This is a genomic window from Mycobacterium sp. 852002-30065_SCH5024008, from assembly GCF_001665645.1.
GTDB classification, from domain to species: Bacteria; Actinomycetota; Actinomycetes; order Mycobacteriales; family Mycobacteriaceae; genus Mycobacterium; species Mycobacterium paraffinicum.
On sequence record NZ_LZSZ01000181.1, the window covers coordinates 1 to 57,271 of the forward strand.

The 57,271-nt window shown below is 69.5% G+C and carries 52 protein-coding genes and 2 pseudogenes (1 of these 54 cut by a window edge); 28 read left to right on the plus strand and 26 right to left on the minus strand.

The window, feature by feature from the left end:
* The 3 genes from A5781_RS23310 to rfbA form a co-directional block, all read left to right on the plus strand.
* On the plus strand, window positions 1-755 hold a 755-nt coding region (locus tag A5781_RS23310), incomplete at its 5' end, for a maleylpyruvate isomerase family mycothiol-dependent enzyme (RefSeq protein WP_067212650.1).
* A gap of 35 nt (window positions 756-790) precedes the next feature.
* Window positions 791-1,165, plus strand: a complete 375-nt coding sequence (locus A5781_RS23315) for a nuclear transport factor 2 family protein (RefSeq protein ID WP_067212654.1) — start codon at window positions 791-793, stop codon at window positions 1,163-1,165.
* Between the two features lie 22 nt (window positions 1,166-1,187).
* On the plus strand, window positions 1,188-2,063 hold the full coding sequence (gene rfbA, locus A5781_RS23320) for a glucose-1-phosphate thymidylyltransferase RfbA (protein ID WP_067212658.1): 876 nt from the start codon (window positions 1,188-1,190) through the stop codon (window positions 2,061-2,063).
* Here the strand turns inward: rfbA and A5781_RS23325 are convergent.
* The 7 genes and pseudogenes from A5781_RS23325 to A5781_RS26615 all read right to left on the minus strand — a co-directional run.
* On the minus strand, window positions 2,005-3,282 hold the full coding sequence (locus A5781_RS23325) for a YibE/F family protein (protein WP_067212661.1): 1,278 nt from the start codon (window positions 3,280-3,282) through the stop codon (window positions 2,005-2,007). The genes rfbA and A5781_RS23325 overlap by 59 nt on opposite strands.
* A 26-nt stretch (window positions 3,283-3,308) precedes the next feature.
* Entirely contained in the window at window positions 3,309-4,598 is a 1,290-nt protein-coding gene (locus tag A5781_RS23330; protein WP_067212665.1) for a pyridoxal phosphate-dependent aminotransferase, read from the minus strand.
* A 32-nt stretch (window positions 4,599-4,630) separates the two neighbouring features.
* Complete coding sequence (locus A5781_RS23335) at window positions 4,631-7,615, minus strand: (Fe-S)-binding protein (RefSeq protein WP_067212668.1); 2,985 nt, start codon at window positions 7,613-7,615, stop codon at window positions 4,631-4,633.
* Window positions 7,616-7,799: 184 nt separating this feature from the next.
* The gene (locus A5781_RS23340; RefSeq protein ID WP_067212671.1) at window positions 7,800-9,515 is read right to left on the minus strand and encodes an Hsp70 family protein; all 1,716 of its coding nucleotides are present in this window, start codon (window positions 9,513-9,515) and stop codon (window positions 7,800-7,802) included.
* 55 nt (window positions 9,516-9,570) lie between these two features.
* Window positions 9,571-10,086, minus strand: a complete 516-nt coding sequence (locus tag A5781_RS23345) for a hypothetical protein (protein ID WP_067212678.1) — start codon at window positions 10,084-10,086, stop codon at window positions 9,571-9,573.
* A 46-nt stretch (window positions 10,087-10,132) separates the two neighbouring features.
* Window positions 10,133-11,038 carry an N-acetylmuramic acid 6-phosphate etherase gene (gene murQ / locus A5781_RS26610; protein WP_369817786.1) on the minus strand — a complete coding sequence of 302 codons (906 nt, stop codon included), beginning with the start codon at window positions 11,036-11,038 and terminating at the stop codon, window positions 10,133-10,135.
* Window positions 11,039-11,134: 96 nt separating this feature from the next.
* Window positions 11,135-11,860 (minus strand): annotated as a pseudogene (locus tag A5781_RS26615) (BadF/BadG/BcrA/BcrD ATPase family protein); the annotation flags it as partial.
* Window positions 11,861-11,907: 47 nt separating this feature from the next.
* Between A5781_RS26615 and A5781_RS23355 the strand changes: the two are divergent.
* Window positions 11,908-12,438, plus strand: a complete 531-nt coding sequence (locus A5781_RS23355; protein ID WP_067212681.1) for a DUF488 family protein — start codon at window positions 11,908-11,910, stop codon at window positions 12,436-12,438.
* A gap of 237 nt (window positions 12,439-12,675) precedes the next feature.
* On the opposite strand, the pseudogene A5781_RS23360 reads toward A5781_RS23355, so the two are convergent.
* From A5781_RS23360 to A5781_RS23380, 5 genes and pseudogenes are all read right to left on the minus strand, one after another.
* Window positions 12,676-13,865 (minus strand): annotated as a pseudogene (locus tag A5781_RS23360) (carotenoid oxygenase family protein); the annotation flags it as partial.
* A 195-nt stretch (window positions 13,866-14,060) separates the two neighbouring features.
* A complete protein-coding gene (locus A5781_RS23365; RefSeq protein ID WP_369816367.1) occupies window positions 14,061-14,609 on the minus strand; it encodes a hypothetical protein in 549 nt (182 codons plus the stop codon).
* Window positions 14,610-14,758: 149 nt separating this feature from the next.
* A complete protein-coding gene (locus A5781_RS23370; protein ID WP_067212688.1) occupies window positions 14,759-15,244 on the minus strand; it encodes a (2Fe-2S)-binding protein in 486 nt (161 codons plus the stop codon).
* Window positions 15,237-16,121, minus strand: a complete 885-nt coding sequence (locus tag A5781_RS23375; protein ID WP_067212692.1) for a xanthine dehydrogenase family protein subunit M — start codon at window positions 16,119-16,121, stop codon at window positions 15,237-15,239. The genes A5781_RS23370 and A5781_RS23375 overlap by 8 nt, the downstream gene beginning before the upstream one ends.
* The gene (locus A5781_RS23380; RefSeq protein WP_067212695.1) at window positions 16,118-18,457 is read right to left on the minus strand and encodes a xanthine dehydrogenase family protein molybdopterin-binding subunit; all 2,340 of its coding nucleotides are present in this window, start codon (window positions 18,455-18,457) and stop codon (window positions 16,118-16,120) included. Before A5781_RS23380 ends, A5781_RS23375 begins: the two co-directional genes overlap by 4 nt.
* A gap of 70 nt (window positions 18,458-18,527) precedes the next feature.
* Between A5781_RS23380 and A5781_RS23385 the strand changes: the two genes are divergently transcribed.
* Entirely contained in the window at window positions 18,528-19,088 is a 561-nt protein-coding gene (locus A5781_RS23385) for an NTP transferase domain-containing protein (RefSeq protein WP_067212698.1), read from the plus strand.
* Here A5781_RS23385 and A5781_RS23390 read toward each other — a convergent pair.
* On the minus strand, window positions 19,085-20,533 hold the full coding sequence (locus A5781_RS23390; protein ID WP_067212851.1) for an amino acid permease: 1,449 nt from the start codon (window positions 20,531-20,533) through the stop codon (window positions 19,085-19,087). The two genes, A5781_RS23385 and A5781_RS23390, sit on opposite strands and share 4 nt — an antisense overlap.
* A 295-nt stretch (window positions 20,534-20,828) precedes the next feature.
* Here A5781_RS23390 and dnaK point away from each other — a divergent pair, with 295 nt between their 5' ends.
* Genes dnaK through A5781_RS23410 form a run of 4 tightly spaced genes read left to right on the plus strand, consistent with a single transcriptional unit; the run spans window position 20,829 to window position 24,935 of the window.
* Window positions 20,829-22,688, plus strand: a complete 1,860-nt coding sequence (gene dnaK, locus A5781_RS23395) for a molecular chaperone DnaK (protein WP_067212701.1) — start codon at window positions 20,829-20,831, stop codon at window positions 22,686-22,688.
* The gene (gene grpE / locus A5781_RS23400) at window positions 22,685-23,317 is read left to right on the plus strand and encodes a nucleotide exchange factor GrpE (protein WP_067212704.1); all 633 of its coding nucleotides are present in this window, start codon (window positions 22,685-22,687) and stop codon (window positions 23,315-23,317) included. Before dnaK ends, grpE begins: the two co-directional genes overlap by 4 nt.
* Window positions 23,318-23,370: 53 nt before the next feature.
* Window positions 23,371-24,549 (plus strand): molecular chaperone DnaJ, encoded by a 1,179-nt coding sequence (gene dnaJ, locus A5781_RS23405; protein ID WP_067212708.1) that lies wholly within the window; start codon window positions 23,371-23,373, stop codon window positions 24,547-24,549.
* Window positions 24,549-24,935: a heat shock protein transcriptional repressor HspR gene (locus tag A5781_RS23410; protein ID WP_066947611.1), complete on the plus strand. Its 387-nt coding sequence runs from the start codon at window positions 24,549-24,551 to the stop codon at window positions 24,933-24,935. The genes dnaJ and A5781_RS23410 overlap by 1 nt, the downstream gene beginning before the upstream one ends.
* On the opposite strand, the gene A5781_RS23415 is transcribed toward A5781_RS23410, so the two are convergent.
* Window positions 24,936-25,838 (minus strand): aldose 1-epimerase, encoded by a 903-nt coding sequence (locus A5781_RS23415; RefSeq protein WP_067212711.1) that lies wholly within the window; start codon window positions 25,836-25,838, stop codon window positions 24,936-24,938.
* Between the two features lie 2 nt (window positions 25,839-25,840).
* On the minus strand, window positions 25,841-27,013 hold the full coding sequence (locus A5781_RS23420; RefSeq protein WP_067212715.1) for an FAD-binding oxidoreductase: 1,173 nt from the start codon (window positions 27,011-27,013) through the stop codon (window positions 25,841-25,843).
* Between the two features lie 69 nt (window positions 27,014-27,082).
* On the opposite strand from A5781_RS23420, the gene A5781_RS23425 reads away from it, so the two are divergent.
* On the plus strand, window positions 27,083-27,736 hold the full coding sequence (locus A5781_RS23425) for a TetR family transcriptional regulator (protein ID WP_082939487.1): 654 nt from the start codon (window positions 27,083-27,085) through the stop codon (window positions 27,734-27,736).
* A 5-nt stretch (window positions 27,737-27,741) separates the two neighbouring features.
* Here A5781_RS23425 and A5781_RS23430 read toward each other — a convergent pair whose 3' ends face one another.
* Entirely contained in the window at window positions 27,742-28,167 is a 426-nt protein-coding gene (locus A5781_RS23430; protein WP_082939488.1) for a DUF3060 domain-containing protein, read from the minus strand.
* 125 nt (window positions 28,168-28,292) lie between these two features.
* On the opposite strand from A5781_RS23430, the gene clpB reads away from it, so the two are divergent.
* From clpB to A5781_RS23470, 8 genes are all read left to right on the plus strand, one after another.
* The gene (clpB, locus tag A5781_RS23435; RefSeq protein ID WP_067212725.1) at window positions 28,293-30,839 is read left to right on the plus strand and encodes an ATP-dependent chaperone ClpB; all 2,547 of its coding nucleotides are present in this window, start codon (window positions 28,293-28,295) and stop codon (window positions 30,837-30,839) included.
* A 158-nt stretch (window positions 30,840-30,997) separates the two neighbouring features.
* On the plus strand, window positions 30,998-31,858 hold the full coding sequence (gene ttfA, locus A5781_RS23440; protein WP_067212728.1) for a trehalose monomycolate transport factor TtfA: 861 nt from the start codon (window positions 30,998-31,000) through the stop codon (window positions 31,856-31,858).
* 54 nt (window positions 31,859-31,912) lie between these two features.
* Complete coding sequence (locus A5781_RS23445; protein ID WP_067212854.1) at window positions 31,913-32,686, plus strand: SDR family oxidoreductase; 774 nt, start codon at window positions 31,913-31,915, stop codon at window positions 32,684-32,686.
* On the plus strand, window positions 32,673-33,215 hold the full coding sequence (gene pyrE, locus A5781_RS23450; protein WP_067212857.1) for an orotate phosphoribosyltransferase: 543 nt from the start codon (window positions 32,673-32,675) through the stop codon (window positions 33,213-33,215). Before A5781_RS23445 ends, pyrE begins: the two co-directional genes overlap by 14 nt.
* Window position 33,216: 1 nt before the next feature.
* Entirely contained in the window at window positions 33,217-34,125 is a 909-nt protein-coding gene (locus tag A5781_RS23455; protein ID WP_067212731.1) for a hypothetical protein, read from the plus strand.
* Complete coding sequence (locus tag A5781_RS23460; protein WP_067212860.1) at window positions 34,122-34,766, plus strand: RNA methyltransferase; 645 nt, start codon at window positions 34,122-34,124, stop codon at window positions 34,764-34,766. The genes A5781_RS23455 and A5781_RS23460 overlap by 4 nt, the downstream gene beginning before the upstream one ends.
* A gap of 130 nt (window positions 34,767-34,896) precedes the next feature.
* A complete protein-coding gene (locus tag A5781_RS23465) occupies window positions 34,897-36,039 on the plus strand; it encodes an XdhC family protein (protein WP_067212734.1) in 1,143 nt (380 codons plus the stop codon).
* A gap of 56 nt (window positions 36,040-36,095) precedes the next feature.
* Window positions 36,096-36,743 (plus strand): SRPBCC family protein, encoded by a 648-nt coding sequence (locus A5781_RS23470; protein ID WP_067212738.1) that lies wholly within the window; start codon window positions 36,096-36,098, stop codon window positions 36,741-36,743.
* On the opposite strand, the gene eutC is transcribed toward A5781_RS23470, so the two are convergent.
* Window positions 36,740-37,510: an ethanolamine ammonia-lyase subunit EutC gene (eutC, locus tag A5781_RS23475; protein ID WP_067212741.1), complete on the minus strand. Its 771-nt coding sequence runs from the start codon at window positions 37,508-37,510 to the stop codon at window positions 36,740-36,742. The genes A5781_RS23470 and eutC overlap by 4 nt on opposite strands.
* Window positions 37,510-38,916 carry an ethanolamine ammonia-lyase subunit EutB gene (locus tag A5781_RS23480; RefSeq protein ID WP_067212744.1) on the minus strand — a complete coding sequence of 469 codons (1,407 nt, stop codon included), beginning with the start codon at window positions 38,914-38,916 and terminating at the stop codon, window positions 37,510-37,512. Before A5781_RS23480 ends, eutC begins: the two co-directional genes overlap by 1 nt.
* A 27-nt stretch (window positions 38,917-38,943) precedes the next feature.
* On the opposite strand from A5781_RS23480, the gene A5781_RS23485 reads away from it, so the two are divergent.
* Both A5781_RS23485 and A5781_RS23490 read left to right on the plus strand, forming a co-directional pair.
* A complete protein-coding gene (locus tag A5781_RS23485) occupies window positions 38,944-40,065 on the plus strand; it encodes a glycoside hydrolase family 76 protein (RefSeq protein WP_067212748.1) in 1,122 nt (373 codons plus the stop codon).
* The gene (locus A5781_RS23490) at window positions 40,062-42,011 is read left to right on the plus strand and encodes an acetoacetate--CoA ligase (RefSeq protein WP_067212751.1); all 1,950 of its coding nucleotides are present in this window, start codon (window positions 40,062-40,064) and stop codon (window positions 42,009-42,011) included. The genes A5781_RS23485 and A5781_RS23490 overlap by 4 nt, the downstream gene beginning before the upstream one ends.
* On the opposite strand, the gene A5781_RS23495 is transcribed toward A5781_RS23490, so the two are convergent.
* Window positions 41,970-42,677 carry a DedA family protein gene (locus tag A5781_RS23495; RefSeq protein ID WP_067212754.1) on the minus strand — a complete coding sequence of 236 codons (708 nt, stop codon included), beginning with the start codon at window positions 42,675-42,677 and terminating at the stop codon, window positions 41,970-41,972. The genes A5781_RS23490 and A5781_RS23495 overlap by 42 nt on opposite strands.
* A 58-nt stretch (window positions 42,678-42,735) precedes the next feature.
* Here A5781_RS23495 and fbaA point away from each other — a divergent pair, with 58 nt between their 5' ends.
* Window positions 42,736-43,770 carry a class II fructose-bisphosphate aldolase gene (gene fbaA / locus A5781_RS23500; RefSeq protein WP_067212863.1) on the plus strand — a complete coding sequence of 345 codons (1,035 nt, stop codon included), beginning with the start codon at window positions 42,736-42,738 and terminating at the stop codon, window positions 43,768-43,770.
* Window positions 43,771-43,850: 80 nt separating this feature from the next.
* Here fbaA and A5781_RS23505 read toward each other — a convergent pair whose 3' ends face one another.
* Window positions 43,851-44,681: a hypothetical protein gene (locus A5781_RS23505; RefSeq protein ID WP_067212757.1), complete on the minus strand. Its 831-nt coding sequence runs from the start codon at window positions 44,679-44,681 to the stop codon at window positions 43,851-43,853.
* 121 nt (window positions 44,682-44,802) lie between these two features.
* On the opposite strand from A5781_RS23505, the gene A5781_RS23510 reads away from it, so the two are divergent.
* Window positions 44,803-45,216 (plus strand): DUF3151 domain-containing protein, encoded by a 414-nt coding sequence (locus A5781_RS23510; RefSeq protein WP_067212760.1) that lies wholly within the window; start codon window positions 44,803-44,805, stop codon window positions 45,214-45,216.
* Here the strand turns inward: A5781_RS23510 and A5781_RS23515 are convergent.
* The 3 genes from A5781_RS23515 to A5781_RS23525 are packed head-to-tail and all read right to left on the minus strand — an operon-like array spanning window position 45,213 to window position 47,565.
* The gene (locus A5781_RS23515; protein WP_067212763.1) at window positions 45,213-46,109 is read right to left on the minus strand and encodes a cation diffusion facilitator family transporter; all 897 of its coding nucleotides are present in this window, start codon (window positions 46,107-46,109) and stop codon (window positions 45,213-45,215) included. The two genes, A5781_RS23510 and A5781_RS23515, sit on opposite strands and share 4 nt — an antisense overlap.
* 40 nt (window positions 46,110-46,149) lie before the next feature.
* Window positions 46,150-46,923, minus strand: coding sequence for a site-2 protease family protein (locus tag A5781_RS23520; RefSeq protein WP_067212766.1), 774 nt, complete (start codon window positions 46,921-46,923; stop codon window positions 46,150-46,152).
* Between the two features lie 9 nt (window positions 46,924-46,932).
* Complete coding sequence (locus A5781_RS23525) at window positions 46,933-47,565, minus strand: peptidase M50 (protein ID WP_067212768.1); 633 nt, start codon at window positions 47,563-47,565, stop codon at window positions 46,933-46,935.
* 296 nt (window positions 47,566-47,861) lie between these two features.
* On the opposite strand from A5781_RS23525, the gene A5781_RS23530 reads away from it, so the two are divergent.
* The 6 genes from A5781_RS23530 (at window position 47,862) to A5781_RS23555 (ending at window position 53,972) form a co-directional block, all read left to right on the plus strand.
* Entirely contained in the window at window positions 47,862-48,842 is a 981-nt protein-coding gene (locus tag A5781_RS23530) for a histidine phosphatase family protein (protein ID WP_067212771.1), read from the plus strand.
* 254 nt (window positions 48,843-49,096) lie between these two features.
* Window positions 49,097-50,395 (plus strand): adenylosuccinate synthase, encoded by a 1,299-nt coding sequence (locus A5781_RS23535; protein ID WP_067212774.1) that lies wholly within the window; start codon window positions 49,097-49,099, stop codon window positions 50,393-50,395.
* Window positions 50,392-51,030 (plus strand): PaaI family thioesterase, encoded by a 639-nt coding sequence (locus A5781_RS23540; protein ID WP_067212776.1) that lies wholly within the window; start codon window positions 50,392-50,394, stop codon window positions 51,028-51,030. Before A5781_RS23535 ends, A5781_RS23540 begins: the two co-directional genes overlap by 4 nt.
* Window positions 51,031-51,074: 44 nt before the next feature.
* Window positions 51,075-52,277 carry a formate-dependent phosphoribosylglycinamide formyltransferase gene (purT, locus tag A5781_RS23545; protein ID WP_067212779.1) on the plus strand — a complete coding sequence of 401 codons (1,203 nt, stop codon included), beginning with the start codon at window positions 51,075-51,077 and terminating at the stop codon, window positions 52,275-52,277.
* A gap of 40 nt (window positions 52,278-52,317) precedes the next feature.
* Window positions 52,318-52,749 carry a rhodanese-like domain-containing protein gene (locus A5781_RS23550; protein ID WP_067212787.1) on the plus strand — a complete coding sequence of 144 codons (432 nt, stop codon included), beginning with the start codon at window positions 52,318-52,320 and terminating at the stop codon, window positions 52,747-52,749.
* Window positions 52,746-53,972 (plus strand): O-succinylhomoserine sulfhydrylase, encoded by a 1,227-nt coding sequence (locus A5781_RS23555; protein WP_067212790.1) that lies wholly within the window; start codon window positions 52,746-52,748, stop codon window positions 53,970-53,972. Before A5781_RS23550 ends, A5781_RS23555 begins: the two co-directional genes overlap by 4 nt.
* On the opposite strand, the gene A5781_RS23560 is transcribed toward A5781_RS23555, so the two are convergent.
* The 3 genes from A5781_RS23560 to A5781_RS23570 form a co-directional block, all read right to left on the minus strand.
* The gene (locus A5781_RS23560; protein WP_066954629.1) at window positions 53,969-55,348 is read right to left on the minus strand and encodes an NAD(P)/FAD-dependent oxidoreductase; all 1,380 of its coding nucleotides are present in this window, start codon (window positions 55,346-55,348) and stop codon (window positions 53,969-53,971) included. The genes A5781_RS23555 and A5781_RS23560 overlap by 4 nt on opposite strands.
* A gap of 659 nt (window positions 55,349-56,007) precedes the next feature.
* Complete coding sequence (locus tag A5781_RS23565) at window positions 56,008-56,619, minus strand: hypothetical protein (protein WP_067212793.1); 612 nt, start codon at window positions 56,617-56,619, stop codon at window positions 56,008-56,010.
* Window positions 56,620-56,623: 4 nt separating this feature from the next.
* On the minus strand, window positions 56,624-57,271 hold the 3' portion of the coding sequence (locus A5781_RS23570; RefSeq protein WP_067212796.1) for a TetR/AcrR family transcriptional regulator. 15 nt of this gene lie beyond the right edge of the window; only the last 648 of its 663 coding nucleotides appear in the window; the start codon falls outside the window, past its right edge; the stop codon is at window positions 56,624-56,626.

Here is a 57,271-nt window from a genome sequence, read left to right on the forward strand (position 1 = left end):
TGGACTATGCCGGTGCATTCCTGGAAGAGAACCGCGCGTTTTCGGAGCTTTTCCGCGATGCCGACCAGTCCAGGCCCGTGCCGACCTGCCCGGGGTGGAACCTGGGCCAGCTCCTGCGCCACGTGGGCCGGGGCGACCGCTGGGCGGCGCAGATCGTGCGCGACCGGCTCGAGGAGTTCCTCGACCCCCGATCCGTCGAGGGCGGCAAGCCGCCACCCGATCCGGCCGACGCGATCTCCTGGCTGCACGGCGGCGCGCAGCGGCTGGTCGACGCCGTCGAGCTGACGGGGGTGGAAACGCCGGTGTGGACCTTTCTCGGCTCCCGCCCGGCGAACTGGTGGATCCGCCGCCGCCTGAACGAGGTGGCGGTGCATCGGGCCGACGCGGCCATCGCGCTGGGCGCCGATTTCACGCTGGATACGGACATCGCCGCCGACGCGATCACCGAATGGCTCGAGCGCGTCGCGATCCAGGCCGGCGGCGACGGGGCGGCGCTCCCGCTCGAGGGCGGAAACACCCTGCACCTGCATGCCACCGACCCCGGGCTCGGCGAAGCCGGCGAGTGGACCATCGGTGTCGACGAGGGCCGGATCACCTGGTCGCACGAGCACGGCAAGGGCACCGCGGCGTTGCGGGGCGGCGCGACCGAGCTGCTGCTGGCCATCCTGCGCCGGGTGCCGCTCGCCGACACGGGCATTCAGTTGTTCGGCGACGAGGCGGTGTGGCAGAACTGGCTGGACCGCACCCCGCTCTAGCCACGGCGGCGGGCACACACGGTAACTTGCAACACATGACCACTTCGGAGATCGCCACCGTCCTGGCATGGCACGACGCGCTCAATGCCGCCGACCTGGAAACGCTGGTCGCGTTGTCCAGCGACGACATCGAGATCGGCGACGCGCACGGGGCCGCGCAGGGGCACGAGGCGCTGCGCGGGTGGGCCGCCTCCCGCCACGCGACGGCCGAACTCGGCCGGATGTACGTGCACAACGGGGTCGTCGTCGTCGAACAGAAGGTCAGCGCCCCGGACAATCCCGGGGCCGTGACAACCGCCGCGTCGGCATTCCGCGTGGTCCACGACCACGTCACGTCCGTGTTCCGGCACGACGACCTGGCATCGGCGCTGGCGGCGACCGAACTCACCGAGAACGACCTCGTCAACTAAGCGTGGAATAGGGGAGCCACTCATGCGCGGGATCATCTTGGCCGGCGGCTCGGGCACACGCCTGCATCCGATCACCGTGGGCATCAGCAAGCAGTTGCTTCCGGTGTACGACAAACCGATGGTCTACTACCCGCTGTCCACCCTGATGATGGCGGGGATCCAGGACATTCTGGTGATCACCACCCCGCACGACGCGGCGGGCTTTCAGCGGCTCCTGGGTGACGGCTCGCAATTCGGGATCAACATCAGCTACGTGACGCAGCAGAGTCCCGACGGTCTGGCCCAGGCCTTTGTCCTGGGCGCCGACCACATCGGCAACGACTCGGTGTCGTTGGTGCTGGGCGACAACATCTTCTACGGCCCGGGGCTGGGCACCAGCCTGAGCCGCTTCCAAAACATCAGCGGCGGAGCGGTTTTCGCCTACTGGGTGGCCAACCCGTCGGAGTACGGCGTCGTCGAGTTCAGTGACGACGGCACGGCACTGTCGCTGGAGGAGAAACCCAAGACACCGAAGTCCAATTACGCGGTGCCGGGCTTGTACTTCTACGACAACGACGTGATCGAGATCGCCAAGGGCCTGAAGAAATCGGCGCGCGGTGAATACGAGATCACCGAGGTCAACCAGATCTATCTCAACCGAGGGCAGCTCTCGGTCGAGGTGATGGCCCGCGGAACGGCGTGGCTGGACACCGGCACGTTCGACTCCCTGCTGGACGCCAGCGACTTCGTGCGCACGCTGGAACGACGGCAGGGCCTGAAGGTCAGCGTTCCCGAGGAAGTGGCATGGCAGCAGGGCTGGATCACCGACGAGCAGTTGGCCGAGCGCGCCCGCACCCTGCTCAAGTCCGGGTACGGCGGCTATCTGCTGGATCTGTTGGAGCGGAGCCGATTTCACTAGGCTTTGCCAGCGCCGCGGCGATCGCCGTCGTCAGCGGCACCGACAGCGCCAGCGCGATGCCGCCCACCGCCGACCGCGCGATCTCGATGGCCACACTCTCGCTGGTCAGCACGTCGGTCAACGAGCGGTTGGCCACGCTGAACAGCAGCAGTAGCGGCAGCGAGCTGCCGGCGTAGGCCAGCACCAGCGTGTACACCGTGCTGGCGATGTGGTCGCGTCCAACTCGGATGGCGCCCAGGAAGATCGCGCGCCGCGAGCCACCGAGGTGGGCGAGCTCGAACACCGTCGACGCCTGCGTCACCGTCACATCGTTGAGCACGCCGAGCGACCCGATGATGAAGCCGGCGAGCAGCAGACCGCTGATCGACACGTTGCCCAGGTACGCGCTGACGGTGGCGTTCTGGTCATCCGACAACCCGGTCAGATGGGCTAATTGTATTGCTGCCCAGGACAATCCCGCAGCCAGCAGCAGCGAAGTCAGGGTGCCCAGCAGCGCGGCGCTGGTCCGCAGACTCACGCCGTGCGCCAGATAGATGACGGCGTAGAGGATGGCCGCCGCGGCCACCAGGGCCACCGGAACCGCGGGCGCGCCGTCGCGCAACGCAGGCAGCAAGAACGCCACCAGGACCACGAACGCGACCCCGATGCCCACCAGCGCCAGCAGTCCCCGCCACCGCGCCACGGCGACGATCACCACCGCGAACGCGACGGCCAGCGCGACCAACGACCAGCCGCGTTCGAAGTCGTAGAACGCGTAGCTGGTGGCGCCTTGATCGTCGACCTGTCGGACGAGCCGAATGTGATCTCCCACCGCGAATTTCGGCTGGCCCGGGCCGGGGGAGGACTCCAGCAACGTGTTGGCGCCCGCGTTGGGCCCGGAATCGATGGCCACCTGGGTCAGCACGCACCGCCCCGCGCCCGGCGGCGCCGGCTGCGGCGAGGTGGTGAGCACCTGGCTGACCGACGGGCTGCCGCAGTCACCCACGCCGCTGGACAGCACGTGCCCGGCCTGCGTGCTCACGGCGCCGCCGGCCGCGTTCTGGAAGGGCATGGGGATGGCGACGTGCTGCCGGCTGGGCCACAGCGCGATGGCGCCACCCAGGACCGCCACCCCGATCGCCACCAACAGCCCGACGACGATCCTGGCGGGCAGCGACTCAACCGGGGCGGGTCCGGACAGGCTGTGTGAATGCGAGTGCGAGTGCGTCACCCGGTCCACCGTAGAGGCGCCGGCTGCGAAGATGCTTACTGGCGATAGCCGACCAGGAAGTTGCCCAGCCGCTCGATCGCCGCGGCCAGGTCGCGGGCCCACGGCAGCGTCACGATGCGCAGGTGATCCGGTGCCGGCCAATTGAATCCGGTGCCCTGGGTGACCAGGATCTTCTCCTGCAGCAGCAGGTCGAGGACGAGCTGTTCGTCGTCGGTGATGTCGTAGACCTCGGGGTCCAGCCGGGGGAAGGCGTACAGCGCGCCCTCGGGTTTGACGCAGGACACCCCGGGAATCTCGTTGAGTTTCTCCCAGGCGACGTCGCGCTGTTCGAGCAGCCGCCCGCCGGGCAGCACCAGGTCTTCGATGCTCTGGTGGCCACCGAGGGCCACCTGGATCCCGTGCTGGGCCGGGACGTTGGGGCATAGCCGCATGTTGGCCAGCAGGTTGATGCCCTCGATGAAGCTCTCGGCGTGGTCCTTGGGGCCGGTGATCGCCAGCCAGCCCGCGCGGTAGCCGGCAACCCGGTAGGCCTTGGACAGCCCGTTGAACGTGAGGCACAACATGTCGTGGGCCAGCGAGGCCACGTTGATGTGCTTGGCGTCGTCGTAGAGGATCTTGTCGTAGATCTCGTCGGCGAGCAGCAGCAGTTCGTGCTTGCGCGCCAGTTCCACCATCTGGGTGAGCACCTCGCGGCTGTAGACCGCGCCGGTCGGGTTGTTGGGGTTGATGATGACCAGCGCCTTGGTGCGCTCGGTGATCTTGGACTCCAGGTCGGCGATGTCGGGCTGCCACGCCTGCGTCTCGTCGCACAGGTAGTGCACGGGCGTGCCGCCGGCCAGCGACGTCGACGCCGTCCACAGCGGGTAGTCCGGCGACGGGATCAACACCTCGTCGCCGTTGTCGAGCAGGGCCTGCAGCGTCATCGTGATCAGCTCGGAGCACCCGTTGCCCAGGTAGACGTCGTCGACGTCGAAGCGGGGGAAGCCCTCGACCAACTCGTAGCGGGTGACCACCGCCCGGCGCGCGGGCAGGATGCCCTGCGAGTCGGAGTAGCCCTGCGCGTACGGCAGCGCCTGGATCATGTCGCGCATGATCACGTCGGGCGCCTCGAAGCCGAACGGCGCCGGGTTGCCGATGTTGAGCTTGAGGATGCGATGCCCTTCGGCCTCCAGCCGCGCGGCATGCTGGTGCACCGGGCCGCGGATCTCGTACAGAACGCCCTGAAGCTTGGACGACTGCGCGAAGACACGCTGCCGGTGGTGAGCGGACGCGTTCAGGGGCAGCTGGTGAGTGGTCACGTCATCAATGGTGCCACTTGTGTCCACCGAAATTTGCTGTCAAGCCGCAAAATCCCAGGTCAGCGTTTGCCCGGCGGACGCGCCCCACGCGCTATACCCAGCCCCTTCACCGGCGGGCCGGACGGTGCGTCGGCGCTGTCGGTCTCCTTTGCCGGCTCCGCTTTCGGCGCTGGCTCGGGCTCGGCTTCTTCGGGCTGGGCCTCGGCCTTGGGTGCCTCGGCGGCCGGCGCGGCCTTCTTGGCGCCGGGTCGTTTCGCCCCGGCCGCGATGCCCACGCCCTTGACCGGCGCCGCGGGCGCCTTGTCGCCGGGCTCGTCCTGGGCCTTGCCTTCGTCGGCGGGGGTTTCGGCCTTCGGCGCGGCCTCCGCCTTGGGCGCCTCGGCGGCCGGCGCGGCCTTCTTGGCGCCGGGTCGCTTGGCCCCGGCGGCGATGCCCAATCCCTTGGCCGGGGCGGCAGGCGCCGCGGGAGACTCCGCAGGCGCCTCCGTCTTGGCTTCGGCCTGGGCCGGCGCTGCCTTCTTGGCGCCGGGCTTCTTGGCGCCGCCGGCGATGCCCAGCCCCTTGGCGGGCGCGGCGGGCGCTGCGGACGCGGAGGCCTCGGCCTTGCCGTCAGCGGCGGGCTCGGCGGCCTTCTTACCGGGCTTCTTGGCGCCGCCGGCGATGCCCAGCCCCTTGACGGGCGCCGCGGGCGCGGCCTCGGACTTGGGGGCGGCCTCGGCGGGCGCCTCCTCGGTCTCCTTGGCCGGTGCCTCGACGGTGGCGGTGGCCTTGGGTGCCTGAGCCGCCCGCTTCTCCGCCTCCTTGGCGGCCGTGCCCTTTTCCGGCAGCGTCGCCTTGTCGTACTCGAGGGACCCGAGCAGCACCTGGGCGACGTCGAGCACCTCGACCCCGCTGCGGCCGGCCTCTTCCTGCCGGTCGTTGACGCCGTCTGTGACCATCACCCGACAGAACGGGCAGGCGGTCGCGATGGTGGATGCCCCGGTGGCCAGTGCCTCGTCGACGCGTTCGTGGTTGATCCGCTTGCCGATGTGCTCTTCCATCCACATCCGCGCGCCGCCCGCGCCGCAGCAGAAGCTGCGCTCGGCGTGCCGCGGCATCTCGGTGAGCGTTGCCCCCGCGGCCCCGATCAGCTCGCGCGGCGCCTCGTAGACCTTGTTGTGCCGTCCCAGGTAGCAGGGGTCGTGGTAGGTGATGTCCTGCGAAACAGGGGTCACCGGCACCAGCTTGTTGTCGCGGATCAGCCGGTTCAGCAGCTGCGTGTGGTGCAGCACCGAGTAGTTCGAGCCCAGCTGCCGGTATTCGCGGCCCAGAGTGTTGAAGCAGTGCGGGCAGGTGACGACGATCTTGCGGTCGACGGTCTCCACGCCCTCGAACACCCCGTCCAGGGTCTCGACGGCCTGGGCGGCCAGCTGCTGGAAGAGGAACTCGTTGCCCGAGCGGCGCGCGGAGTCGCCGTTGCAGGTTTCGCCGGTGCCCAGCACCAGGTACTTCACCCCGGCGATGGCCAGCAGTTCCGCGACGGCCTTGGTGGTCTTCTTGGCCTTGTCGTCGTAGGCGCCGGCGCAGCCGACCCAGAACAGGTACTCGAAGCCCTCGAAGCTGTCCACGTCCTCGCCGTAGACGGGAACGTCGAAGTCCACCTCGTCGATCCAGTTGGTCCGGTCGGACGCGTTCTGGCCCCACGGGTTGGACTTGGTTTCCAGGTTCTTGAACAGCACCGACAGTTCCGAGGGGAACTCCGATTCCATCATCACCTGGTAGCGGCGCATGTCGATGATGTGGTCGACGTGCTCGATGTCCACCGGGCACTGCTCGACGCACGCGCCGCAGGACACGCAGGACCACAGCACGTCGGGGTCGATGACGCCGCCCTGTTCGGCGGTGCCGACCAGCGGGCGGGTGGCCTGCTCCGGGCCGGAGCCCATGACGCGGCCGAAGCCCGACTCCGGGACGTGGTGCGCCTCGGCGTGCTTCTCGCCGGCCAGTTCCTCGCCGATCCCGCCTTCCGGCGTGTTTTCGGCGGGCGATTCCTTATCCCCGAGGATGTAGGGCGCCTTGGCCATCCAGTGGTCGCGCAGGTCCATGATGACGAGCTTGGGAGACAGCGGCTTGCCGGTGTTCCAGGCCGGGCACTGCGACTGGCAGCGACCGCATTCGGTGCAGGTGGCGAAGTCCAGCATGGCCTTCCAGCTGAAGTCCTCGATCTTGCCGCGGCCGAACTCGGCGTCGTCGGGCGGGTTTTCGAAGTCGATCGGCTTGCCGTCGGCCTCGATCGGCAGCAGCGGGCCCAGCCCGTCGGGCAGCCGCTTGAAGATGACGTTGATCGGCGCCGTGAAGATGTGCAGGTGCTTGGAGTGCAGCACGATGATGAGGAAGCCCAGCATGACGGCGATGTGCAGCAGCAGGGCCGTGGTCTCGATGATCTCGTTGGCCGGCTGGCCGAGCGGGCGCAGGATCGCCCCGAAGAGCTGAGACAGGAAGGCGCCGTTGCCGTAGGGCAGCGTGCCGTTGTTGACCGCCGACCCGCGGACCAGGACGTAGGTCCAGATGACGTTGAAGATCATGAACAACACCAGCCACGCGCCGCCGGTGTGTGAGCCGTAGAACCGTGACGAGCGGCCGATCTCGCGCGGGCTGCGCATGAGCCGAATGATGGCGAACGTGGTGATGCCGAGGAAGACGGCGGTCGCAAAGAAGTCCTGCAGGAAGCCCAGCGCGTCCCAGCGCCCGATGATCGGGATGTGGAAGTTGTCCTGGAACAGCAGACCGTAGGCCTCGATGTAGACCGTGAGCAGGATGAAGAAGCCCCACATGGTGAAGAAGTGCGCCAGGCCGGGGATCGACCATTTGAGCAGGCGGCGCTGCCCGAAGACCTCGGAGAGCTCGGCCCAGATTCGCTTGCCGGGCTCGTCGGTATGCCCCGAAGCGGGCTTCCCCGACGTGATCAGCTTGAACAGCCACAGGACCCGTCGTCCGGCGAGCGCGGCCACGACCAGCGTCATGCCCATGCCCACGATGAGTCTGATCAGCATCTGCGTGGTCACAGAAGGTCTCCCCAATGCATCTTTGAATCAGCCTGCGAATTGTTTGCCTGCTTAGCCCTGCTCATAGTTACATCTCCGCAGCTTTCGCCGCGAGAAAGGCTGCCCTAACTTAAAAGTCCGCCGGCGTCCGTGGCCTGCATTGTTAGCGAGCCCGGTGTGACCCTCATCGCCGCGACCGGCCGCGTCAGCCCCGCGGCACGAAGGGCGGCAGGAGCGGCCGGAACCGGGTCGTCGTGGGGGGTGCGGCCGTGGTGGTCGCCTGCGACGTCGTGGGCGGCGCGGTGGTCGTCGGCGGCGGGGGCGTCGTCGTGGTGGTCGGCGGCGGCGTCGTGGTGGTGGTGGTGGTCGGCGGCTCGGTTGTCGTGGTGGTCGGCGGCTGCTCGGACGACGACGGCGGCGACGACGGCGGTGGCGGCGGGAGGACCGTTTCGGTGGTGCTGCCATTCGGCTGGGTGATGGTCACGGTTTGCGACGTTTGCGGGGGAGCCGGCGTGTTCGGCGGGGTGGTGTTGACCGGGTGGGACTTGGGGCGGCCGAGGGTCAGGGCCAGCACGATGGCTACCAGCACCGCCGCCGCCGCCCCCGCCACCAACAGGACCAGCGCGGTGCGTTTGTACCAGGGCAACGGGCCCTCTTCCGCGGCGTAGCGATCGCCGTCCGCGTAGCCCGAATCCGTTGCCTCCCGGGAGTACTCGCCCGTGGCGTCGCGCCCAGTGTAGGGCACCGGCTCGTCGCCGCCGTCGACGTCCTGGGACCAGGCCAGGGCGCCGTCCACATCGGTGGCCTGGGCGGCCGACGCGGCCTGGGTCATGTCGATGCCGGCGGTGCCGACCATCTCGGTCGGCGTTTCCACGACGGCGCCCACGGCGGTCGGGACGCCGGCCGACGTCTGCTGCTCACCGAGCACCGCCGCTCCGATGGCTGCGCTGACCGCGGGCTGCGGTGGGGTGTGCACCGGCATCTGAAAACGCTCCGACAGCCGCGCTGCGAGCAGCGGGATGCCGGCGCCGCCGCCGACCGCCGCCACGGCGGCCAGCCTACCCCTCGCAATTCCGTTGCGGCGCAACGCTTCTTCCAGGGTGCCCAGGAACCGGTCCAGCGGTTCGGAGATCAGTTGCTCCAGCTCGGCTCGGGACAGCTGCGCGTTCGCACCCGGAGCCAGCGCGACGGAGGCCGTCGCGGCGGTCGACAGTTGCTCCTTGGCGCGCCGGCATTCACCGAGCAGGCGGCTCTGCGAGCCCATCCGGACGGTGCTGCCCAGGTCGGCCATGGTGTCGTCGGAGGCCCGCAGGCGGCCGAGCACGAGCTGATCGATCGCGTCGCCGGAGAAATCGGCGGATCGCACCGTCGGGCCGACGCGGGTGAAGTGGGACCCGGCGTCCATCAGGGTGACACTGGTGCCGCTGGCGCCGAAATCGCACAGCGCGACGACGCCGGCGGACGGGAATCCCGGTCTGCCGCGCAGCGCCGCGAGCGCGGCGGTGGCGTCGGACACCAGCACCGGCGCCACACCACCGCGGGCGAGATCCGGCTGGGCGAAGAATTCCTCACGCAGCGCGGTGAACTGGGCGTCGGACCAGTACGCGGGGACGGCAATGGTGATCGGGGTGCCGTAGCCGACGGTGCGCGCCATGGCCTCGATCGCCTCGACCGTCAGCACCTCCCCGAGGTACTTCGTCCCATCGGCAGCTACCAGGGGGGACCGGTCGCCGACGCGCTCGACGAATCCGCGCAGCACCATTCCGTTTTCGGTCAGGTTCGGGTTTTCCTCCGGCAGGCCAACTTCGGTCGGCCGGCCTTCGAAGAGCGTCAATACGGCGCTGCGGACCACCGGCGGCCTGCCCGCGCGGGCAGCCACCAGGTTGGCCGCCCCAATCGACAGCCCGAGCGACTCGCTCATGCCCCGCACCCCACTTCCGATCGCCCGGTGGTCCTCACCATAGCGGCCGACGGGGTCAGCGCAGGCCGGGCGGGACCGTGATCGCCGTGGGCACCCCCGGAATCGTGATCACCGAGGGCACCTGCGGCAGGTGATGCTTATGCGTTGGTTCCTGCTGACTCGGCTGGCGCGTGGGCTGCTGCGTCGGCTGCTGTGCCGGCGCCTCGACGGCGCTGCTGGTGGTCGGCGTCGTGGTGGTGGTCGGCGCGGTCGTGGTGGTGGTGGTCGTCGTGCTCGTGCGGCTGGTGCTCGGGGACGGGCTGGTGCCTTGTCCACCCTGCAGCAGCTCGGTGATGCCGTAGACGATCAGCGCGATCAAGATCGCGACGAACACCAGCCAGGCGATGAGCAGCGGGGGCTTGCGATACCACGGAGTGGGTTCGGCCTCCAGGTCGTCGAACGCTTCAGGCTGCTCGAACCCCTCGGGCGGGTTCGCCGGGGGTTCGCCGGTGGTCGGCTGCTCAGCGACGCCGTAGTCGGCATGCCGGGTCGCCTGTTCGTGGAAGTCGTCGGGTGGGCCGTTGCGTGCCACGGCACCGATGGTACTGACACCACCTGCCAGCCTCCCGAGCGCGCCTTCAGAACGTGTTGACCTTGTCGAGCGCGTCCCGGACGCGTCCCCGCGCCCTGTCGAGCCGGGCGGCGGCCTCGGCCGCGTCGACGCCGGCGAGCAACGCGACGATTGCGGTCTTGGCATGACCGCCCGCGGCGGCGAGCGCGCCGGCCGCGGTTTCCTCGTCGACACCGGCCGCGTCGCGCACGATGCGCACCGCGCGGCGGCGCAGCTTCGCGTTGGTCGCGCGCACGTCGACCATCCGCGGTCCGTAGGCCTTGCCGAGCGCGATCATCACGCTCGTCGAGAGCGTGTTGAGTACGACCTTCTGCGCCGTTCCCGCGGTCAGCCGGGTGGATCCGGCGAGAACCTCAGGGCCGGTGAGCAATTCGATCACCACATCGGCAGATGCCGCGCTGCCCGCGTTGTTGACGATCGCGACCGTCAGCGCGCCCGCCGCACGCGCGTGCTCGAGCGCACCGAGCACGTACGGCGTGCGGCCCGACGCCGTGATCCCGACGAGCGCGTCGGCGGCGGTCAGGTCGGCGAGATCGGTTGGCTCAAAGGCGTCTTCGGCGCCCTCGATCGCTCCGGTCAGCGCCGCCGGCCCGCCGGCGATCACACCGCGCACGAGGTCGGTGTCGAACGTGGGCGCGCACTCGGCCGCGTCGAGCACACCAAGCCGCCCGGGAGTTCCGGCGCCGGCGTAGATCAGCCGGCCGCCGTGCTCGAGCCGCGCGGCGATCGCCTCGGCCGCCGCCGCGATCCGCGGGACCGCCGCCGCCACCGCGGCATGCGCCTCGCCTTCGGCGGCGACGAGCAGCGCGACGACCTCCCCGATGGGCCGCGCGTCGAGGTCGAGCAGGCCCGGACGCTCGGCTTCGGTGGCGAGCGCGTCGAGTCCTTGCGCGGCAGAGGTTTTCGGTGTCACCTGCACGCGGATCACGTGGGGCTCGTGGATCGCCCCCAGCCGCAGCGCCCCGTCGAGCGGGTCGCCGACGGTGGGGACGAGGTCGAGCTTCTCGCGCAGCGCTTTGCACCCGGCCAGGCCGCCGACCATCGCGACCGGGCCATTCCCGGCCGCGCGAGCGGTGGCGGCGAGCGCCTCAGCCGCCGCGCCGACGATCGCCAGCGCGGCAGCGTCGCCTTGCGCAGCGAGGACGTCGGGTGCGAAGGACGCGAGCCCGGCGGCATCGGTGAGCTGCGCGGGCCAGGTCTCCGGCGCGCCGAAGCGGGCGCGGGCGGCGTCGAGCAGCGTGGTGGACGGGCCGCGGCCGTCGTGCGCGCGCAGCGCCGCGCGCAGCCCGGCGGCGCCGATCCACGCGCCGCCGCCCTCGTCGCCCAGCCACGGGCCCCAGCCGTCGGCAGTCCGCAGCGCGCCGTCCGCGTCGATCGCGAGCGCCACGACTCCGGTGCCCGCGATCAGCACGATGCCCGGCTCCCCGTTCAGCGCGCCGGCATGCGCGATCACGGCGTCGCTGGTCACCGCGACGCGCTCCGCCCGCAGCGAGGCCAGCAGCGCATCGCCCAGCGCACGCGCCGCGTCCGGCGCCGCCAGCGCCCCGGCGGCGCCCACGATCGCCTCGTCGACCGCGCCGAGCTGGCGTGCGACGTTCAGGATCGCCGCCTCCGCGGCCCGCACGCCGCCGGGCGCCGCGAGCCCCGGCGCGCCCGGCCCCTCAGCCCTGCGGCCGCATGCCGAAGCCAGGCACGACGTCTTACCCAAGTCGACGGCGAGGATCACCGCACCCATCCTTTATCGGCGCGGGCTATGTGTCGACTGGCGGGCAGACTGGTCTGGTGGAGCCGGCGTTGCTGACCGTGGGGCACGGGACAGCCGGCCGTGAGCGGCTAGCGGAGTTGCTCGCCGGCGCCGGAGTTGCGCTGGTGGTGGATGTGCGGCGATACCCGGCCAGCCGGACGAATCCGGACGTGCGGCGGGAGGCCCTGGAATGCTGGCTGCCCGAACGCGGCATCGACTACCGGTGGGAGCCTCGCCTGGGCGGGCGGCGTCATGTCGCGGCCGGAGAACTGGAGCCGGACAGCTGGTGGACGGTGGCCGCATTCCGGGCGTACGCCGCATACACCCGGACGCCGGAGTTCGACACCGCGCTGGACGAGGTCCTGGCCGACGCCGCCCGGCGCACCACCGCGGTGATGTGCAGCGAGAGCGTCTGGTGGCGCTGCCACCGGCGGCTGATCGCCGACGTAGCAGAGCTCGGTCGCGCGGTGCCGGTGCGCCACCTCATGCCCGACGGGCGCCTCAGCCCACACCGCCCCGCCGCCGGTGCTCGCCGCCGCCCCGACGGCCACCTGGTATGGGATGGCTGAGTTGGTCGGGCCACCCGGCACGGCGGTCGCCGGTCCGGACTTCGGCCGTCAGAACGTGTTGACCTTGTCGACGCTGACGAACATGCCTGGGCGTTTGGTGCGCCAGGCTGTGTCGCCCATCCTGTGAGACTTTGTTCGGGTGTCCCGTCCGTGTGCCGCGGGCCGGGACCGTGACGCTTCTGTTCAGCGACGTCACATGAACTTCGGGTTACCGCTAAATAGCGTGTATCGCGTTGCTCATTCGTTGGTTGTGCTCGGTATCCAGTTGCCATGGAATCCGGCCGGTACTCTGTGCGGCAGCTTGATAGTCGCAACGTCCTCAAGGGTTTGTGCGTTGAGGATCGCTAGCTCGCTGCGATTCGCGGATCGGTCATAGGCATAGCCCATGAGCACACCGTCGTCTTCGGCGGCGTCGGGCGATGAAGGATGAAACACGAATTCGCCCAATGCTTTTTGCGGGCTTAGGGAACGTGACTGAGTGTTGCCGCGCACAAGATCGTGCTTGAGCAAGCAGTCGCCACCTTCGATGCCCTCCAGCACCGTCGGTGCGTAGCCGTACCGATGCCGCTTTGCCGCCAGGCGCTCGTCGATGCGCGGAAACTCCTGGCCACGATCATCAAAGCGGGATTCGCGTACCTGCCCGTCGTCCAGGTCGATGATCCAGCGGTCCAATGTGGGCGGCCCTTCATTCGGGCCGGTCCGATCGCGATCGAACATCTTGGGATTTCGCACCACATCGAGCACGATGGTGTCGTCTTCTTCGTAGGCGTTCATCGGGTGGAAAACGTAGCAGGGTTCGACGTCGAACCAACGCACATCGGCATCTCCACCCTCGCGCGGCATCACGCCCACGCGCGCCGGGTAATTCGGGTTCCACGAGTAGGGTATCCGCCGTCCGTGGTGGCCGTGGGCAGACGCGCCGCAATCGGATCGGGGATCGCCACCCGGCCGATCACCGCCGACAACATCAGTCGGGCAACCGCGCGCAGTCCGCGCGGCATCGTCACGGCGGCGCCTATCGCGGTGTCGAAGGTGACCGGCAGGTCGTAGAACACGACATAACGTTCGGTCAGGGAAAAGTCGTGCATCATCGGACTGCCGCCGACCGTGATATCGACGGTGCGTCGCGCACGACCCTCGACATCGATCACCGAATACTGCACCTTGTTGCCGCGGTACACGTCGTAGGAAACTGCATGCAGTTCACCCGTTTCCGGGTCACGATGGGGGTGCGCTGTGTACCCGCCGGTGAGCGTTCCCGCGAAGTCGCACACGCCCACGGTGTCTAACTCGTCGGTGAGTTCATAGTTGGCGATCCCGCCTTCGATCAACGCGATTGTCTTGCCGGCATGTCCGATTACGTTGGTATTAGCGCCGATTGGAAAGACGCCGAAGTGACCAGGGGGTGCTGGCTCACCGAGAGCCCTCCTACGTACACCACACCTAACGGTTTGCGCTGGATGGACGATGATCCTGCCGCCAAACTTGACACGTGTCAAGTTTGGCTTTCTGCGTCGTACGCGCGACTGCCTGGACCTGATGCGGGCCTGTCGATGACGGCCGGAGGGTGCTTGCGGACAACCTGGACGCCGTGACCAAAATCTGCTGCGGACCCAGTCCCTTTAGAAGGTGTTGACCTTGTCGACGCTGACGAACATGCCGTGCCCGGTGCGGTCGTTGGTGAAACGGGTGCCGTCGGGGGTGGCGTTGATCGTCCAGCCCGCGGCGTTGTAGGTCTTGTAATCGATCTGGACGGTCGGGATGGCGCCCAGGTTTCCGAGCACCCACTGGACCTTGCCGCCGGAGTCCACGCTGACGCCGTTGGCGTGCTCGCCGTCCTGCATGGGGGAATTGGTGAACGGCGCCTCGCAGCCGACGGTGGCCTTATTGATCTGGCAGCGTGTGGTTCCCGACTTGGTTTCGATGAACACGTAACCGTTCTGGTCGGGCGGGAGCGGGATGGCGCCGGCCGGTGCGGTCGGGTTGGCCGGCGTCGTCGGCAGGCCGGGGGCCGGGCTGGCGGTGGGCGCCGGCGACGACACGCTGGGCCTGGGGGTGGGGAACGTGGGCTCGACCGGACCCGCGCCCGGCGCGGCGACGGGCCGGCCCGCGATGGTGGACGAACAGGCGTCGATCAGCGCGGGACTGATCAGCACCGGCGCGATCAGCAGGGATCCACCGGCAAGGCTCCACCGTGCCCTCTGGGAAAACCGCACGCGCAACTCCCGATTATCAGCAATATCGGGACATCAGATTACGCGTGAAGTGACGAAAACCCCGGTAACCGCGCACCTGTCGATGCGGCCCCGATGGTGAAGCTTTACCGCTGCGTGACCGATTGCGTCTCGGCGGCGCGGCGCGCGGCCGCGACGATGCCCTGGTAGCCGGTGCACCGGCAGAAGTTGCCCGACAGGCCTTCCCGGATCTCGTGGTCGCTGGGGTCGGGGTTGTCGCGCAGCAGCGCGGTCAGCGACATCACGAAACCCGGCGTGCAGAAGCCGCATTGCAGCCCGTGGCACTCCCGCAGCGCCGATTGCACGGGCGAGAGGGTGCCGTCCGGTGCGGCGACGCCTTCGACCGTCGTCACCTCGGACCCGTCGGCCTGCACCGCGAACATCAGGCACGAGCGCACGGCCTCGCCGTCCAGCAGCACCGTGCACGCCCCGCACGCCCCGTGCTCGCAGCCCAGGTGCGTTCCGGTCAGCCCGCACTTGTCGCGTAGGAAGTCCGCCAGCGTCATCCGCGGTTCCACCCCGGCCGTGATCGGAGTTCCATTGACGGACAGCTCGATTGGGTGTTCACGCATTGCTTGCCCCCAGGGCTTCGGCTATCGCTTGTGTCCACGCGCGCGCGGCCATGGTGGCGCCGACCTTCAACCGGTAGGGCGCCGACCCTTGCAGGTCGTTCGGAATGTCGTCGAGCCCGCTCATCGCGGCCTCGCCGATCTCCTCGGGGACCAGCTCGCCGACCGGCCTGCCCACGGCGGCGACCTCGGCCGCCGTCGCGCGCCGGACCGTGGACCCCATGCCCAGCAGCCCGACCGCGCAGCGCGACACCCGGTCGCGATCGTCGAGCTGGACGGCGACCAGGGCGCCGGCGATCGCGAAATCGCCGTGCCGCCGCGAGAATTCCTCGACGGCGAACCCGGACCTGCCGTCCCACACGGGGAACCGCACCCCGGTCAGCACCTCATCGGAATCCATGGTGGTCTCCCACACCCCGGCGAAGAAGTCGGCCGCCGCGATCTCGCGGCGCCCGCGTGGCGACTGGACCTCCATCACCGCATCCAGGGTCAGGGCGACCGCTGGGTATTCGCCGGCGGCGTCGGCATGGGCAATCGACCCGCCGAGGGTGCCCCGGTTGCGGATCTGAAAATGCCCGACGAACGGCGTCACCCGGGTCAACAGCGGAACCGCTTGGCGCACTTGCTCGTCGGCGCCGACGGTGGCCTCGGTGGTGCCCGCGCCGATCCACAGTTCTGAGCCCCTGCGCTCGATGCCCTGCAGCTCGGGCAGCCGGGAGATGTCGATCAGATGGTCGAAGTAGGCCAGCCGCATCGCCAGCATCGGCACCAGGCTCTGGCCGCCGGCAAGGATTTTCGCGTCGTCGCCCAGTTCGGCCAGCAGGCCCACGGCGTCGTCGACGGTGTCGGGGCGGTGGTATTCGAACGCGGACGGTTTCACCGTTCCCCCCGTTCCAGCTGGGCGGCGATCGACGCCGGGCTGGCCGGCAGCCGGGTGATCGTCACACCCAGCGGTGCGAGCGCGTCGTTGATGGCGTTGATCACCGCAGGCACCGAGCCGATGGCCCCGCCCTCGCCGGCGCCCTTGTAGCCGCCGGGCCCCGGCCCGGGAATCTCGACGTGACCGAATTCGATCGGCGGCACCTCGGTGGCCGTGGGCAGCAGGTAGTCGACGAAAGTCGTTGTCAGCGGGTTGCCGTCGTCGTCGTAGACCATGTCCTCCATCAGGGCGCCGCCGATGCCTTGCACCGTTCCGCCGGCGATCTGGCCCTCGACGACCGACGGGTTGATCATCGGCCCGACGTCCTCGCTGACGATGTAGCGCAGCAGCGTCACCTTGCCGGTCGCCACGTCCACCTCACAGGTGCAGGCGTGGGTCGCGTTGGACCAGTGGATGGGGTTGGTCGAGTTGAACCGGGCGGTCGCCTCCAGGTTGGCCGACATTCCCGGTGGCAGCTGCTGCGGCGAGTAGTACGCCACGTACGCCAGCTCGCCGAACGACACCGACTTGGCCGGGTCACCGCGGACGCTGGCCACCGAAAACCCAAGCTCCACTTCCGATTCCGCGACCTTGAGGTGGTGCGCGGCCAGCGCCACGATCTTCTCGCGCAGGATGGCGCCCGCCTCGCTGACCGCCCCCGCGGTCATCGGCGCGCTGCGGCTGCCCTGCGTGCCGGCCCCGTAGGGGGTGACCGCGGTGTCGCCCTGGATGGTGGCCACGTCGTCGATGTCGGCGCCCAGCGCGTCCGCGGTCAACTGGACGACGGTGGTCTCGATGCTGTTCCCGCTCGAGCCGCCGTTGACGTACACGTTGATCTTGCCGGTCGGCTCCATGCGGATGGTGGCGCCTTCGGTGGCCAGGTGGCCGGTAGCGGCGCCGGTCGGCTCGATGTAGGCCGAGAAGCCAAGGCCCAGATAGCGGCCCCGCGCCAGCGCCTCGGCTTGCTCTTTGCGAAACCCTTCGTGGTCAAGGATTTTCACCGCCTGCTCGAGGGTTTCGATCGGGGCGACGTGGTCGTACGGCATGCCGTTGGGGTTTGCGTACGGCATCTCGTCGCGGCGCAACAGGTTTCGGCGGCGCAGCTCCACCGGGTCGATGTTCATCTTGCGGGCGGCGATGTCGAGCAGGATCTCGCGCGCCAGCGTCTCGTACTGCCACGGGCCGCGATAGGCGGCCAGGCCGCTGGTGTTGGAGAACACCGTCTTGTAGTTGAAGCTGGCCTTGGGCACCCGGTAGGGGCCCGGGAAGAACATCCCGATGGCGGCCGTGGTCAGCACCGGATACGGCGTCGGGTAGGCGCCGATGTCCTGGACGAAGTCGATGTCCGCGGCCGCGATGTTGCCCTCGGCGTCGAAAGCCATGCGCGCGGTGCCGTCGACGTGCCGGGCCTGCCCGGCCGACATCAGGTTCTCGCGCCGGTCCTCGATCCACTTCAGCGCCGCCGGCACCTTGCGCGCGGCCAGCATGATGCACATGTCCTCGCGCATCGGGACGACCTTCTGGCCGAAGCCGCCGCCGGTGTCACGCATGATGACCCGAACACGTTGCGCCGCAACGCCCAACAGCCGGGCGCAGAACGCCCGCAGTTCGTGTGGGGTCTGGGTGGACGCCCACATGGTGAGTTCTCCTGTGGCGGCCGTCCATTCGACGACCAGGCCGCGGGTCTCGATCGGCACCGGCGCGTAGATCTGCTGATAGATGTGCTCTTTGACGACGCACGGCGCGTTGGCGAACAGCTCTTCGTCCGGCGGGGCCCCGCCCATCCCGCCGGCGACGTTGTTCGGGTAGGCGTCGTGCACCAGCACATCGCAGTCCTGGGCCCGGGTGAAGTCGCTGACCGCGGGCAGCGGCTCGTAGTCCACGTCGACGAGTTCCAGCGCGTCCTCGGCGATGTAGCGGCTCTCGGCGACGATGAGCGCGACGGGGTCGCCGACGAACTTGGCCTCACCCTCGGCCAGCGGCGGTCGCGGGGTGTCCGGCATGTCCTTGCCGGCGACGGCGTGCCACGCCTCTTTCACGTCCGGGTTGAGGTCGTCGGCGGTGAACACGGCGCGCACGCCGGGGAGCGCGAGGGCGGCCGAGGCGTCGATGCCGTTGATGCGCGCCCGCGCGAACGGGCTGCGCACGAAGCAGGCCTGCAGCATGCCCGGCCGCGAGATGTCGTCGACGAAGCTGCCGCGGCCGGTCAGCAGCCGGCCGTCCTCCACCCGTTGGACGCGGGTGCCGGCGTACCGGGGCGCCGGGGTGACGGCCTGCCCTTGTACGTCCTGACTCATGACGCTCCATCCGATGCCGGTGCATAGCGAAGTTATCGCTTTGGGAGAAGTGCAATGTCATCATAGGAGAGTGGGGTTACCGGAGTCGACCTCTCCACCACACAGCGTCGGAGTCGTGCTGGCCGCGGGCGCGGGGCGGCGCTACGGCAAGCCGAAGGTGCTGGTCGAGGGCTGGCTGCAGACCGCGGTCGACGCCCTGCGCGCCGGGGGCTGCGCCGACGTCGTCGTCGTGCTGGGCGCCGCGCAGGTCCCCGCCCCGGCCGGGGCTGTCGCGGTCACCGCGTCGCGGTGGGAAGACGGGTTGAGCGCCTCGGTGCGCACCGGCCTGGAGTGGGCCGGCCGGATGGGCGCGGATTACGCCGTGCTGCACGTTGTCGACACCCCCGACGTCGGCTCCGCCGTGGTGGCGCGGGTGCTCGGCCGCGCGATCGCGTCCCCCAGCGGGCTGGCGCGCGCCCTGTTCGGTGATCGCCCGGGCCATCCGGTGGTGATCGCGCGCCGGCACTGGCCTCAGGTGCTGTCGAACATCTCCGGTGATCGCGGCGCCGGGGCGTACCTGCGCACCCGGCACGACGTCGAGGTCGTCGACTGCGCGAGCCTCGCCGGCGGTCAGGACATCGACGAGCCTTAGGCCGCCGGGGATGGGTCGGCGGCCGGCAGCGCGGCGTCTTGGGCTGCGGCGTGCACCCGGTGGCGGACCAGGTACCAGCCGCCGATCAGCCCCGGGATCCCGACGGCCATTGCGCCGAGCAACCACGGGCCTTGGACCTTGTCCAACAACATCAGGACCAGCACGCCGGCCAGGAAGGCCAGGGTCAGGTATCCGCTGTAGGGCGCCAGCGGCATCCGGAAGTGCGGCCGCTCCAGCGTCCCGGCGCGGGACAGCCGGTAGAACCGCAGCTGGCTCGCCACGATGGTCCCCCAGGCCACCACAACCCCCACGGCGGCGATGTGGAGCACGATTTCGAACGCCTGGCTCGGTTTGAGGGCGTTGAGCACGATGCCCAGGAGGCCGACAACGGCGGTGAGCAGGATTCCGCCGTAGGGCACGCCGTTCTTCGTCATGGGTGCGGTGAACTTCGGGCCGCTGCCGTTGATCGCCATCGACCGCAGGATGCGGCCGGTGGAGTACAGCCCGGCATTCAGGCTGGACAGCGCCGCGGTGAGAACGACAAGGTTCATCACGCTGCCCGCCCCGCCGAACCCGACCTTCGAGAAGAACGTGACGAACGGGCTCACGTGGTCCCGGTAGGCGGTGTGTGGCAGCAGCAGCGCCAGCAGGACCGTCGACCCGATATAGAAGATGGCGATGCGAAATACCACCGAGTTGATCGCGCGCGGCATGATCTTGTGCGGGTTCGCGGTCTCGCCGGCCGCGATGCCGACGAGTTCGACGGCGGCGTAGGCGAAGACCACCCCCGAGGTGACGAGCACCAGGGGCAGCAGGCCGGCCGGCAGGAGGCCGCCATGACTGTCCCACAGCGCCACGCCGGGGTCGTGACCGTCGACCTTGAAGCGGCCGACCAGGAAGACGGCGCCAACGACCAGGAACGTCACCAGCGCAAGCACCTTGATCAGCGAGGCCCAGAATTCCAGCTCGCCGAACAGCCTGACCGAGATCAGGTTCATCGCAAGCACCATGACCAATGCGATCAACGCCAGCGTCCACTGCGGGACGGCCTGAAACGCCGTCCAGTAGTGGCAGTAGTGCGCGATCGCGGTGGTGTCCACGATCCCGGTCATCGCCCAGTTGACGAAGTACAGCCAGCCCGCGGCGTAAGCGGCCTTCTCGCCGAAGAATTCCCGGGCATAGGACACGAAGGATCCGGAGGACGGGCGGTACAGCACGAGCTCGCCGAGGGCGCGCAGGATCAAGAACACGAAGATGCCGCAGATCCCGTACACCAGGAACAGGCCCGGCCCCGCCGACGCGAGCCTTCCACCGGCGCCGAGGAAAAGACCCGTTCCGATGGCCCCGCCCAGGCCGATCATCTGTACCTGGCGGTTCGTGAGCCCCTTGTGGTAGCCCGCGTCTTCGCGGGTGAGCCGCGCGGCGGCGCTGTCTAGCGGTGCCATCAAGCTCCTGCCGGGGTGGCTCCAGGGAAGCTCAGGTTAACCCATCGGCGGGCCGGCGGGCTCGCTGAGCGGCTGCCGCGGTTTCCGCCGCGGGGGCACGGCCAACGCCGTCGCGGCGCACTCTTTCGGCGCCCCGGGAACAAGACGGCGGCAAGCGCCGTTAGCATGATCGACAAGTTGAGCGAACCAGACTCAATGCTGGGTTGACACCACGGTGTCGCCAAGAGCAGTCTTGAGCGAGGTTCACTCAGCATAGTGGCACCAAGAAGGCTCTACTCAATCAGGAGGAATCACTATGGCTCGTGCGGTCGGTATCGACCTCGGGACCACCAACTCCGTCGTCGCAGTTCTCGAGGGCGGTGACCCCGTCGTCGTCGCCAACTCCGAGGGCTCACGGACGACCCCGTCCATCGTCGCGTTCGCGCGCAACGGCGAGGTGCTCGTCGGCCAGCCCGCCAAGAACCAGGCGGTGACGAACGTCGACCGCACCATCCGTTCGGTCAAGCGGCACATGGGCACCGACTGGTCCATCGAGATCGACGACAAGAAATACACCGCGCAAGAGATCAGCGCGCGTGTGCTGATGAAGTTGAAGCGCGACGCGGAGGCGTACCTCGGTGAGGACATCACCGACGCCGTCATCACCGTGCCGGCGTACTTCAACGACGCCCAGCGCCAGGCGACCAAGGAAGCCGGCCAGATCGCCGGCCTGAACGTGCTGCGCATCGTCAACGAGCCCACCGCGGCCGCGCTGGCCTACGGCCTGGACAAGGGCGAGAAGGAACAGACCATCCTGGTCTTCGACCTCGGCGGCGGCACCTTCGACGTCTCGCTGCTCGAGATCGGCGAGGGCGTCGTCGAGGTCCGCGCCACCAGCGGTGACAACCACCTCGGTGGGGACGACTGGGACGACCGGGTCGTCGAATGGCTGGTCGACAAGTTCAAGGGCACCAGCGGCATCGACCTGACCAAGGACAAGATGGCGATGCAGCGGCTGCGTGAGGCCGCCGAGAAGGCCAAGATCGAGCTCTCGAGTTCGCAGAGCACCTCGATCAACCTGCCCTACATCACCGTCGACGCGGACAAGAACCCGCTGTTCCTCGACGAGCAGCTGACCCGTGCCGAATTCCAGCGCATCACACAGGATCTGCTGGACCGCACCCGTCAGCCGTTCCAGTCGGTGATCAAGGACGCCGGCATCTCGGTCTCCGAGATCGACCACGTGGTGCTGGTGGGTGGTTCCACCCGCATGCCCGCGGTGTCCGAGCTGGTCAAGGAGATGACCGGTGGCAAGGAGCCCAACAAGGGCGTCAACCCCGACGAAGTTGTAGCGGTGGGAGCGGCCCTTCAAGCGGGTGTGCTGAAGGGCGAGGTGAAAGATGTTCTGCTGCTTGACGTTACGCCGCTGAGCCTGGGCATCGAGACCAAGGGTGGCGTGATGACCAAGCTCATCGAGCGCAACACCACGATCCCCACCAAGCGGTCGGAGACCTTCACCACGGCCGACGACAACCAGCCGTCGGTGCAGATCCAGGTCTACCAGGGTGAGCGCGAAATCGCTTCGCACAACAAGCTGCTCGGCTCCTTCGAGCTGACCGGCATCCCGCCGGCTCCGCGCGGCGTCCCGCAGATCGAGGTCACCTTCGACATCGACGCCAACGGCATCGTGCACGTCACGGCCAAGGACAAGGGCACCGGCAAGGAGAACACGATCAAGATCCAGGAGGGCTCCGGCCTGTCCAAGGAGGAGATCGACCGGATGATCAAGGACGCCGAGGCGCACGCCGAGGAGGACCGCCAGCGTCGCGAGGAGGCCGACGTTCGCAACCAGGCCGAATCGCTGGTCTACCAGACGGAGAAGTTCGTCAAGGACCAGCGCGAAGCCGAGGGCGGGTCGAAGGTTCCCGAGGAGACGCTGTCCAAGGTCGACGGCGCCATCGCCGAGGCCAAGACGGCCCTGGGCGGCACCGACATTGCCGCGATCAAGGCGGCGATGGAGAAGCTGGGCCAGGAGTCCCAGGCGCTCGGACAGGCGATCTACGAGGCCACCCAGGCCGCGGGCGGCGCGGAGGCCGGTGCAGCAGGCGGACCGTCGGGCTCGGCTGACGACGTCGTGGACGCGGAGGTGGTCGACGATGACCGGGAGTCCAAGTGACGGACGGAGATCAGGAACCGGTGACGGTCACCGACAAGCGGCGGATCGACCCCGAAACGGGTGAGGTGCGGCAGGCCCCTCCCGGCCGAGAGCCGGGAGGGGGCACGTCCTCCGCGGAGTTTGCGGGCGAGAGCCCCGAGGAGGCCGGCAAGGCCGCCGAATTGCTGGGCGACCTGCAACGGGTTCAGGCCGACTTCGCCAACTACCGCAAGCGCGCGCTGCGCGACCAGCAGTCCGCGGCGGACCGAGCCAAGGCCGCCGTCGTCAGCCAATTGCTGGGCGTGCTCGATGATCTCGAGCGGGCGCGCAAGCACGGCGACCTGGAGTCCGGCCCGCTGAAGTCGGTGGCCGACAAGCTGGACGGTGCCCTGACCGGACTCGGTCTGGTGGCGTTCGGCGAGGAAGGCGAGGACTTCGACCCGGTGTTGCACGAAGCCGTGCAGCACGAGGGCGACGGCGGCGACGGCTCCAAGCCGGTGATCGGCACGGTCATGCGGCAGGGTTACAAGCTAGGCGAGCAGGTCCTGCGGCACGCTCTGGTCGGTGTCGTCGACACGGTGCCGGACGAGGGCGCCGCGGCGGCCGGGCCGTCCGAATCGGACGATAACCCCGGCGCATCCGGTGAATAGACCACAGAATCAGCACAACAACAGAACAGAAAGGTGGAAGGGGGTGACGCGACATGGCCCAGCGAGAATGGGTCGAAAAGGACTTCTATAAGGAGCTGGGCGTCTCCTCTGACGCCAGTCCCGAAGAGATCAAACGCGCTTACCGGAAGCTGGCGCGCGACCTGCATCCGGACGCCAACCCCGACAATCCCGCCGCCGGCGAGCGATTCAAGGCGGTGTCGGAAGCGCACAACGTGTTGTCGGATCCGGCGAAGCGCAAAGAGTACGACGAAACCCGCCGCCTGTTCGCGGGCGGCGGATTCGGCGGCCGCCGGTTCGACACCGGTGGTTTCGGCGGCTTCGGTGCTGGCGGTGACGGCGCCGAGTTCAACCTCAACGACTTGTTCGACGCCGCCGGCCGAAGCGGTGGCGCCAACATCGGTGACCTGTTCGGCGGCTTGTTCGGGCGCGGCGCCAGCGCCCGTCCCAGCCGGCCGCGCCGCGGCAACGATTTGGAGACCGAGACGCAGCTGGATTTCGTCGAGGCCGCCAAGGGCGTGGCAATGCCGCTGCGGCTGACCAGCCCGGCGCCGTGCACGAATTGCCATGGCAGCGGCGCACGTCCGGGCACCAGCCCAAAGGTGTGCCCCACCTGCAACGGTTCCGGCGTGATCAACCGCAACCAAGGCGCGTTCGGCTTCTCCGAACCCTGCACCGATTGCCGGGGCAGCGGCTCGATCATCGAGCACCCCTGTGACGAGTGCAAGGGCACCGGGGTCACCACCCGCACCCGCACCATCAACGTGCGCATCCCGCCCGGCGTCGAGGACGGGCAGCGCATCAGGCTGCCGGGGCAGGGCGAGGCCGGGCTGCGCGGGGCCCCGTCGGGCGACCTGTACGTGACCGTACATGTGCGGCCGGACAAGGTATTTGGCCGCGACGGTGATGACCTCACCGTGACCGTCCCGGTGAGCTTCACCGAATTAGCCTTGGGCTCAACGATTTCGGTGCCCACGCTGGACGGCAAGGTGGGCGTCCGGGTACCCAAGGGGACCTCCGACGGCCGCATCCTGCGGGTGCGCGGGCGCGGTGTCCCCAAGCGCAGCGGCGGCAACGGGGACCTGCTCGTCACCGTGAAGGTCGCCGTGCCGCCGAACGTGGAGGGCGCCGCGGCCGAGGCGCTGGAGGCGTACGCGGCCGCCGAGCGTGCCAGCGGGTTTGACCCACGCGCGGGATGGGCAGGTAATCGCTGATGGCCAAGAATTCACGAGACGAGTCTCGGACGTTCCTGATCTCGGTCGCCGCCGAGCTGGCCGGCATGCACGCCCAGACCCTGCGTACCTACGATCGCCTCGGCCTGGTCAGCCCGCAACGCACTTCCGGTGGGGGACGGCGTTATTCGGAGCACGACGTCAACCTCCTGCGCGAGGTGCAGCGGCTGTCCCAGGACGAGGGGGTCAACCTCGCCGGCATCAAGCGCATCATCGAACTGACCAATCACGTCGAGGCGCTGCAGGCGCGCGTGCAGGAACTCACCGAGGAGCTGGCACAGCTGCGCGCCGGCCAGCGCCGCGATCTGGCGGTGGTGCCCAAGAGCACCGCCGTGGTGGTGTGGCAGCCGCGCAGAACACGCGGCTGATCAGACCCGGATCGAAAACTGGGTGACCGCAGGCTCACCCGCCCGCGCGCAGCGATAGCCGCCGCGGCGCAGCGCGTCGGTCGGCGCGGTCATCGGCTCGAAGCACACGATTCGTTTCGCGGGGTCGTCCCCGGTGGGCGCGAAGATCTGCGTCGCGGGATACCCGCGCTCGAAGTGGACCTCCACGCGCCGCCCGCCACCCGAGACCGCGAACACCGCGCCGTCGGGCACCTGGTCGTAGGCGTCGTCAAAAGCCTTGTCCCCCAATGGCTCCGCGAGCGCCGCGTGGGGCTCGGATTCGCCGGTGGGCAGCCCGAGGTCGTCGAGCCGCAGATGCCGCAGCGGCGGCGTCTCGATCACCCACTCGGCGCGTGGCGCGTCGGGGATCTGCAGGTAGGGGTGAAAGCCGAAGCACAGCGGGACGGCGCGGGCGCCGTTGGCGGTCACCGTGGTGCGCACCGTCAGCGTCCGCTCGGCCAGCCGCACCGCCATCGTCAGCACATGCGGATACGGGAAGCTGGCCAGCAATTCTGGATCGGCGGCGAAATCCAACTCGGCGGTCAACTCGTTTGCCGACTCGGCGGTCACCCGCCAGCCCGGGTAGGCGGCTAGCACGCCGTGGATCGGCAACCCGTTCGGATCGGCACGGACCCGGTTTTCACCCGGTGTCAGCGTCGCCGTCGCGCCTTCGGCGGTATAGGTGTTCTCGCCCAACCGATTCGCCCAGGGATACAGGATCGGGATGCCCATCGTCTTGCCCGCCGCCACGTAGGCGTCCAGCCCGCGCCGTTGCCCGAGCAGCTCCACGCCGGCATCGCTCAGCGATGTGCCGATCATGCCCGCCTCGGGCACGAACTCCGCGGCCACCGGCGACGCCGGGTCGCGCAGGGTGACGACGCGCATGCCTACCTCCACAGTGGGTCGTGCTGAATATGTTCCGGCGGAGCGCCTTTGGCGATCAGGGCGGCGTTGGTGGCCTGCACCATCGACGGTCCGCCGCAGATCAGGATCTGCCGGTCTCCCCACCCGCCGTATCTGGTCACCACGTCGGGAAGCCGGCCGGTCTGCCGCACGTGCAGGCCGCGCGGCGGGGTGACGTCAGGATAGTCGGCGGCCCACGCCGGATCGGCGCTGTACTCCGACACCGGCGAGACCGACAGCCAGGGATTGTGGGACGCCACCTGCCACAGGGTGGGCAGGTCGTAGAGCTCGCAGCGATAGCGGGCGCCGAAGAACAGGTGCACCCGCGGGTTCACCGCGTACCGGCTCAGGTCCATGATCAGCGCCCGCAGCGGCGCCAGGCCGGTGCTACCGGCGACCATCAGCACGTCGCCGCCGTCCCGGTCGACCCGCATACCGCCGTGCGGACTGGACAGCCGCCACCTGTCGCCGGGCCGGGTCTCGTTGACGATGGCGGTGCTGACCAAGCCGCCGGGCACCACGCGGACGTGGAATTCGATGCCACCGCCGGGATCCGCCGGGATGGCGGGCGACAGGTACCGCCAGCGGCGCGGGCACTGCGGGACGTGGACGTTGACGTACTGGCCGGCGTGATAGTCCATCGGGCGGTCGAGCTGCAGCCGGACCACCGCAAGGTCGCGGGAGACCCGCATGTGCTCGATGACCGTGCCGTCCCACCAGGCGGGTCCCTCCTCGGCGTCCGCGGCGCCGCGCATCACCCCGATGATCAGGTTGAGCGACTGGTCGGCCGCCTCGTCGACGGCGGCGGTCCAGGCATCGCCGAGGTGGGTCCGCAACGTCGACCACAACGCGCGACGCAACGTGTCGTAATGCTGGGGCAGCACACCGTATTTGCGGTGGTCCCGGCCGAGCTGAGCCAGGAAGGCGACCGGTTCCTGGGCGCGCTGGGCGACGAGTTCGCCGTACACCCAGTGCAGGGCGTGGGCGAAAGCGGTCCGCTGCCCGCCCATTTCGGGTGGGAACAGGTCGCGTACCGACACGTCCAGGCCGAACCAATGGGTGTAGAACCGGCGGACGAGTTCGTTGCCGGGGCCCGACTCCTCCTGCGCGAAGGCGTCGCGCAGTACCCGCAACGCGTCGGTGTCCTCGAGCCCCACGGGGCCCGATTCTAGGCTCGCCGCGCGCCGAGATATTTTCACCAGTTAATGAAATGATACCTTCGTCGTATGCCGTCACCTGCTGCTTTCCCATCCGATGCGCGAAGACGCAGGGGTCGCCGCCAGGGCGAGCCCGTGTCGAAGGACGTGGTGCTCCGCGCGGCCAAGCAGCGGTTCGCCGCCCAGGGCTACGAGAAGACGACGCTGCGTGAGATCGGCGAGGACGCCCACGTGGACGCCGCGATGGTGCTGTACCTGTTCGGGTCCAAGGCCGAGCTGTTCCGCGAGTCGATGCGGCTGGTCCTGGATGGCGGCGTGCTGGTCGCCGCGATGACCGGCGGCTCGCGCGGGGACATCGGCGCCCGGTTGGTGCGGGCCTACCTGCAGATCTGGGACGAGCCGGAGACCGGTCCGACCATGGTCGCCATGCTGCACTCGGCGATGCTGAATTCCGACGCGCACGAAGCCTTCCGCGATTTCATGCGCGGTTACGTGATGGCGGCCATCTCCGGCGTCCTGGGCGAGGGTCCGGACACCTTGCTGCGGGCCAACCTGGCCGGGACCAACCTGGTCGGCACCGCGTTGTTCCGCTATGTGATGAAGGTGGGCCCGCTGGCCGATCTCGGCACCGACGAGGTGGTCGCGCTGATCGGGCCCAGCGTGCAGCGCTATCTGACCGCGGATGCGGACGAGCTGGACCTGCCGGCCGGCTATCGCCCGTGACCGGCTCAGCCCTGTTTGACGGTGTTGGTCGCCCCGGTGTTGACGACGTTCGGTGAGCCCCAGTGGAAGGTGACCGCGTTGCCGGTCCCGGAGGTGCTCACCGCGTCGGTGCTGTCGACCGCGACGCGGTTGCCGTGGCCGGAGACGCTGACGCTGGTGCAGTGTCCGGTGACGATGACGGTGTTGGTCTGGCCGCTGACTGAGAGGTAGCCGCCCTGGCAGCGGATGGTCTTCGATGTGCCGGCTCCGTTGACCTGCAACGTGCCCGACTCCGGGACGGTCGCCGACGGTCCGGCGCCGCCGAGGTCGGTGCGGAACCCGGCTAAGGCGAGTCCCGCCAGCGACAGCCCGCCGACCACGATGGCCAGCCTGAGGGCGCCGCGGACGCGGCCCGCGTCCGCCCGATCCTGGTGTGGTTCGGTCTGCGTCATCGCCAGGTGGGTACCCCGCGCGCCATATTGCCCAAAACTCGTTAGAGTTGAGCGGAACACACTCAACCTTGACGGCGTTGAACAACGCGACAAGCATTTTCCCTACTTACGCGAACGGAGGCGTCGTGGACTCTTTCAACCCGACAACCAAGACGCAGGCGGCTCTGACCTCGGCGCTCCAGGCGGCCTCGGCCGCCGGTAACCCCGAGATCCGCCCCGCGCACCTGCTGATGGCCCTGCTCACGCAGGCCGACGGCATCGCGGGACCGCTGTTGGAGGCTGTCGGCGTCCAGCCCGCGACCATTCGTACCGAGGCCGAGCACCTGGTCGAACGGCTGCCGCAGACCAGCGGCGCCAGCTCGCAGCCCCAACTGTCGCGCGAATCGCTGGCCGCCATCACCACCGCCCAGCAACTGGCCACCGAGATGGACGACGAGTACGTCTCGACCGAGCACCTGCTGGTCGGTCTGGCCACCGGTGACTCCGACGTCGCCAAGCTGCTGACCGGCCACGGCGCGTCGCCGCAGGCCCTGCGCGACGGCTTCGTCAAGGTCCGCGGCAGCGCCCGCGTCACCAGCCCCGAGCCCGAGGCCACCTATCAGGCGCTGGAGAAGTACTCGACCGACCTGACCGCCCGCGCCCGCGAAGGCAAGCTCGACCCGGTCATCGGACGGGACAACGAGATCCGCCGCGTCGTGCAGGTGCTGTCGCGGCGCACCAAGAACAACCCGGTGCTGATCGGTGAGCCCGGCGTCGGCAAGACCGCGATCGTGGAGGGCCTGGCCCAGCGGATCGTGGCAGGCGACGTGCCCGAGAGCCTGCGCGACAAGACCGTCATCAGCCTGGACATGGGCTCGATGGTGGCCGGCGCCAAGTACCGCGGCGAGTTCGAGGAGCGGCTGAAGGCCGTCCTCGACGACATCAAGAACTCCGCCGGGCAGATCATTACCTTCATCGACGAGCTGCACACGATCGTCGGGGCCGGCGCGACCGGCGAGGGCGCGATGGACGCCGGCAACATGATCAAGCCGATGCTGGCCCGCGGCGAGTTGCGGCTGGTCGGCGCCACCACGCTCGACGAGTACCGCAAGTACATCGAGAAGGACGCGGCGCTGGAGCGGCGCTTCCAGCAGGTGCTGGTCGGCGAGCCGTCGGTGGAGGACACCGTCGGCATCCTGCGCGGGCTCAAGGACCGCTACGAGGTGCACCACGGTGTGCGCATCACCGACTCGGCCCTGGTCGCCGCGGCCACGCTGTCCGACCGCTACATCACCGCCCGCTTCCTGCCGGACAAGGCCATCGACCTGGTCGACGAGGCCGCTTCGCGCTTGAAGATGGAGATCGACTCGCGGCCCGTCGAGATCGACGAGGTCGAGCGGCTGGTGCGCCGCCTCGAGATCGAGGAGATGGCGCTGGCCAAGGAGGAGGACGACGCGTCCAAGGAGCGGCTGGAGAAGCTGCGCTCCGAGCTGGCCGACCAGAAGGAGAAGCTGGCCGAGCTGACCACCCGCTGGCAGAACGAGAAGAGCGCGATCGATGTCGTCCGGGAACTCAAGGAGCAACTCGACGTCCTGCGCGGGGAGTCCGAGCGGGCCGAGCGCGACGGCGACCTGGCCAAGGCCGCCGAGCTGCGCTACGGGCGCATCCCCGAGCTCGAGAAGAAGCTCGACGCCGCACTGCCGCACGCCGAGGCCCGCGAGAACGTGATGCTCAAGGAGGAGGTCGGACCCGACGACATCGCCGACGTGGTGTCGGCGTGGACCGGCATTCCCGCCGGGCGGATGCTCGAAGGCGAGACCGCCAAGCTGCTGCGGATGGAGGACGAGCTGGGCAAGCGGGTCATCGGCCAGAAGCGGGCGGTGACGGCGGTTTCCGACGCCGTGCGCCGCAGCCGGGCCGGCGTCGCCGACCCCAACCGGCCGACCGGTTCGTTCATGTTCCTCGGGCCGACCGGTGTCGGTAAGACCGAGCTGGCCAAGGCGCTGGCGGAGTTCCTGTTCGACGACGAACGCGCGATGGTCCGCATCGACATGAGTGAGTACGGCGAGAAGCACTCGGTCGCCCGCCTCGTCGGTGCGCCCCCGGGCTACATCGGCTACGACCAGGGCGGTCAGCTGACGGAGGCGGTGCGGCGGCGGCCGTACACGGTGATCCTGTTCGACGAGATCGAGAAGGCGCACCCGGACGTGTTCGACGTGCTGCTGCAGGTGCTCGACGAGGGCCGGCTCACCGACGGGCAGGGCCGCACGGTCGACTTCCGCAACACCATCCTGATCCTGACGTCCAACCTCGGGTCGGGCGGCAGCGAGGAGCAGGTGATGGCCGCGGTGCGCTCGGCGTTCAAGCCGGAGTTCATCAACCGGCTCGACGACGTGATCATCTTCCACGGCCTCGAGCCCGGCGAGCTGGTGTCGATCGTCGACATCCAACTGGCCCAGCTGCAGAAGCGGCTGGCGCAGCGCCGCCTCACGCTGGAGGTGTCGCTGCCGGCCAAGCAGTGGCTGGCCCAGCGCGGGTTCGACCCGGTCTACGGCGCCCGGCCGCTGCGCCGGTTGGTGCAGCAGGCCATCGGCGACCAGCTGGCCAAGCTGTTGCTGGCCGGTGACGTGCACGACGGCGACACCGTTCCGGTGAACGTCAGCCCGGACGGCGATTCGCTGATCCTGGGCTGAGGCGGAGTGGCGATCGCGAGCGCGGCGTAGCCGGGCGAAGCGGGTCGACACCATCGGCCGAGGGGGACCGTCCCACGCGCGGGGTCTTACGTCCTGTAATTGGGTTGTGACCAGCCGGACTTCTTTATTCCGGCGGAAATGCGGATACCCTGTGTGGGATGGTCCCCCTTTGGTTCACGCTGTCCGCGCTGTGCTTCGTCGGCGCGGGGGTGTTGCTGTACGTCGACCTCGATCGACGCCGCGGGCGCAGCAGGCGCCGCAGGTCGTGGGCGCGGTCGCACGGGTTCGACTACGAGCGTGAATCCGCCGACATCCTCAAGCGCTGGAAGCGCGGTGTGGTCTCGACAGTGGGCGACATCGCCGCCGAGAATGTGGTGCTGGGCCAGATCCGCGGCGAGGCCGTGTACATCTTCGACCTCGAGGAAGTTGCCACCGTGATCGCGCTGCACCGCAAGGTGGGCACCAACGTCGTGGTGGACCTGCGGCTCAAGGGACTGAAAGAGCCACGGGAGAGCGACATTTGGCTGCTGGGTGCGATCGGCCCGCGGATGGTGTACTCCACCAACCTGGACGCCGCCCGGCGCGCCTGCGACCGCCGCATGGTCACCTTCGCGCACACCGCACCGGACTGCGCCGAGATCATGTGGAATGAGCAGAACTGGACGCTGGTCGCCCTGCCGATCACCAGCACCCGCACCCAGTGGGACGAGGGCCTGCGCACCGTGCGGCAGTTCAATGACCTGCTGCGGGTGTTGCCGCCGCTGCCGGAGGAAACCCAGCAGGAGGCGGGCGCGCCCGCGGGGCTGCGTAACGCTTCGCCGAGCCGCCCGCTGGCTCCCGCCGGCCGCGCGGAGCTGCCGCCCCGGCGCGCGCAGCAGGACGTCGCGGGGCTGCTGGGTGACGCTCCTGCTCGCCGGCCGGCCGAGCCGATCCGCCGGGAGCAGCGCGGCTCGGACGCCGTTCGCCGCCCGCCACCGGCCGGGCGCAACGGCCACCAGGCCACCAACTATCAGCACTGACGGCGCGCCGGGCGCCGGGTGGGCGGCGCGGCCGCCGTCATTAGGATGTCGCTCATGCCTCGTCCTGTCGCCCTGATCACCGGGCCCACGTCCGGGATCGGCGCCGGCTTCGCGCGACGCTATGCGAGCGACGGCTACGACCTGGTCCTGGTCGCCCGCGATGTCGACCGGCTGCACGAACTGGCGCGCGAGCTGGAGGGCCGGGCCGGCAACGTCGAGGTGCTGCCCGCCGACCTGGCCGAGGCCGCCGGTCGCGACAAGGTCTGCGAACGCCTGGCCCAGGGCGTCCGCGTCCTGGTGAACAACGCGGGCTTCGGCACCTCCGGCGATTTCTGGGCCACCGACCCCGCGCTGCTGCAATCGCAGCTCGACGTCAACGTCACCGCGGTCATGCACCTCACCCGCGCGGCCCTGCCGGCCATGCTCGACGCGGGCGCCGGCACCGTCATCAACATCGCCAGCGTCGCCGGCCTGGTGCCGGGACGCGGATCGACCTACTCGGCGTCCAAGGCGTGGGTGATCTCGTTCAGCGAGGGCCTGTCCGTAGGCCTGCAGGGCACCGGCGTGGGAGTGCACGCCGTGTGTCCGGGCTACGTGCGCACGGAATTTCACGCCCGGGCCGGGATCGACATGGCCAAGTCGCCGTCGTTCATGTGGCTCGAGGTGGACGACGTGGTGAACCAGAGCCTGGCCGACATCGCCCGCGGCAAGGTGATCAGTATCCCCGGCCTGCAATACAAGGCGATCATCGCCGCGGAGCGGATGATTCCTCGGACCCTGATGCGGGCCGTGACCAAGCGAATCGGCGGTGGCCGTGGCCGGACCTGACCTGCGCGCGGAGCTGGCCGACCTGGTGCGCCGGCTGTCGGTGGTGCACGGCAAGGTGACGCTGTCGTCCGGCAAGGAGGCCGACTACTACGTCGACCTGCGCCGCGCGACCCTGCACCACCGGGCCTCCGCCCTGATCGGCACGCTGATGCGCGACCTCACCCACGACTGGGACTACGACGTGGTCGGCGGGCTGACTCTGGGCGCCGACCCGGTCGCCACTGCCGTCATGCACGCGCCGGGCCGCCCGATCGACGCGTTCGTGGTGCGCAAGTCCGCGAAAACCCATGGGCTGCAACGCCTTATCGAAGGATCCGAGGTCGCCGGTAAGCGGGTGCTGGTCGTGGAGGACACCAGCACGACGGGCGCGTCGGCGCTGACGGCGGTGCGCGCCGTCCAAGAGGCCGGCGGACACGTGGTCGGCGTGGCCACGGTCGTGGACCGCTCGACCGGCGCCGCCGAGGCCATCCAGGCCGAGGGCCTGCCGTACCGCAGCGTGCTGGGCCTTGCCGATCTGGGGCTGGGCTAGGTTGCATCGCCGTGCGCACCTCCTCGCGGTAGCGGCCTGCGCGCTGGCCCTGCTGACGGGCTGCTCGGGGTCCAGCCACCCGGTTCGCCCGTACGGCGCCCAGGGCGCGCGGCTCGGGGAGTCGCTTTCGCTGCTGGGCTGGAACCTGGCGGTGTCGAACCTGCGCTGGGACGGCGACTACGTGCTCATCGACGTCGACGCCTCCGCGGCCGACCCGCACGCGCCGCGCGCCAAAGCCGAGGACCTCAGGTTCGGCCTCTACGGCGCGCTGTCGCATCCGATCGAGTCGACCGGCCTGGGCAGCTGCGACCGCGGGACGGCCAAACTGCCCGACGTCCACTCGCCGCTGTCGGCGCCCGGTGACCGGCTGACCGGCACGGTTTGCCTTGGGCCACTCAAGGATCGGAGTCAGGTCCGCGGTGTGTACAGCTACTCGCCGCGCGACCGGATCCCGAACACCTCGGCGGCCTACCCGGCCGCCTTCCCGGTGGGGCTGATGCCCACCAACGCCAACGACACCGGCCTGGCGGTCAAGACCACCAGCCTGTCGGCCTGGCGCGCCGACGGCGCCCCGGTGACCAAGGCGCAGCTCGGCGACCCCGCGGCGTTCAACGGGAACGGCTACATGCTGCTGGGCCTGGAGGCCGACGGGCTGGCGGCCCGGTACCGCGACGACTCGGCCAAACGCGGAGGGCCGCTCATGCTGCTCGCGTCGCCGACCCTGCCCGGCGCCGGACTGAACCCGGCATGCGCGGCGTACGGGTCGTCGGTGCTCATCCTGCCCGACGCCTCGCTGGACGCGGTGCACGTCAGCGCGTCGCTGTGCACCCAGGGCGAGATCAACGAGGCGCTGCTCTACGCGACGGTGGCCGTCGACGGCACCCACGCCGCTGTGTGGACACCGCGATGACCGATCCGGGGCCGACCGAGTGGGGCGCACCGGCCGGCGGGGTCGGGCCCTGGGCGGGCGAGCCGCCCGACGACCCGCGGTATGACCCAGTCCTGTTGCGCGAGGGCGACACTCGCAACGTCGTCGACGCGTATCGGTACTGGACGCGGGAGGCGATCATCGCCGACATCGACGGGCGGCGGCACCCGCTGCACGTGGCGATCGAGAACTTCGGGTACGACGCCAACATCGGCTCGGTGGTGCGCACCGCCAACTCCTTCGCGGTGCACACCGTGCACATCGTGGGCCGGCGGCGCTGGAATCGCCGCGGCGCCATGGTGACCGACCGCTACCAGCGGCTGTGCCACCACGACAGCACCGCCGAACTGCTGGACTTCGCGGTGCGGGCCGGGCTGACGGTGGTCGCGGTGGACAACGTGCCGGGGGCGGCCCGTCTGGAGGAGGCCGCGCTGCCGCGGGAGTGCCTGCTGGTGTTCGGTCAGGAGGGGCCGGGCATCACCGACGACATCCGGGCGGGCGCGGCCACGACGGTGTCGATCGCCCAGTTCGGCTCGACCCGCAGCATCAACGCCGGCGTGGCCGCCGGGATCGCGATGCACGCCTGGATTCGACAGCACGCGGACCTGTCCCGGGCCTGGTAGCGGCCGTCCGCGTCGAGTGTGCGCTCAGGGCGGGCATTCTCGGCGTGTCGCCGCCCTCCGCGCACACTCAACGCCGACGATTCACACCCGAAGTCAAGCCGGGTCATGGCCGTCCGCCTACGTTGGACGAGTGCGTGACGTGCTTGCCGAGCTGATGTCGATCTGGCGCGCCGGCGACACCGCGGGGCTGGGGACGGTGGTGCGCACCTTCCGGTCCGCGCCGCGTCCGCCGGGGGCCGCGATGGTGGTGGCGCCGGACGGCTCGGTCACCGGGTCGGTGTCGGGTGGTTGCGTGGAGGGCGCGGTGTACGAGCTCGCGACCGAGGCGACGAAAACCGGGGCCGCGCGGCTGGAACGCTACGGCGTCAGCGACGACGACGCCTTCGCGGTCGGCCTGACGTGCGGCGGCGTCATCGACGTCTTCGTCGAGCCGGTTTCGCGCGCGTCGTTTCCCGAACTCGACGCGGTGGCCGACGACATCGCCGAGCGCCGCGCGGTGGCGACCGCGACCGTGATCGCGCACCCGGACCCGTCCTGGGTGGGCCGGCGGGTGGTCATCCGGCCCGACGGGATGGCGGGATCGCTGGGTTCGCCCCGTGCCGACGCCGCCGTCGCCGACGACGCGCGCGGCCTGCTCGCGCTGGGGCGCAGCGAGGTCCTCAAGTACGGGCCCGACGGGCAGCGGCTCGGCGACGGCATGGAGGTCTTCGTGGCCAGCTATGCGCCGCCGCCGCGCATGCTGGTGTTCGGCGCGATCGACTTCGCGGCCGCGCTGGCGCGGCAGGGTTCGTTCCTCGGCTACAGCGTCACCGTGTGCGACGCCCGCCCGGTGTTCGCCACCCGGGCGCGCTTCCCGACGGCCGACGACGTCGTCGTCGACTGGCCCCACCGCTATCTGACCGCCCAGGCCGAGGCGGGCGCCGTCGACTGCCACACGGTGATCTGCGTGCTCACCCACGACCCCAAGTTCGACGTGCCGGTGCTCGAAGCCGCGCTGCGCCTGCCCCAGGTCGGCTACGTCGGGGCGATGGGGTCGCGACGCACCCACGACGACCGCCTGAACCGGCTCAAAGCCGCCGGCCTGACCGACGCCGAGCTGGGCCGGCTCTCGAGCCCCATCGGGCTGGACCTCGGCGCGCGCACCCCGGAGGAGACCGCGGTCTCGATCGCCGCCGACATCATCGCCAAGCGCTGGGGCGGCGGGGGTCGCCCGCTGGCCCAGATCGCCGGGCGCATCCACCACGACGCCGGGGACCCCACTCTACTTCCGTAGTGTCGTCCGTAGGCTAGTGCTCGACGCCGTCGCCGCCGCCCACGAGAGGACCCCGCATGAAGATCGCCAACCGGTTCACCGTCAGCGCCCCCATCGACCGGGCCTGGGACGTGCTGAGCGACCTCGAGCAGGTGATCCCGCTGATGCCCGGGGCGGCGCTGACCGGTCACGAGGCCGACGACTACCTCGGCAAGGTCAAGGTGAAGGTCGGGCCGGTCACCAGCGAGTTCAGCGGCAAGGTGCGTTTCGTCGAGCACGACCGCGGCCAGTACCGGGCGGTCATCGACGCCAAGGGCAAGGAGACGCGGGGGACGGGCAACGCGGCCGCCACGGTCACCGCCCAGCTCTACGAGGACGGCGAGCGCACCGGCGTCACCGTCGACACCGACCTCAAGATCGCGGGCAAGCTGGCCCAGTTCGGCAGCGGCATGCTGCAGCAGGTGTCGGAGAAGCTGCTGGGCCAGTTCGTGGAATCGCTCGAAGCCGAACTGGCCGCGCAGAGTGTGGCGGCGCCGGCCACGCCGGAGGGCCCGGCGCAGGTCGGACCCGTCCCCGAGCCGCGACACGCGGCCCCCGCCGCGGAGCCCGCACCGATCGACCTGCTCGAGCTCGCCGGCGGCGACCAGCTCAAGAAGTACGCCCCGCTGGTGCTGGCCGTGCTCGCCGCGCTGGTGCTGGGTTGGATGCTCGGCCGCCGGCGTTAGGACGGCCGATCTATTTCTGCCGGCGCGGCCGCCGACTGGGCGAGGCCGGTTGCTGATCGCGTCGTGTCTTTGAGGGCGACGCCCGAGCGGCCGAGTTTGCGGGCCCCGGCCACCAGCGCGGCGGCGACCGCCGCGGCCGTCGGGTAGTCGAGGCCGTCGGGCGGGTGGATGTTGGAGATGCAGTTCCGGTCGGCGTCGGTGAGCCCCGGCTTCGGCCGATGCGTCAAGTAGATGCCCAGGCTGTCGGCGACCGACAGGCCCGGGCGCTCACCGATGAGCACGAGAACCGTTGCGACGCCCAGGGCTTGACCGATGTGGTCGCCGAGCGCGACGCGCGCCTGGGTCGCGATGACGGGCGGCGCAATCCGGTAGCGGCCGTCGAATTCGCGGACCAGCGCGTCGACCATACCCGCCGCGTGGTCGGTCAGGGCGCGCGGTGAGAGCCCGTCGGCGAGGACAAAACCGATGTCCGCGTTGGTCTTTCGCAGACCCGACAGGTCGGCCGGGCTGCGGCCGAGGTCGGGCCGGCGCAGGTACTCGCCGCGCGAGGCCGCCAGGCTGCACACCCGCAGCGGCTCGTCGATGCCGACGTCGCGCAACCGCGCGATGAGGCCCTCGACGTCGAGTGGCTCGTGCACGGCGTCGCGCGCCGCGGCGTGCGCCGCCTGAAATTCCAGGACGCGCCGGGTCGGCAACGAGTTGCCCGCCCGCCCGAGCCCGATGCGCGCCTGCGTGGTGGCGCGCAGGGGTGCCCAGATGTCTTCCATCAGCCGGCTGCCAGCGCCCGCAGCGGCGACGTCGCGAGGTCGACGGGCAGGATCCGGCCGTCGGCGTCGACCATGCCCAAGCTGGCCAACCATGCTTCGAATTCGGGTGCGGGCCGCAGCCCCAACGCTTTTCGCACGTACAGCACATCGTGAAAGGACAGGCTTTGATAGCCGAGCATGACGTCGTCGGCGCCGGGAACCGTGATGACGAACGCGGTGCCCGCCGCGCCGAGCAAGGTCAGCAGCGTGTCCATGTCGTCCTGGTCGGCCTCGGCGTGGTTGGTGTAGCAGACGTCGACGCCCATCGGCAGGCCGAGCAGTTTCCCGCAGAAGTTGTCTTCGAGCCCGGCGCGGATGATCTGCTTGCCGTCGTAGAGGTACTCGGGCCCGATGAATCCGACGACGGTGTCGATCAACAGTGGCTGCAGTGCCCGGGCCACACCGTAGGCCCGCGCCTCCAGCGTCTGCTGATCGACCGGCCTGTCACCCACACCCAGGTGGGCACCGGCCGACAGGGCCGCACCCTGCCCCGTCTCCAGATACATGACGTTGTCGCCGACGGTGCCGCGGCGCAGCGACCGGGCGGCCTCGTTGGCCTCCATCAGCATGCCGATGGAGGTCCCGAACGAGGAATTGGCGCCCTCGGTGCCCGCGATCGACTGGAAAACCAGGTCGACGGGCGCGCCCCGGTCGATCAGCTCCATCGTGGTCGTGACGTGGCACAGCACGCAGGATTGGACGGGGATCGCGAACCGCTGGCGAATGTCGTCGAGCAGGTGCAGCAGCTCCGACGCCGCGTGCGGCGAGTCGGTCGCCGGGTTGATGCCGATCACCGCGTCACCGCAGCCCATCAGCAGGCCGTCGAGCAGCGCCGCCGCGATGCCGCGGGGGTCGTCGGTGGGGTGGTTGGGCTGCAACCTGGTCGCGAGCGTGCCCGGCAAACCGATCGTGGTTCGGAAGGCCGCGGTGGCCGTCGCCGCGGCGGCCACCAGGATCAGGTCCTGGTTGCGCATGATCTTCGACACCGCGGCAACCATTTCCGGTGTCAGCCCGGGGGAGACCGCGGCGATCCGCGCCGCGCCGTCGTCACGGGACGCCGCATCCAGCAGCCAGTCGCGGAAGGCGCCCACGGTCAAGTCCGCGATCGGGCCGAACGCCTCGGGGTCGTGGCCGTCGATGATGAGCCGGGTGACCTCGTCGGTCTCATACGGCACGACCACATCGGTCAGGAACGTCGCCAGCGGTATGTCGGCCAGCACCCACGCGGCCGCCGCCCGTTCGGCGTCGGAGCCGGCGGCGCAACCCGCGAGCTGGTCGCCGGAGCGCAACGGCGTCGCCTTCGCCATCACGTCGACCAGGCCCTCGAAGGCGTGCGTGGTCCCCGAAATGGTTTGCCGGTAGCGCATATTTCAGTATGAGGCAGGATCGGCGGTATGGATCAGCTATGGGCCAACCGGGCGGCCAGCTCCGAAGCCGCTGTCGCGCAACGACACCAGAAACGGCTGTGGGGCCTGCCCGGGACTCAGCTGGGCGTGGTGGCCTGGCCGCCGACCCGGCGCGACCGGATGTTCGGCACCTGGCACTACTGGTGGCAGGCGCACCTGCTGGATTGCCTGGTCGACGCGCAGCTGCGCGACCCGCAACCCGAACGGCGCACCAAGATCAACCGGCAGGTCCGCTCGCACCGGCTGCGCAACAACTTTCGCTGGACCAACAGCTACTACGACGACATGGCCTGGCTGGCGCTGGCGCTGGAACGCGCCGCCCGGATCGCGGGCGTCGAGCGCCACCGCGCCCTACCCAAGCTGGCCGAGCAATTCCTCGACGCGTGGGTGCCCGAGGACGGCGGCGGCATCCCATGGCGCAAGCAGGACCAGTTCTTCAACGCCCCGGCCAACGGCCCGGCGGGGATCTTCCTGGCCCGCTACTCCGACCGGATGCGGCGCGCCCAGCAGATGGCCGACTGGATCGACGAGACCCTGATCGACCCGGAGACGCACCTGGTGTTCGACGGCATCAAGGCCGGCTCCCTGGTCCGCGCCCAGTACACCTATTGCCAGGGCGTGGTGCTCGGCCTGGAAACCGAACTCGCGGCACGCACCCATGACGATCGGCACGCGCCCCGGGTGCACCGGCTGGTCGCGGCCGTCGCCGAACACATGGCGCCGACGGGCGTGCTGGCCGGCGCTGGCGGCGGGGACGGCGGCCTGTTCTCCGGCGTCACCGCGCGCTACCTCGCGCTGGTCGCCACCACCCTGCCGGGTGAGTCGGCCGACGACGCCGCGGCCCGCGACACCGCCCGGCGGATCGTGCTGGCCAGCGCGAAGTCGGCGTGGGATTACCGCCAAACGGTGGACGGGCTGCCGCTGTTCGGCCCGTTCTGGGACCGCGACGCGCAGCTGCCCAGCCAGGCCGCCGGGGAGGCGCAGTTCGTCGACGGCGCGGTGAACAGTTCCGACGTGGCCGAACGGGACCTGTCGGTGCAGCTGTCGGGGTGGATGCTGATGGAGGCCGCATGTAACGTCACCGCCGTGACCGCAGGGAGTGCGACGTGACCGAGCCTGGCAGCTGGATTCCCGACGAAGCCTCGCTGGCCCAGGCAAACCTCACCCACTTCATGGCGTGGCTCGCCGAGACGGGCCGCGGCCACTACGGCGACTACCACGCTCTGCAGCGCAAGTCCGTCGAGGACATCGAGTGGTTCTGGGACGCCGTCTGGCAGTACTTCGACATTGAGGCGGACAGCCCGCCCCGCGCGGTGCTGGGCAACCGTGCCATGCCCGGCGCCGAGTGGTTCCCCGGCGCCACGCTCAACTACGCCACCGAGATCTTCCGGCACGCCACCGACGAGCGGCCCGCCATGATCGTCGTCGGCGAGGACGGCGCGCGCGAGTGGTCGTGGGCGCGGCTGCGGCGGGAGACCGGCGCGTTCGCCGCCTACCTGCGCGGCCTCGGGGTGCGCCCCGGGGACGCCGTCGTCGGCTACCTGCCCAACGTCGCCGAGGCCGCCGTCGCCGCCCTGGCCGCTGCCGCCGTGGGCGCGAGCTGGGCGGTGTGCAACCAGGACGTGGCCGTCGACGGCGTGATAGCGCGCCTGGGCCAGGTCGAGCCGGCGGTGCTGGTGGCCACCGACGGGTCGGTGTACGACGGCAAGCGCATCGACCGGCGCGCGGAGCTGGACACGATCCGGGCGGCGATGCCCAGCCTGCGGGCCACCGTGGTGGTGCCGCGGCTGGGGCTCGCGGCCGACGGCGACAGCGTCGCGTGGGCGACGGCGGTGGAATCGGATGCCGAGCTGGACATCACACCCGTGCCGTTCGCGCACCCGCTGTGGGTGATGTTCTCGTCCGGCACCACCGGCAAGCCGAAGGGCATCGTGCACGGTCACGGCGGCGTGGTGCTCGAGCACCTGAAGTACCTGAGCCTGCAACTGGAGCTGCACGCCGGCGAGCGCTTCCTGTGGTACTCCTCGACGAGCTGGATGATGTGGAACCTGCAGCTGTCCGGGCTGCTGGCCGACACCACCATCGTGCTCTACGACGGCAGCCCAACGCATTTGGGCACCGACGGCCTCTGGCGGGTCGCCGCCGAGGCGCAAGTCAACGTGCTCGGCGCCGGGGCGGGTTACCTGCTGGCCTGCGCCAAGAAGGAGCTCAAGCCGGGGGCGACGTACCCGCTGGACGGGTTGCGCGCGGTGGGTTCCACCGGTTCACCGCTGCCCGCGTCCGGATTCCGTTGGATCCAAGAGGGACTCGGCCGGTCGGTGCCGGTGATCTCGATGAGCGGCGGCACCGACGTCTGCACCGCCTTCATCGGCGGCTGCGCGATCCTGCCGGTGGTGGCCGGTGAGCTGTCGTGCATCTGCCTGGGTGCGGCCATCGAATCCTGGGTCGGGCCAAACCATCCGGTCATCGGTGAAGAGGGCGAGCTGGTGATCACCGAGCCGATGCCCTCGATGCCGGTGTTCTTCTGGAACGACGACGACGGCAGCCGGTACCGGGCCGCCTACTTCGAGAAGTATCCGGGGGTGTGGTGTCACGGCGACTGGATCACCATCACCGATCGGGGATCCGTTGTGGTGCACGGTCGTTCAGACGCCACCCTGAACCGGTTGGGCGTGCGGATGGGCAGCGCGGAGATCTACACGGCGGTGGAGGGCATGCCTGAGGTGGGTGACTGCCTGGTGGTCGGGGTCGAGCAGGACGACGGCGGGTACTGGATGCCGCTGTTCGTGACCCTGGCCGACGGCGCCGAACTCGACGACGGGCTGCGGTCGCGGATCGTGGCTGCCATTCGTCAGCATGCCTCCCCGCGCCACGTGCCCGACGACATCCTCGCGGTCCCCGGCATACCGCGGACGCTGACCGGCAAACGGCTCGAAATCCCGATCAAGCGGATCCTGCTGGGCGCCGCGCCGGGCGAGGCCGTGCAGCAGAGCTCGATCGACCGACCGGAACTGCTAGACGCTTTCGTTGCGTACCGCAGGAGTCGGGTGTCCTGAGTCGGGCTCCCCGCCGGCCGCCCCCCGCCGGCGGGCCCGGTAGCTCCGCACGGCCGCAATGAACGCCGGCATCAGCGAGATCACCAGGATCGCCAGCAGGATCTTCTGCAGGTTGTGGTGCACGAACGGCACGTTGCCCAGGAAGTAGCCCGCCAGCGTCACGCCGCCGCCCCACAGGATGCCGCCGACGATGTCGAAGCCCAGGAATACCGGGTAGCGCATGTAGGACACCCCGGCGACCGGCGGGACGAACGTCCGCACGAACGGCGCGAACCGCGCCAGGATGATCGCCCACGGCCCGTATTTCTCGAAGAAGGCGTGCGACTCGGTCACGTAATGCTTCTTGAAGAACCGGGAGTCTTCCTTCTTGAACAGCGCCGGGCCGATCCGCCGGCCGATGAAATAGCCGGTCTGATCGCCCAGGATCGCCACCAGGGCGACGGCCGGGGCCAGCACCCAGATGCTGGCCGGTGGGTTCGGGTGCGAGGCCAACAGCCCACCGGTGAACAACAGCGATTCGCCGGGCAGCAGTGGAAACAGCAGGCCGGTCTCGATGAAGACGATGACCAGGATGCCAGGCAGCACCGCGGATCCGAAGACTCCGTCGGCGCCCAACCAGTACATCGGGTCGAAGATGTGCGGCAGGGCCGTCACGGTGGTGCTCACGATGCTTCAACATACCGGTGTTGCGATACTGGATGGGCCCAGTCGCCAGGAGGAGCCCATGCCCATCGCCACCCCCGAGGTCTACGCCGAGATGCTGGGACGTGCCAAGGAGAACTCGTACGCCTTCCCGGCCATCAATTGCACCTCCTCCGAGACGGTCAACGCCGCGATCAAGGGCTTCGCTGACGCCGGCAGTGACGGCATCATCCAGTTCTCCACCGGCGGTGCGGAATTCGCCTCCGGCCTGGGGGTCAAGGACATGGTGACCGGTGCGGTGGCGCTGGCCGAGTTCACCCGCGTCGTCGCGGCCAAGTACCCGATCAACGTGGCGCTGCACACCGACCACTGCCCCAAGGACAAGCTGGACAGCTACGTGCGGCCGCTGCTGGCGATCTCGGCCCGGCGGGTGGCCGCGGGTCAGGACCCGCTGTTTCAGTCGCACATGTGGGACGGCTCGGCCGTGCCGATCGACGAGAACCTGGTCATCGCGCAGGAACTGCTCAAGCAGGCCGCGGCCGCCAAGATCATCCTGGAGATCGAGATCGGAGTGGTGGGCGGCGAGGAAGACGGCGTCGCCCACGAGATCAACGACAAGCTGTACACCACGCCGGAGGACTTCGAGAAGACCATCGAGGCCCTGGGCCACGGCGAGCACGGCAAGTACCTGCTGGCCGCGACGTTCGGCAACGTGCACGGCGTCTACAAGCCGGGCAACGTCAAGCTGCGCCCCGACATTTTGGCCCAGGGGCAGCAGGTGGCCGCCGCCAAGCTCGGGTTGCCCGACGGCGCCAAGCCGTTCGACTTCGTCTTTCACGGCGGGTCGGGCTCGCTCAAGTCCGAGATCGAGGAGTCGCTGCGCTACGGCGTGGTGAAGATGAATGTCGACACCGACACCCAGTACGCGTTCACCCGCCCGATCGCCGGCCACATGTTCAGCAACTACGACGGCGTGCTGAAGGTCGACGGCGAGGTGGGCGCCAAGAAGGTCTACGACCCCCGCAGCTACCTGAAGAAGGGCGAGGCCTCGATGACCGAGCGCGTGGTGGAGGCCTGCGCCGACCTGCACTGCGCCGGAAAGTCCGTGGGCGGCTAGCGGCTTCGCCGAGCGTGCACTCATGGCGAAATTCCGGCCCGAAATTCGCCGTGGTTACACGTTCGGCGCTCGCGGGTGACCTAGCCGCTCGGGGACTGGCAGATCTTCCACTGCTCGTCGCGGTACTGCAGGTCCAGGCTGCGGGTCGACCGCAGCGAGGGGTCGTACGCCATGAACGTGGTGACGTTGGCTTCGGCGTGCTGGCCGTTGACCACCACCTGGTCGATGCTGGCGATCACCGGATACTGCTTGGCCGCCGAGACCCGGCGGTAGGTCTCGTCCCACGAATGCTCGTCGTAGTCCGCGTACCCGTCGCGGGTGGTGCCGCAGGTGATGGTGCGCAGCGTGGTCAGGTCGCCCTTTTGAATCGCGGTGTCGAAGCCCTGGATCGTGGTCCGAACCCGGTCTTCCTGCGACACCTTCGTGTGTTTGCCGCGGGTGAGCAGCACCGTGCCCAGGATCGCGATGGCGGCCAGCGCCAGCACGATCAGGACCAGCGCCAGCACCCAGCCCCAGTTGAACTGCCGGGACGTGCGGAGCTTTCCCCCTAGCCGGGGTGGGATCGATTGCGGCACAGCCGGTTTGGCGGGCTGACCGAACTGTGCTGTCTGGCCTTCCGGAGGTGTCGAGAACACTTCGGTGGCGGGCTCCGGGGTGGTGGCGATCACCGTGGTCTCTCGCGCGTCGAATCCGGGCGCGGTGAAACGGCGTTCGCGCTGCTGGCCCTCCGCTTCCTGCTCGGGATCCTTCGGATCGCCGACGGAATCGGGCTTGATCACCACCGTCTCGGTCTCGGAGTCGCTGGGTACCAGCGGGACGCTCTCGGTCGCGTCCTCGCCTGATTGCGCGGCCCATTCGTGCCCAGGCGGATGCGGCGCGCCGCCGCGGTCGGGCTCGGGTGGCTGGGGCATGAGTACGGCTGTCCTCCGCTATCGGGTGGGGTAGTTGGAGCTTAGCGACCCGTCCCCATCGATGGGGCGATGGTCGAGGTCCGCCACCCCGGCGAAACGGGGCAGCTGCAGAATAGGAGCCATGACGCCGCCGCGAGACCTTCTGGGACCTGATCCGACCCTGCTGCCGGGCGATCCCGACGCCGAGGCGGAACTGCTCGCCGGCGAGAAACCCGGGATCGTCGCCGCCGCGCACCCGTCGGCCTCGGTGGCCTGGGCGGCACTGGCCGAGCAGGCGCTGGCCGACGACCAGGCCATCACCGCCTACGCGTACGCCCGGACCGGCTATCACCGCGGCCTGGACCAGCTGCGGCGCAACGGCTGGAAGGGTTTCGGCCCGGTCCCGTATGCGCACGAGGCGAACCGCGGGTTCCTGCGGTGCGTCGCGGCGCTGGCGCAGGCCGCCGACACGATCGGCGAGCCCGACGAGTACCTGCGCTGCCTGGATCTGCTCGACGACTGCGACCCCGAGGCGCGCTCGGCCCTGGGGCTCTAGAAGTTTTCCGAACAGCCCGCGTCGCCCGGGGTGTCGATCTGGACGGTGGCGTGCTGCAGCCCGCGGGCCGACAGCACCGCACGCGCGTCGTGGAGCACCCGGGTGGAGTCACCGGTGCTCCGCAAGTGCGCGGTGCACATGTCCTTGCCCGGCGACAGCGTCCAGACGTGCAGGTCGTGGACCTCGGACACGCCGTCGACGGCGCCCAGCGCCGAGCGCAGCTCCTCCACGTCGATGTGGGTCGGCGACGATTCGGAGAGGATCCGCAACGCGTCGCGGGCCAGCGAGATCGCCCGCGGCAGCACCCACAGCGCGACCAGCACGGCGACCACCACGTCGGCATACGGCCACCGCGTCGTCACGGTCACCACACCGGCGATCAGCACGCCCAGGCTGCCGACGCTGTCGGCGACCACCTCCATGTAGGCGCCCTTGACCGCCAGGCTCTGTTCGGAGTGCGACCGCAGGAGCAAAGCCACCACCAGGTTGGCGAGCAGCCCGGCCAGCGCGACCACGATCATCGGCACCCCGGGCACCGACGGGGTTTCCCTGAGCCGCTGGATGGCTTCCCAGAGGATGAACAGCGCGACCCCCATCAGCAGCCCCGCGTTGGCGACCGCCGTGAACACCTCGGCCCGGTGCCAGCCGTACGTCCGCGACGGTGACGAGCTGCCCCGCCGGGCCAGCGTCACCGCGGCCAGGCCCATGAAGACGGCGACGACGTCGGTCAGCATGTGGCCCGCGTCGGCCAGCAGCGCGATCGAGTTGATCAGCAACGAGGTGGTCAACTCGATGACGAAAAACGCCGCCAGAATTGCGGCGGCGGCGACCATGCGGGGAATCAGCCGGGACCCATCGGTCTCGGCGGGACTGTGATTGTGACCGGCGCCCATGCCGTGCAATATATGCGGATCCACGCATATATGGCAAGGGTCAGAACCAGCGGCTCCAGAAGCGGGTCAGCACGTTGCCCGCGGACACCAGCCACGTCGGCACGCCGGAGAACTCGAACAGCCAGAGCACCATCTGAAAGAACCAATGGCTGGCGGCCAGGAGCAGGAACAGCAGGATGAAAAAGCCGTACTGCTTGGCCGGCGCCACCGCGCGCTGCGTCTCCCGACTCAGGTGCGGCTCCAGGGCGTCGTAGCCGTCCAGGCCCGGGATGGGCAGCAGGTTGAGCACCACCGCGGTCAGCTGCAGAAAACCCAGGAACGCGACCCCCGCCCACAGCACCTGGTGGAAAGGGTCGTAGAACAACCGCGTCAGCGCCAGCAGCAGCACCGCCAGCACCAGATTGGCGGCCGGCCCCGCGAGGCTGACCAGGCTGCGCCGGTTCGGCGTCATGAACCAGGTCCGCACGTACACCGCGGCGCCCGGCAGGCCGATGCCGCCCAGCGCGATGACCACCATCGGCAGCAGGAGCGACAGCGCGGGATGGCTGTAGCGCCGCGGATCCAGCGTCAGGTAGCCGCGCACGGCGGCGTCGTGGTCGCCGAATCGCCAGGCGGTCACGGCGTGCCCGAACTCGTGCAGGCACAGCGACACCAACCAGCCGGCGATCACGAAGGTGAACACCCCGAAATACGCCAGCGGCCGCACGGTGCTGCCGGCCAGCCAGGCCAGCACGCCGCCCACCGCCGTCAGGCCGACGAGGGCCAGGAATATGGGGCTGGGACGGACCGATTCGCGCCGGGCGGGCAGGCTCACCGGTCGAAACTAGCGGACCGCCAGCCAGCCTTCGACGTTGCGGTAGAACGTGGACCGGCGCGCCGGGCGCGGCGCGGGCACGCCGTCGCGCACCACGGTGACGCCGGTGCTGCCCAGCTGGACCGCGCGGCCGGCGACCCAGCGGCGCCGGCCCGTCGCCACGCGGGCGCGCAGGCCCGGGACGGCCAGCGTCGGCTCGACGTCGACGGCGGGGGCGTCGCCGTCGAACAACACGGTGTCGTCGACGACGGCCTCGCCGCGCAGGCGCCGGCCTTCGCCGGGCAGCCAGGCGGCCCGGCCGACGATCACGGACCCGGTCTCGTCGCGGACCAGGGTGACGCGCCGCGCGGGCCCTCGCCGGGCGCGCCGCGCCGCGCGCCGTCCGGCGGGCAGACGGTAGATCCGGGTCGCGCGGGTGCGGCGGCGCGGCACGTAGGCCACCTCGATGTCGAGCCGGTCGGCGCGCAGCAGCCGGGTCAGCACGGCGGCCAGGTCGGCGTCGGCCCCTATCACGACGAGCCGCGGGTAGGGGCCGATCGCGGCGTCGGTGTCGGCCGAGTGAACCGGCACGCCGGTCAGCGGCCGTGGCACGCGCCGATCGCCGAACACCAACACCCCCAAGGCGGCATCTTCTCGCGTCACAGCCCGTCCAATTGAGCAGCCCCAATATTATTGTTTTCCAACGTATCTCGTTTGCTCGGCAGCCAGACCGTCTGTGCACGGCACGATCTCACGATAACGACGCAGTCACAACATGGTTTCAGACTATGAAAGTCGTTGCGCCACCGCCTGGTAACAACCGGATACTTTACTCCTGCCACGGGGTCAACGAATGGGTGGCTAAGAGAACGGAGAACTGCCATTCGCCGACTCACCGCCGTCTTCTCAACCGCGCGAAGCGCGCCGCCCGTATCTGGTACCGGCCCCACGCGCGTCCATTGCTGACGAAGCAACTCCGCCGTGTTGGCGCCCTAGCGCTTTCGACTGTCCTGCTGTGCGTCGGGCCGGCGAGGGCCTCGGCCGACGAATCGATCGTGATCGACTTGGTCCGGCATGGCCAGTCGGAGGCCAATGCGGCGGGCGTGATCGACACGTCGGTGCCCGGAGCGGTGCTCACTGCGCTCGGCCAAGAACAGGCGCAGAACATCGCCAACGTGCTCGCCGCGCGGGGCCCGGTGGCCGCGATCTACGCGTCGCAGTTGATCAGGACGCAGCAGACCGCGGCGCCGTTGGCGGCCATGTTGGGGATGAATGTTCAGGCATTGCCCGGGCTCAACGAGATCGACGCCGGCGCTTTCAATGGCTTACCCCAGTTCAGCCTCGCGGGGCTGGTCTACCTGCTAGGCCCGGTGGCGTGGCTGCTGGGGCTACGCATCGTGCCGATGCTGGCTCCGGGCTCCACCGACGCTAACGGGTTCGAATTCGACAAACGCTTCAACGGCGCGCTGCAGACGATGTACGGCAACGCGGTGACCAACGGGAGCCGCTTCAACGACTCCCTGCAACTGATGTACGGCAATGCCCTGGCCAACCCGGTTCGGGCCGCGGGCGGCAAGATCACCGAAGTGGCGGTCTCCAGCGAGTTTGCGATCGGCGTCGGGACGATGATGACCGTCAAGAACCCCGATCCGCTGCTCTTGCTCTTCGATCCGCTGCCCAACGCCGGCGTTGTCGAGATCCAGGGCAATCCGCACGATGGCTGGACGCTGGTCAGTTGGAACGGGAAACCCGTGTGGCAGGGCTGGGCGGCCAAGAGGCCCGGTCGTGCCCCCAAGCAGCCCTTGTGCCTGATGTTGGGCGCGCCGACCGCCAGCGGTGTATGTGCGGGCAAACCGCCCGTGCCGGCAAGTGCTCCACGCGCAGGCCCATCGGCGGAAATGCCGCTCAGCGGGCGGCTGCCCGCGGCGCCGGATGGATGAGCCGCGGCCGTCCGGGACACGAGCAGCGATCAATCGGCCCTTGGCACAAGTCCGTAGCTACCCGACGTTTAGGATCGCCACGTGAGCGCGCCAAGCAAAGACGCGTCCGGCTACGCGCCCGGTCCTAAAGTGGTTAACCGCGGTGCTGGTACAGGTCGGCAGCCCGAGCCAACGGGAGATGCCGAAAACCGTGGCGGCGCTGAGAGATACGGCGCCCTGCCAGTAGAGCCACAGTAAGCAGGCGGGAGCAAGTCATGCCGGCAATCGTCCTCATCGGCGCCCAATGGGGTGACGAGGGCAAAGGTAAAGCCACTGACCTGCTCGGTGGACGCGTGCAGTGGGTGGTGCGCTATCAGGGGGGCAACAACGCCGGGCACACCGTCGTCCTGCCCAGCGGCGAGAACTTCGCGCTGCACCTGATCCCGTCGGGAGTGCTGACTCCCGGCGTCACCAACGTCATCGGCAACGGTGTGGTGGTCGACCCCGGCGTGCTGCTCGACGAGCTCAAAGGCCTCGAGGACCGCGGCGTGGACACCACCAAGCTGTTGATCTCGGCCGACGCGCACCTGCTGTTGCCCTACCACGTGGCCATCGACAAGGTCACCGAGCGCTACATGGGCAACAAGAAGATCGGCACCACGGGCCGCGGCATCGGGCCCTGCTACCAGGACAAGATCGCCCGCCAGGGGATCCGGGTCGCCGACGTGCTCGACCCCGACCAGCTGACCCACAAGATCGAGGCCGCGCTGGAACTCAAGAACCAGATCCTGGTCAAGATCTACAACCGCAAGGCCCTGGACCCGCACCAGGTCGTCGAGGCCCTCCTGGAACAGGCGGAGGGGTTCCGCCATCGCATCCGCGACACCCGCCGGCTGCTCAACGCCGCGCTCGAGACCGGCGAGACGGTCCTGCTGGAGGGCTCCCAGGGCACCCTGCTCGACGTCGACCACGGCACATATCCCTATGTGACATCGTCGAATCCGACCGCCGGCGGCGCGGCCGTCGGGTCCGGCATCGGGCCCACCCGCATCACCACCGTGCTCGGGATCCTCAAGGCCTACACCACCCGCGTGGGCTCCGGGCCGTTCCCCACCGAGCTGTTCGACGAGAACGGCGAATACCTGTCCAAGACCGGCGGCGAGTTCGGTGTGACCACCGGGCGGCGGCGCCGCTGCGGCTGGTTCGACGCCGTCATCGCCCGCTACGCCACGCGGGTCAACGGCATCACCGACTTCTTCCTGACCAAACTCGACGTGCTCTCCAGCCTGGAAACGGTGCCGATCTGCGTCGGTTATCGCATCGACGGCGAGCGCACCGCCGACATGCCGATGACGCAGACCGACCTGGCCCGCGCCGAGCCGATCTACGAGGAGTTGCCGGGCTGGTGGGAGGACATCTCGGACGCCCGCGAATTCGACGACCTGCCCGCCAAGGCGCGTGACTACGTGCTGCGGCTGGAAGAGCTTGCCGGAGCCCATGTTTCGTGCATCGGCGTCGGCCCGGGACGGGAACAGACGATTGTGCGCCGCGACGTCCTGGCGGCCCGCCCGTGACGGAGCCGGATCCCAAAGAGCTCGACCCCGAATACGAACACCACGGCGGATTTCCCGAATACGGCCCGGCCAGCCCCGGCCCGGGATTCGGCCGGTTCGTCGCGGCCATGCGCCAGCTGCAGGACCTGGCCGTGTCCGCCGATCCCGGCGATGACCTGTGGGACGACGCGGCCGACCGCGCCGAGGCGTTGGTGCAGCTGCTGGGCCCGTTCCAGGCCGACGAGGGCAAGGCGCCGGCCGGGCGGACGCCCGACCTGCCCGGCATGGGCAGCCTGCTGCTGCCGCCCTGGACGTTGACGAAATACGCGCCGGACGGGGTCGAGATGACCGGCTACTTCAGCCGGTTTCACGTCGGCGGGAACCACGCCGTGCACGGCGGCGTGCTGCCGCTGCTGTTCGACCACATGTTCGGCATGGTGTCGCATGCCGCGGGGCGTCCCATCAGCCGAACGGCCTTCCTGCACGTCGACTACCGCAAGGTCACCCCGATCGACGCGCCGCTGGCGGTGCGCGGTCGCGTCACGAGCACCGAGGGCCGCAAGGCGTTCGTGGCCGCGGAACTCCTCGACGGCGACGAAGCGGTGCTGGCGGAGGCCAACGGGCTGATGGTGCGGCTGCTTCCCGGCCAGCCCTAGCGCGGCCAGGCCTGGCACCCGCGCGACCGACCTATCCTTGAGCGGTGACTGACGGCCCGACCGAAGGACAAGACGACAGGACCACCGCGCTCGCCGTGCCCTCGCAAGCGCCGACCATGGAAGCCGACGCCAGGCCGCGCGTGGTGGTGCTGGGTTCCGGTGAGCTCAGCCGGGAACTGTCGATCGCGCTGGGGCGCCTCGGCGCGCGGGTGATCGTCGTCGGTGAGCGCGCGGACGGGGTGGCCGATGAGTCGCTGGCGGTCCCGATGACCGACGCCGAGGAGCTGATGAAGGCGGTGCGGGGGCTGCACGCGGACGTCGTCGTGGCCGCCACCGACGCCGTTGCGCCCCGGGCGCTCGAGGGCCTCGAGGCCGGGGGCACCCAGCTGGTGCCCGGCGCGCGGGCCGTGCGGCTGGCCGCCGACCGGGAGGGCCTGCGCCGGTTGGCCGCCGACGAGCTGGGGCTGCCCACGGCGCCGTTCTGGTTCGCCGGCTCCGTCGGCGAACTCGAGGCGGTCGGGGCCCACGCCGGTTACCCGCTGCTGGTGGAGCCGGTGCTCGCGGCCGCCGGGCGGAGACAGTCGGTGGCGTCGGGCCCCGACGACCTCGCGGCGGCCTGGCAGCGCGCGACGGGAGGCCACGGGGACCAGCACCGCGTGCTGGCCGAAACCGTGGTGGAGGTCGAGTCTTACGTCACCCTGCTGGCCGTCCGCAGCGACGGGCCCGGGGGACCGGCGATCGAATTCTGCTCGCCCATCGGCCATCGCGGTGGCCACGCCGACGCGCTGGAATCGTGGCAACCGCAGCAGATGAGCGCGGCGGCGATGGATGCCGCCAAATCGATCGCGGCGCGGATCGTCAAGGCGCTCGGCGGCCGTGGCGTCTTCGGCGTCGAGTTGATGATCAACGGCGACGAGGTGTACTTCGCCGACGTCACGCCCTTCCCCACCGCCAGCGCCTGGGCGACGGTGCCCAGCCAGCGGCTCTCGGCGTTCGAGCTGCAGGCCCGCACCGTCCTGGGCCTGCCGGTGGACACCATGATGATTTCGCCGGGCGCGGCCCACCGGGTCGAGAGCGCCGACGCGCCGGCCGCCGCGCTGGCCCGGGCGCTGAGCGTGCCGGAGAGCGACCTGCGCGTGGTCGGCCGCGGGTACCAGGCGTTGGCGACGGCGCCGGAGGTGGCTGCGGCGCTCGACCGCGCCCGCGAGGTCGCCAGCCGACTGGCCGCGCGCGAGCCCGCGCACTGAGTTATCGGGCGGCAAGGTGACCTCGTTACGATTCGAGGTCATGAGCACAGAGCGCGCGGGCTACGCCGGAGACATCACCCCCCAGCAGGCATGGGAACTGCTCAGCGAGAACCCCGACGCTGTGCTGGTCGACGTGCGCACCGACGACGAATGGCGGTTCGTCGGGGTGCCCGACCTGTCCAGCCTGGGCCGCGAGGTGGTGTTCATCGAGTGGAACACCTCGGATGGCAGGTACAACGCCAACTTCGCCGACGAACTGCGCGACCGGGTGCCTGAAACCGACGCCGAACGTCCGGTCGTCTTCCTGTGTCGCTCGGGCAACCGCTCGATCGGCGCCGCCGAGGTCGCCACCCGGACCGGCATCACGCCGGCCTACAACGTGCTGGACGGCTTCGAGGGCCACCCGAACGCCCGGGGGCTGCGCGGCGAATCGGGCTGGCGCGCGATCGGATTGCCCTGGAAGCAGCTATGACCCACCCCTCGGGGGATTCCGTCCGCGCCCCCAAGGCGCTGCCCGACGGCGTCAGTCAGGCCACCCTCGGCGTGCGGGGCGGGCTGCTGCGCTCGGGCTTCGACGAGACGGCCGAGGCGATGTTTTTGACGTCCGGCTATGTCTACTCCTCAGCGGCCGTCGCGGAGCGCTCGTTCACGGGCGAGCTCGACCACTACGTGTACTCGCGGTACGGGAACCCGACCGTGACGATGTTCGAGGAGCGGTTGCGCCTGATCGAGGGCGCCCCCGCGGCGTTCGCCACCGCGAGCGGAATGGCGGCGGTGTTCACCTCGCTGGGCGCGCTGCTGGGCGCCGGGGACCGGCTGGTCGCGGCGCGCAGCCTGTTCGGGTCGTGTTTCGTGGTGTGCAACGAGATCCTGCCGCGCTGGGGCGTCGAGACCGTCTTCGTGGACGGCGACGACCTCGCGCAGTGGGAGGAGGCGCTGTCCGTCCCCACCGCGGCGGTGTTCTTCGAGACGCCGTCGAACCCGATGCAGTCGTTGGTGGACATCGCCGCGGTCGTCGAGCTTGCCCACGCCGCGGGGGCAAAAGTGGTGTTGGACAATGTCTTTGCCACACCGCTGCTGCAGCAGGGCATTCCCCTGGGGGTCGACGTGGTGGTGTACTCGGGCACCAAGCACATCGACGGTCAGGGCCGGGTGCTGGGCGGCGCCATCCTCGGCGACAAGGAGTACATCGACGGCCCGGTGCAGAAGCTGATGCGGCACACCGGACCGGCGCTGAGCGCGTTCAATGCCTGGGTGTTGGTGAAAGGCCTTGAGACGCTGGCGATCCGGGTCGAGCACAGCAACTCCTCGGCGCACCGGATCGCGGAATTCCTGGAGACCCATCCGGCGGTGAGCTGGGTTCGCTACCCGTATCTGCCGTCGCACCCGCAATACGACCTGGCCAAGCGGCAGATGTCGGGCGGGGGCACGGTGATCACCTTCGCGCTCGACTGCCCCGAAAGCGCCGCCAAGCAACGGGCCTTCGAGGTGCTGGACAAGCTGCGGCTGATCGACATCTCCAACAATCTGGGCGACGCCAAATCCCTTGTCACACACCCGGCCACCACCACCCACCGGGCGATGGGTCCGGAGGGCCGCGCCGCGATCGGCCTGGGCGACGGCGTGGTCCGGATCTCGGTCGGGCTGGAGGGCACCGACGACCTGATCGCCGACATCGACCAGGCGCTGAGCTAACCGGCTTGTTTCTCGGCGGCGTCGATGCGTTCGGCCGCCGCCAGCGTCCCCTCTTGCGCCTGCCGCTCCACCCAGTCCACCACCGGCCGGGCGTACATCATCTGGCTGGTGATGGCCATCTGGCCGCGGGTGCGGCCCAGGAAGGAGATCCCCCAGGAGAACATGGCGGCGATGCGGTTGCGGAAACCAACCAGGTACAAGAGGTGCAACAGCAGCCACGCCAGCCAGGCGATGAAGCCGCCGAACTCCAGCTTGCCTACCTTCGCGACGGCGCTGTACCGCGAGATCAGGGCCATGCTGCCCTTGTCGAAGTACTTGAACGGCTTGCGGTTGGCCGGATCGTCGTGGCCCTTCACCGCCTGCTTGATCAGATTGGTGACGTAGTGCGCGCCCTGGATCGCGCCCTGGGCCATCCCCGGTACGCCGGGGACGGACATCAGGTCGCCGACCACGAACACGTACGGATGCCCCTTGACGGTCAGGTCGGGCTCGACGATGACCCGTCCGGCGCGGTCGGTCTCGGTTCCGTCGGACTGCTCGGCGACCATTTTGCCCAGCGCGCTGGCCTGCACGCCCGCGGCCCACACCTTGCACGCGCATTCGATGCGGCGCTCGCTGCCGTCGGCGTCTTTCACGGTGATGCCCATGTAGTCCACCGCGGTCACCATCGCGTTGAGCTGGATCTCGACGTCCATCTTCTGCAGCCGGCGTTGCGCCTTGAGGCCCAGGTTTTCACCCATCGGCGGCAACACCGCGGGCGCCGCGTCGAGCAGGATGACCCGGCATTCGCTGGGCGTGATCGTCCGGAAAGCCCCGGCCAGGGTGCGCTCGGCGAGCTGGACGATCTCGCCGGCCAGCTCCACTCCGGTCGGCCCGGCGCCGACCACCACGAACGTCAGGCGGCGTTGCCGCTCGTCCGGGTCGGTGGCGACTTCGGCGGCCTCGAACGCACCGAGGATGCGGGCCCGCAGCTCGAGGGCGTCGTCGATGCTCTTCATGCCGGGCGCGAAGGCGGCGTACTCGTCGTGGCCGAAATAGGACTGCTGCGCGCCGGCGGCCACGATGAGGCTGTCGAAGGGCGTCACCGTCTCCATGCCCATCAGGTGCGACGTCACGGTCTTTGCCGTCAGGTCGATGCCGCTGACCTCGCCCCACAGCACCCGGACGTTCTTCTGCCGACGCAGGATCAGCCGGGTGGTCGGCGCGATGTCGCCTTCGGACAGGATGCCGGTGGCCACCTGGTACAGCAGCGGCTGGAACAAATGGGTGGTCGTCCTCGAGATCAACGTGACATCAACGTCCGCCCGTTTGAGGGCCTTGGCCGCGTTCAAACCGCCGAATCCGCTTCCGATGATGACGACGTGATGACGCGACATGCTCACCCCTTATTGGCCTCGTCGTTCTGGTCGCACGCTGCTTCCAGCGCATCTCCACCGTACGACTAGGACCCCTCGGACGTCACGGCAAGGCACAGATCGGCACGGGAGCCCGCAGATCCGGCTGTCGCACAGCACAATCCGAATGAACTCAGCGGTACGGCAAGGGATCGCCCGCCGCGGGGGTGGGCGATCCCTTGCCGAAGCCGCGGATAAGGCCTGCGGTTACTGGCAGGTCAGGCCCGGACCGCAGTCGATGGTTATCGGCGTCGTGCAAGCCGAAGCCGCGCAGACGGTGAATCCGAGCATCGCTGCGAGAATGATTTTGCCGGTCAATCGTGACATAACACCAACCCCGTTCATGGATGGACAATTTCTTTTGTTTGCCCGATTGCCCGATTGCCCGATCACCCGATGGCGGAAGTCTACGGCGTCTTCGCCGTTGCGACAGTGGATTTCGAAAACCCGGCGCGCCGGTCTTTCCGGTGGAAGTTCCCCGTTCGCGTGAAATGTATTGAATTCAAACGGCGGCAACTTATGGCGGGATTAATTGTGGCCACGGGGATATTCGAGAATGGTAACCCTTGCCTTAGTCTGGGCGAGGGTCGGCCGGCTGAAGGCCGAACCGGCCACTCGCGCAACCCATTTCGAGCCGTCGGCTAAAACGGCCACCCGTTGGAGTTGTCCTTGAATTTCCCGTTGACCGCGGTGCAGAAGTCGTCGGAGGTGCCGGCGAGCAGGATGTAGTAGGTCTCGCCGCGGCGACTCTCGTAGGTGTTGGGGGTGCTCCAGCCGCTGTTGCAGAGCGAGCTCTGCGTGCCGGCCGTGGCCCTGCGCCAATTCGTCTTGGCGCAGCCCGCCAGGCCGTCCATGTTGGGCGTCGCGCTCTTGGCCGCGACCACCATCGCGCCTCCCCATTGCCCATCGCTGCGCCGGTAGGCGCGCGCCCCGAACCCGGCGTTGTTCGCCTGGCATGCCAGCGCCCGGCGCATCAGCGAGAAGGGAGCGGCCAGTTGAGGATTGGCGCTCCCGGCGGCGGCCGTGATGAATTGCGCCGCGTCCGAGCCGTCGACCTCCTGCACGTTGGGAGTGCCGAAGCTGAACAGCTGCTGCGCGATCCCGGCGTTGCTGCCGCCGCCGATGATCGGGCCGCCGCCGCTCGATGTCATCGGGGGCAGCGCGACGGTGGGGTCGGCGCCGGCCGTCGGCGCCACGACGACGGCGCCCAGCGCGAACGCGGCGGCCATGTTACGGAGCGCGGTGAGTCTCATGGCTTCATTCCAGCACGTGTGCGTAATCGGCGCGACGGTCGTCGCGCACCAATGCGTGGAGCACGTGGCGGGTCTGCAGCCGGATGTACTCGTCGCGGGTGTAGGCGGGGCCGAAATGCCAGTGCTTGAGCGCCCAGCCGTGGGCGAGCAGCATGATGTCGAACACCGTGAGGTCGACGTCGACATCGCGGAAGACGCCCGCGACGATACCGGTTTCGATGACCGCGCGCAGCGGTGCGGCGGTGGCGATTTCGAGTTCCTTGATCCTGGCCCGGTCGGCCGGCGCCAGTGTCCGGCTCTCCCGATAGGTCAGCACCACGCCGTCGAGGTTCTCGTCCACGATCTGGATGTAGCGGCTGATGCCCGCGGCCAGCTGGTCCACGACGTCGTCGCCGGCGGCGGCCATCACGGGCGCCAGCTGGTCGCGGAACACGTCGAGGATCCGCACGATCGTGGCCAGCAGCAGGTCCTCCTTGCCGCCGAAATAGGTGTAGATGAGGCCGACGCTGACCTTGGCCTCGGCGGCCAGATCCTGCATGGACATCTGGTGGAAGCCGTGTGTTCCCATGACCTTGACCGCGGCGTCGAGCACCTGGCGGCGCCGCGCGCTGGCCCGGGCCGCACGGACGGCCTCCTCGACGGGCAGGGCGCC

Bases quoted from the DNA above. Each gene is read 5' to 3' on its own strand.
- A5781_RS23315 (WP_067212654.1), top strand. From the start codon at position 791: ATGACCACTTCGGAGATCGCCACCGTCCTGGCATGGCACGACGCGCTC.
- rfbA (WP_067212658.1), top strand. From the start codon at position 1,188: ATGCGCGGGATCATCTTGGCCGGCGGCTCGGGCACACGCCTGCATCCG.
- A5781_RS23340 (WP_067212671.1), bottom strand. From the start codon at position 9,515: ATGAGCGAGTCGCTCGGGCTGTCGATTGGGGCGGCCAACCTGGTGGCT.
- A5781_RS23370 (WP_067212688.1), bottom strand. From the start codon at position 15,244: ATGCGTGAACACCCAATCGAGCTGTCCGTCAATGGAACTCCGATCACG.
- A5781_RS23380 (WP_067212695.1), bottom strand. From the start codon at position 18,457: ATGAGTCAGGACGTACAAGGGCAGGCCGTCACCCCGGCGCCCCGGTAC.
- A5781_RS23390 (WP_067212851.1), bottom strand. From the start codon at position 20,533: ATGGCACCGCTAGACAGCGCCGCCGCGCGGCTCACCCGCGAAGACGCG.
- dnaK (WP_067212701.1), top strand. From the start codon at position 20,829: ATGGCTCGTGCGGTCGGTATCGACCTCGGGACCACCAACTCCGTCGTC.
- dnaJ (WP_067212708.1), top strand. From the start codon at position 23,371: ATGGCCCAGCGAGAATGGGTCGAAAAGGACTTCTATAAGGAGCTGGGC.
- A5781_RS23410 (WP_066947611.1), top strand. From the start codon at position 24,549: ATGGCCAAGAATTCACGAGACGAGTCTCGGACGTTCCTGATCTCGGTC.
- A5781_RS23415 (WP_067212711.1), bottom strand. From the start codon at position 25,838: ATGCGCGTCGTCACCCTGCGCGACCCGGCGTCGCCGGTGGCCGCGGAG.
- A5781_RS23425 (WP_082939487.1), top strand. From the start codon at position 27,083: ATGCCGTCACCTGCTGCTTTCCCATCCGATGCGCGAAGACGCAGGGGT.
- A5781_RS23430 (WP_082939488.1), bottom strand. From the start codon at position 28,167: ATGACGCAGACCGAACCACACCAGGATCGGGCGGACGCGGGCCGCGTC.
- ttfA (WP_067212728.1), top strand. From the start codon at position 30,998: ATGGTCCCCCTTTGGTTCACGCTGTCCGCGCTGTGCTTCGTCGGCGCG.
- A5781_RS23445 (WP_067212854.1), top strand. From the start codon at position 31,913: ATGCCTCGTCCTGTCGCCCTGATCACCGGGCCCACGTCCGGGATCGGC.
- A5781_RS23460 (WP_067212860.1), top strand. From the start codon at position 34,122: ATGACCGATCCGGGGCCGACCGAGTGGGGCGCACCGGCCGGCGGGGTC.
- A5781_RS23470 (WP_067212738.1), top strand. From the start codon at position 36,096: ATGAAGATCGCCAACCGGTTCACCGTCAGCGCCCCCATCGACCGGGCC.
- eutC (WP_067212741.1), bottom strand. From the start codon at position 37,510: ATGGAAGACATCTGGGCACCCCTGCGCGCCACCACGCAGGCGCGCATC.
- A5781_RS23480 (WP_067212744.1), bottom strand. From the start codon at position 38,916: ATGCGCTACCGGCAAACCATTTCGGGGACCACGCACGCCTTCGAGGGC.
- A5781_RS23485 (WP_067212748.1), top strand. From the start codon at position 38,944: ATGGATCAGCTATGGGCCAACCGGGCGGCCAGCTCCGAAGCCGCTGTC.
- fbaA (WP_067212863.1), top strand. From the start codon at position 42,736: ATGCCCATCGCCACCCCCGAGGTCTACGCCGAGATGCTGGGACGTGCC.
- A5781_RS23505 (WP_067212757.1), bottom strand. From the start codon at position 44,681: ATGCCCCAGCCACCCGAGCCCGACCGCGGCGGCGCGCCGCATCCGCCT.
- A5781_RS23510 (WP_067212760.1), top strand. From the start codon at position 44,803: ATGACGCCGCCGCGAGACCTTCTGGGACCTGATCCGACCCTGCTGCCG.
- A5781_RS23515 (WP_067212763.1), bottom strand. From the start codon at position 46,109: ATGGGCGCCGGTCACAATCACAGTCCCGCCGAGACCGATGGGTCCCGG.
- A5781_RS23535 (WP_067212774.1), top strand. From the start codon at position 49,097: ATGCCGGCAATCGTCCTCATCGGCGCCCAATGGGGTGACGAGGGCAAA.
- A5781_RS23550 (WP_067212787.1), top strand. From the start codon at position 52,318: ATGAGCACAGAGCGCGCGGGCTACGCCGGAGACATCACCCCCCAGCAG.
- A5781_RS23555 (WP_067212790.1), top strand. From the start codon at position 52,746: ATGACCCACCCCTCGGGGGATTCCGTCCGCGCCCCCAAGGCGCTGCCC.
- A5781_RS23560 (WP_066954629.1), bottom strand. From the start codon at position 55,348: ATGTCGCGTCATCACGTCGTCATCATCGGAAGCGGATTCGGCGGTTTG.
- A5781_RS23565 (WP_067212793.1), bottom strand. From the start codon at position 56,619: ATGAGACTCACCGCGCTCCGTAACATGGCCGCCGCGTTCGCGCTGGGC.